Raw genomic sequence first — 56,760 nt, 5'->3', positions numbered from 1 at the left:
ACAACGCGGGCGACGCCGACCGGGTCAAGGGACGCATCGAGAGCGAGCTGGGCAAGCTCGACGGCGTCGGCGAGACGCGGATCCTGGCGGGCGGCGGCTTCGGCAGCTCCAACCTGAGCGTGGTCGTCAAGGCGGGCGACGCGGGCGTGCTCGCCAAGGCCGCCGGTCAGGTCCAGGCCGAGGTCGCCAAGCTCAAGGACGTCACCGACGTGCAGAGCGACCTCTCCCAGTCGGTGCCCCGCATCTCGGTCACCGCCACCCCCAAGACCGCCGAAGCGGGCCTGGACCAGGCCGCCCTCGGCGCGATCGTCGCCCAAGCCGTACGCGGCACCCCGGCCGGCACGGCCGTACTGGACGACACCGAGCGGGACATCGTCATCACGGCCGCGAAGCCTGCCGGCACCCTGGCCGAACTCCAGGCGCTGCCGGTCGGGCCGACGGCCAAGCTCGGCGACGTGGCCGACGTGAAGATGGTCCCCGGCCCGGTCGCGATGACCCGGATCGACGGCGCCCGCGCCGCCACCATCACCGCCCGGCCGGTCGGCGACAACACCGGCGCCGTCAGCAGCGCGCTCCAGAGCAGCATCAAGGCGCTGGACCTGCCCGCCGGCGCGACCGCGACCATCGGCGGCGTCTCCCAGGACCAGAGCGACGCCTTCGGCTCGTTGGGCCTGGCGATGCTCGCGGCCGTCGCGATCGTCTTCATGCTGCTGGTCGCGACCTTCCGCTCGCTGGTCCAGCCGCTGATCCTGCTGGTCTCCGTGCCCTTCGCGGCGACCGGCGCGCTCGGCCTGCTGATCGTCACCGGCACCCCCATGGGCGTCCCGGCGATGATCGGCATGCTGATGCTCATCGGCATCGTGGTGACCAACGCGATCGTCCTGATCGACCTGGTCAACCAGTACCGCGGTCAGGGCCTGGGCGTCGTGGAGGCCGTCATCGAGGGCGGCCGGCACCGCCTGCGGCCCATCCTGATGACCGCACTCGCGACGATCTTCGCGCTGCTGCCGATGGCGCTCGGCGTCACCGGCGAGGGCGGCTTCATCTCGCAGCCGCTCGCCGTGGTGGTCATCGGCGGCCTGATCAGCTCGACGCTGCTGACCCTGCTCCTGGTGCCGACCCTCTACACGATGGTCGAGCTCTTCAAGGAGCGGCGCCGCGCCAGGAAGCGGGCCCGCCTGACGGTGGTCCCGGCCCCGAGCGAGGGGGAGACCCCGGCGCGGGTGTGACCGCAGGACCGCGTACGCCGAAGGGGCGCCTCCCGGATCACCGGGCGGCGCCCCTTCGGGCACGCGGGTGGGGGTGGGGCTACGGCAGCGCCAGCATCCGCTCCAGGGCCAGCTTCGCGAAGCTCTCCGTCTCCTTGTCGACCTGGATCCGGTTGACGAGGGTGCCCTCGGCCAGGGACTCCAGCGCCCACACCAGGTGGGGGAGGTCGATGCGGTTCATGGTCGAGCAGAAGCAGACCGTCTTGTCGAGGAAGACGACTTCCTTGTCCTCGGCGGCGAATCGATTCGCCAGCCGCTGGACCAGGTTCAGTTCGGTGCCGATGGCCCACTTGGAGCCGGCCGGGGCCGCCTCCAGCGTCTTGATGATGTACTCCGTCGAGCCCACGTAGTCGGCGGCCGCCACGACCTCGTGCTTGCACTCGGGGTGCACGAGCACGTTCACGCCGGGGATGCGGGCGCGCACGTCGTCGACGGACTCGACCGAGAACCGGCCGTGCACCGAACAGTGCCCGCGCCACAGGATCATCTTGGCGTCGCGCAGCTGCTCGACGGTCAGGCCGCCGTTCGGCTTGTGCGGGTTGTAGAGCACGCAGTCGTCCAGGGACATGCCCATGTCGCGCACGGCGGTGTTGCGGCCGAGGTGCTGGTCCGGCAGGAACAGCACCTTCTCGCCCTGCTCGAAGGCCCACTCCAGGGCCTTCTTCGCGTTGGACGAGGTGCAGATCGTGCCGCCGTGCTTGCCGGTGAACGCCTTGATGTCGGCGGAGGAGTTCATGTACGACACGGGCACCGTGGCGCCGGCGATCCCGGCCTCGGTCAGCACGTCCCAGCACTCCGCGACCTGCTCGGCGGTGGCCATGTCGGCCATCGAGCAGCCCGCCGCGAGGTCCGGCAGCACGACCTTCTGGTCGTCCGTGGTCAGGATGTCGGCCGACTCGGCCATGAAGTGCACGCCGCAGAAGACGATGTACTCGGCCTCCGGCTTGCCGGCCGCGTCCCGGGCCAGCTTGAAGGAGTCACCGGTCACGTCCGCGAACTCGATGACCTCGTCGCGCTGGTAGTGGTGGCCGAGGATGAAGACCTTGTCCCCGAGCTTCTCCTTGGCCGCGCGGGCCCGCGCCACCAGGTCCGGGTCCGACGGCGAGGGCAGGTCGCCGGGGCACTCCACGCCGCGCTCGCTCTTGGGGTCGGCTTCGCGGCCGAGCAGCAGCAGGGCGAGCGGCGTCGGCCGGACGTCCAGGGGCCGGGTGTCCATAGGCTGGGCGGTGGTCACGACACGCACCCTTTCTGTTCTGCGACAAGGGACTTCCGAAGCCGTTCGGAGCGACTTCTCGTCTATTTGACGCTATCTATCATAGCCGCTTCACGTCAGTTTGACGATGCCGATAGTGTCGATGTGACGAATTCGCCCCGTTCCGCGCATCCCGCGTCCGTCATGTCCGCCTCCCCGGTCCGGTGTGCGAGCATGAATGTCTGGAACAAGGTGCGGGACCCCGGAATGAATCCGCGGTCGCGCTGGTTGCCACCGACGGCAAGAGTCCGACGTATCCCCAGCCACCGGCGGGGAGCCGCCCACTTCGGGAGTGAATGCAGATGTCCGTACAGGACGAAAAGACCACTGTGAGCGACGGCATCCTCCTGTCCGACGCCGCCGCCGAGAAGGTCAGGACCCTGCTGGAGCAGGAAGGCCGCGATGACCTGGCGCTCCGCGTCGCCGTCCAGCCCGGTGGCTGCTCCGGCCTGCGCTACCAGCTCTTCTTCGACGAGCGCTCCCTCGACGGTGACGTCGTCAAGGACTTCGACGGGGTCAAGGTCGTCACCGACCGCATGAGCTCCCCGTACCTGCACGGCGCGTCCATCGACTTCGTCGACACCATCGAGAAGCAGGGCTTCACGATCGACAACCCGAACGCCACCGGCTCCTGCGCCTGCGGCGACTCGTTCAGCTAAACCCGCGGCCTCCGCGAGGCCCGACGACGAGGGCCCGGACAGCATCCGCTGTCCGGGCCCTCGTCGTGCTCCGACGGGGCGTCACTGGCGGGGGAGCGGCTTGCCCGTCGTCGCGTCGACCACCTTGCGGTCGCCCAGCGGCTTCTGGAGCGTCACCGTCCGCGACATCTCCTTCGCCAGCATGATGCACGCCCGACCCGGGTTGGTCGGGGTGTCGGTGATCTTCACCAGGACGTCGGTCCCCTCCTCGCGCGCCTCCACGGCGTAGGTGCTGCACACCCCGCCCCAGAAGTTCACGGTCAGCGTGCGGTCGGCCTCGGCGTACGAGAACCCGGGCACGGTACGCGGCCCGGGGCTCGGGGCGACGGTCTCGCGCGACGAGGCCGGCTCGACCACCGTGTGCGCCGGCGCGCCCTCCTTGGCCACCGCCTGGAAGAGCCAGGCCGGCACCAGGCCCCGCCCGCCGTCGTCGAGCGTCCCCGCGGCGAGCCCCAGTACGGCCCCGCGCACGGTCTCCGTCCGCGGCGGCTTCATCGGGCGCGGCTCCGGGTTGCAGGGCAGGGTGTCCGTCGCGCCCGTCGGGCTGTCCGGGGTCAGCGGGACGGAGGTCGCGCAGCCGCTGGGGCCGGAGCCGTTCGACCCGCCGCTGCGGGCGTTGAGTCGGGCCAGCGCCTCCGTGGCCGAGACCACCGGCTCCTCGGCGGCGCGGACCGGCGCCTTCAGCTCGCCGCTGCCCGTCACCACCGTGCCGTCCGGGCCGACGCCGACCTTGCCGGACCAGCCCTGGGTCGGCAGCCCGCCGATCACCGGGTCCGCCGTCACCACCCGGACCGCGCCCTGGGTGAGGCGGGCGTCCAGTGCGGCGTCGGCCTGGCCCGCGCCCGCGAGCACCGGGGCGGCGGCCGTCTTGGCCGCCTGCTCCGAGACGGGCTTGCCCGTGTCGGTCCCGCCCCGGGGGAGGGTGGCCGGGCCGCAGGTGTCCTGACCGCGCTTGCAGTTGTCGCCGCCGGAGCCGGAGCCGGAGCCGGAGCCGTTGCCGTCGCCGCCCGGCTGGAAGCGGGTGAAGTTCCAGGTGCCGGGGGCCGTACGGGTGACCGTCAGCCGGGGTCCCGAGCCGTCGGCCGCCTCCCCGGCCAGCCACTGGTCGCCGGTGAGTCGGGGCGCGCCGGGGATGCCCAGGGCCGCCGCGAGCCGGGCCACCTCCTCGGAGGTCACCTCGCCGGTCGCGGCGAAGGTCGGGGCGGTGGCGGGGGCGTCGGGGAACTTGACGTCGGCCCGGTAGGTCACCCCGCCGCCCGAGGGGTCCGGTTCGCCGGGCGCGATGCCGGGGCCCGGCGGAGTCGCCGCCACGCGCGGGGCGGAGGCCGCGCTGTCACCCGTACGGTGGCCGCCCGAGCCGTCGCCGTAGGCCGTGGAGGCCCAGTAGGCGGTGCCCCCGCCCGCCAGGAGGACGGCCGCCGCGACCGAGCCGACGGCCCAGCCCGGCCGCCGTCGAGTGGGGCGTGATGTGTCGGGTTGTTCGGTGGTCACCTGATCGCTCCTTCGCCTGTCCCGCGTGTCTCGATGCGGGTGTGACGGAGCGGACCGCGAACCGGTTCCCGTCGGACCGGCCCGCGTCGGACCGGCCCGCGTCGGACCGGCCCGCGTCGAGGACGGCTCAGTCGCCGTAGGCGGCGGTGGAGGCGATGAGGCGCGCCGAGGCGGGCGGGACGCGGACGCCGTGGATCTGCGAGGGCGCCACCGGCGCGGGCCGGGGGTCCGTCGGAACCGCCCAGTGCGGGGCCATACGGGCGCAGTCGCCCAGCAGCCGCGCGAATCCGGGGCGCGTCCCGGCGGTGTGCTCGGCGTACCCGAAACCATCGGTGTAGGTCATGGAGGGCACGTTAGGCGCGGGCCCCCCGAGGAGAAAGCCCTACTACGGGGTAGTTTCGACGGGTCGGCCCCGCGCCGTCGACCGGGTAGTTTTGACTGTCCCCTCGCCGTCCCCCGCAGGAGCGTCCACGCCGTGCGTATCGCAGTCACCGGCTCCATCGCCACCGACCACCTGATGACCTTCCCGGGCCGCTTCGCGGACCAGCTGGTCGCCGACCAGCTCCACACGGTCTCCCTCTCCTTCCTCGTCGACAACCTCGACGTCCGGCGGGGCGGTGTCGGCCCGAACATCTGCTTCGGCATGGGGCAGCTCGGCAGCCGCCCGATCCTGGTCGGCGCCGCCGGCTACGACTTCGACGAGTACCGCGCCTGGCTGGACCGGCACGGCGTCGACACCGAGTCCGTCCGGATCTCCGAGGTGCTGCACACCGCGCGCTTCGTGTGCACCACGGACGCCGACCACAACCAGATCGGCTCCTTCTACACGGGCGCGATGAGCGAGGCCCGGCTGATCGAGCTGAAGGCCGTCGCCGATCGCGTGGGCGGCCTGGACCTCGTCCTCATCGGCGCCGACGACCCCGAGGCGATGCTCCGCCACACGGAGGAGTGCCGCAGCCGCGGCATCCCCTTCGCGGCCGACTTCTCGCAGCAGATCGCCCGGATGGACGGCGAGAACATCCGCACCCTGATGGAGGGCGCGACGTACCTCTTCTCGAACGAGTACGAGAAGGGCCTCATCGAGTCGAAGTCCGGCTGGACCGACGCGGAGATCCTCTCCAAGGTCGGCACCCGCGTCACCACGCTCGGCTCGAACGGCGTGCGCATCGAGCGCGAGGGTGAGGAGCCGATCGTCGTCGGCTGCCCGGAGGAGAACGCGAAGATCGACCCGACCGGCGTCGGCGACGCGTTCCGCGCCGGCTTCCTGACCGGTCTCGGCTGGGGCGTCGGGCTGGAGCGGGCGGCGCAGGTCGGCTGCATGCTGGCGACCCTGGTGATCGAGACGCTCGGCACCCAGGAGTACACCCTGGCCCGCGCGCACTTCATGGAGCGCTTCACCAAGGCGTACGGCGACGACGCCGCCGCCGAGGTCCGGACCCACCTGGCGTAACCCGGTTCCGCCATCGACGCCCCCGGCCCGGTGCCGGGGGCGTCGCCGTCACCGCAGGCGGCGGACCGTGTACGCGACCCCCACCGGCCGCGCGGCCTCGCCCACGTACGCGTGGCCGCGCATCGCGCACCACGCGGGGATGTCGAGCCGGGCCACCTCGTCGTCGGACACCACCGTCACCGTCCCGCCCACGGGCACCGTCCCGATCGCCCGCGCCAGTTCGATGACCGGCTGCGGGCAGCGCAGGCCGAGCGCGTCCAACTCCACCGACTCCGCGACCGGGTCGGCCTCCGGGGCCTCCGGCACCCCGAGCCGGGCCCGGATGCCCGACACCGCCCTCGGCAGCACCTCCAGGAAGCCGTTGACCTCCTCGGCCGTGGTCCCCGGCGGCAGCGACACCCGTACGTTCCCCTCCGACAGCACCCCCATCGCCTTGAGGACGTGCGACGGCGTCAGGGTCGAGCTGGTGCAGGACGAGCCCGACGACACCGAGTAGCCCGCCCGGTCCAGTTCGTGCAGCAGCGTCTCGCCGTCGACGTACAGGCAGGAGAAGGTGACCAGGTGCGGCAGCCGCCGCTCGGCGTCGCCGACCACCTCCACGTCCGGGACCAGCCGCGCGACCCGCCGCCTGATCCGGTCCACCAGGACCCGCAGCCGGGCCGCCTCCGCGTCCGCCTCGGCCCGTACGGCCCGCAGGGAGGCCGCCGCCGCCACGATGGCGGGCAGGTTCCCGAAGCCGGCGGAGCGGCCCGACTCCCGCTCGTCCAGGGGCCCTTGGGGGGCGAACCGGACCCCTTTGCGGACCGCGAGCAGCCCCACCCCGGGCGGGCCGCCCCACTTGTGGGCGCTCGCGGTCAGCAGCGACCACCCGCCCTCGACCGGGCCCCAGCCCAGCGACTGCGCCGCGTCCACCAGCAGCGGCACGCCGACGGCCCCGCAGACCTCGGCGACCTCCGCCACCGGCTGGACCGTACCCACCTCGTGGTTGGCGGACTGGAGGCAGGCCAGAGCGGTGGTCGGGTCCAGGGCGGACGCGTACCCGTCGGGGGACACCGCCCCCAGCCGGTCCACCGGGACCTCCGTCACCGAGCCGCCGGACGCCGCGTGCGCCTCGGCCGCGTGCAGGACGGAACTGTGCTCCACCGCCGACACGACCAGCCGGCTCCCCACCCGCCGGCGGCCGGCGAGCGCCCCCGCGACGCCCGTGTGAACCGCGTGCGTCCCCGAAGGAGTGAACACGAGCTCGTCGGCCCGGCAGCCCACCGCCTCGGCGGCCGCCTCCCGGGCCGCGTCGAGCAACAGCCGGGCGCGCCGCCCCTCGCGGTACAGCCGGACGGGGTCGGCCCAGCCCTCGTCCAGGGCGGCCAGCAGCGCCTGCCTGGCCACGGGGTGCAGCGGGGCGGCGGAAGCGGAGTCGAAGTACGGCATACGGGCACGCTAACCGGCCCTTCGCCCCACCCGAGGTCAGGGCCCGTCAGAAGGGGTGTCCGGCCCGCCGTTCGGGGCCGGATGCCCCGTCCCCCGGACGGCCGATCCATCCCTTCGGGGGCAGTAGCGGCGCGTTGGGCACCCTCCCCGCGCGACCCCAAATAGCGTCCAGTAGGGTTTGGTCCGCATAAACATCCAAACCCCTGCCTGCGTCAGGGCCGGCGACCGACCCGAACACGGCCGCGGCCGGCCGCGCGGGCCGAGACTCTCGGGAAGGCGCTACGTGAGTCCCTACGGCTCCGACCGCTCGCCGCGGCGCCCGATGCGGCGGAAGCTGCTGCAGGCGCTGACTGCGGGCGCGGTCCTGGCGACCGCCACTGGTTGCTCGTACAACTGGCAAGACTTCCCCCGCCTCGGAATGCCCACCCCGGTCACGGAGGAGGCGCCTCGCATCCTGTCCCTGTGGCAGGGGTCGTGGGCAGCCGCCCTCGTCACGGGCATCCTGGTCTGGGGCCTGATCCTGTGGAGCGTCATCTTCCACCGGCGCAGCCGGACGAAGGTGGAGGTCCCCCCGCAGACCCGGTACAACATGCCCATCGAGGCGCTGTACACCGTGGTTCCGCTCATCATCGTCTCGGTGCTCTTCTACTTCACCGCGCGTGACGAGTCGAAGCTGCTCTCCCTCTCCGCCAAGCCGGCCCACACGATCAACGTGATCGGCTACCAGTGGAGCTGGGGCTTCAACTACGTCGAGAACGTCGACGGCGACGGGGCCACCCCGAAGGCGGGCGAGGTGCCCAAGAACCTCGCCAACATCCCGGACCGCTTCACCAAGGACTTCCCCGCGGGCGCCGAAGGCGTCTACGACAAGGGCGTCCCCGGCGAGCGGAACCCGCAGACCAACAACCCGGGGCCGACCCTCTACCTGCCCAAGGGCGAGAAGGTCCGCTTCATCCTGTCGTCGAACGACGTCATCCACTCCTTCTGGGTGGTGCCCTTCCTGTTCAAGCAGGACGTGATCCCCGGTCACACCAACGTCTTCGAGGTCACCCCGGACCAGTTCGGCACCTACAAGGGCAAGTGCGCCGAGCTCTGCGGCGTCGACCACTCCCGGATGCTCTTCAACGTGAAGATCGTCTCGCCCGCCGAATACCAGGCGCACCTCAAGGAGCTGGCCGCGAAGGGGCAGACCGGCTTCCTCCCGGCCGGCATCAACCAGACGGACTCGGCCCGGAACGCGGAGACGAACAAACTGTGAGCATCCTCAACGAACCTCAGGGTGCCGCCGCAGCCGACTCGTACGAGAACGAGCTGCCGGTACGGCGCAAGCAGCCGGGCAACGTGGTCGTGAAGTGGATGACCACGACCGACCACAAGACCATCGGCACGATGTACCTGGTCACGTCGTTCGTGTTCTTCCTCATCGGCGGCGTACTGGCGCTCTTCATGCGCGCCGAGCTGGCCCGTCCGGGCTCGCAGATCATGTCGAACGAGCAGTTCAACCAGGCGTTCACCATGCATGGCACGATCATGCTGCTGATGTTCGCCACCCCGCTGTTCGCGGGCTTCGCGAACTGGATCATGCCGCTGCAGATCGGCGCGCCCGACGTGGCGTTCCCGCGGCTGAACATGTTCGCGTACTGGCTGTACCTCTTCGGCTCGACCATCGCGGTGGCCGGCTTCGTGACGCCGAACGGCGCCGCCGACTTCGGTTGGTTCGCCTACTCCCCGCTGTCGGACGCGGTCCGCTCGCCGGGCATCGGCGCCGACATGTGGATCATGGGTCTGGCCTTCTCGGGCTTCGGCACGATCCTCGGCTCGGTCAACTTCATCACCACGATCATCTGCATGCGCGCTCCGGGCATGACGATGTTCCGCATGCCGATCTTCACCTGGAACGTGCTGCTGACCGGTGTCCTGGTCCTGCTCGCCTTCCCGGTGCTCGCCGCCGCGCTCTTCGCGCTGGAGGCCGACCGGAAGTTCGGTGCGCACGTGTTCGACGCCTCCAACGGAGGCGCCCTACTCTGGCAACACCTCTTCTGGTTCTTCGGCCATCCAGAGGTGTACATCATCGCGCTACCGTTCTTCGGCATCGTCTCCGAGATCATCCCGGTCTTCAGCCGCAAGCCGATGTTCGGCTACATCGGCCTGATCGCCGCGACGATCGCGATCGCCGGTCTCTCGGTGACCGTGTGGGCCCACCACATGTACGTCACCGGCGGTGTGCTGCTGCCGTTCTTCTCCTTCATGACCTTCCTGATCGCGGTACCGACCGGTGTGAAGTTCTTCAACTGGATCGGCACCATGTGGAAGGGCTCGCTGTCCTTCGAGACCCCGATGCTCTGGACGATCGGCTTCCTGGTCACCTTCACCTTCGGTGGTCTGACCGGCGTCATCCTGGCCTCGCCCCCGATGGACTTCCACGTCTCCGACTCGTACTTCGTCGTCGCGCACTTCCACTACGTCGTCTTCGGCACCGTGGTCTTCGCGATGTTCGCCGGTTTCCACTTCTGGTGGCCGAAGTTCACGGGCAAGATGCTGGACGAGCGCCTGGGCAAGATCACCTTCTGGACGCTGTTCATCGGCTTCCACGGCACCTTCCTGGTGCAGCACTGGCTCGGTGCCGAGGGCATGCCGCGTCGTTACGCGGACTACCTCGCCGCCGACGGCTTCACCGCGCTGAACACGATCTCCACGATCAGCTCGTTCCTGCTCGGCCTGTCGATGCTGCCCTTCATGTACAACGTCTGGAAGACGGCGAAGTACGGCAAGAAGGTCGAGGTCGACGACCCGTGGGGCTACGGCCGTTCGCTGGAGTGGGCGACCTCCTGCCCGCCGCCGCGGCACAACTTCCTCACCCTGCCGCGGATCCGGTCCGAGTCCCCGGCGTTCGACCTGCACCACCCGGAGATCGCGGCCCTCGACCACCTCGAGGACCACACCGCCGGTGCCACCAAGGCCCTCACCGGCGACAAGGAGGCCGGCAAGTGAAGATCCAGGGCAAGCTGTTCCTCTGGCTCTCCTTCTTCATCCTGATCATGGCCGTCGTGTACGGCGTGTGGTCGAAGGAGCCCGTGGGCACCACCGCGCTCTTCCTGGCCTTCGGCCTGAGCGTCATGATCGGCTACTACCTGGCCTTCACGGCCAAGCGCGTGGACGAGATGGCCCAGGACAACCTGGAGGCCGAGGTCGCCGACGAGGCGGGCGAGCTGGGGTTCTTCTCCCCGCACAGCTGGCAGCCGCTCGCGTTGGGCATCGGCGGCGCGCTCGGGTTCATGGGCGTCATCTTCGGCTGGTGGCTCATGTACTTCTCGGCCCCGATCATCGTGATCGGCCTGTGGGGCTGGGTGTACGAGTACTACCGCGGTGAGAACCAGAACCAGTAGCGACATCTCGCAGGACCCTTGAGCACGACCTCGGGGCCCGGACACCTCCAACGGAGGAGTCCGGGCTCCCTCGTTTGCAGTCACCCCGCGCGCCGTAATTGTCATATCTTCATAGCGTTGGCTCCATGAAGCACTCACCGCGTCTTTGGACGGTACTCGGCTGCTCCCTGCTGGTCGCGTCCCTCGGGGCCGGCGCCACCGCGTGCGGGGGGTCCGACGACAACCCGCTGTCCGCCCGCCCGTACGACGCGGGCGACCACGTCGCTTTCAACCAGGCCGCCGGCGGGCGTCCCGTCGACCCCAACCGGCCGCTGGAAGTCACCTCGAAGGGCACCGGCAACCGGATCACCGACGTGACCGTCGTGGACACCCACGGCCGCCGCCTGGCGGGCGAACTCTCCGCCAAGGGCGACCGGTGGCACAGCACCGCCCCGATGGCCGCCGGTGTGCGCTACACGGCCACCGTGAGCACGGAGAACGAGCGGGGCGCGCCCGGGCAGCGCACGCTGACGTTCGACACCACCCCGGCCAAGAAGGTCCTCCAGGTGGAATTCGGCCCGGACGCGGGCAAATACGGCGTCGGGCAGCCCCTCACGGCCGAACTGAGCGAGCCGGTCCACGACAAGGCGGCCCGCGCCCTCGTGGAGCGCGGCCTGGTCGTGGACGTGCCGTCCGGCGTCGAGGGCGCCTGGCACTGGGTGGACGACAAGAAGCTGCACTTCCGCCCCAAGGACTACTGGCCGGCCCACTCCACGGTCTCCGTCCGGAGCAACCTGGAGGGCGTCAAGGTCACCGACGACCTCTACGGCACCGCCAGCAAGCCGCTGACGCTGGAGATCGGCGACCGCGTCGAGGTCACCACCGACGCGGCGTCGCACTACCTCACGTTCAAGCGCAACGGAGAAGTGATCAACACCATTCCGGTGACCACCGGAAAGCCCGGCTTCTCCACCCGCAACGGCATCAAGGTGGTCCTGGGCAAGCAGTACTACGTCCAGATGCGTGGCGACACCGTCGGCATCGGCGGCAGCGAGTACTACAACCTGCCCGTCTACTACGCGACGCGCGTCACCTGGAGTGGTGAATACGTCCACGCCGCGCCGTGGTCCGTCGGCTCCCAGGGCTACGAGAACGTCAGCCACGGCTGCACCGGAATGAGCACCGGCAACGCCGCCTGGTTCTACGAGAACATCACCGAGGGCGACATCGTCAAGGTGATCAACAGCATCGGCGAGGACATGGACACCTTCGGCAACGGCTACGGCGACTGGAACATGGACTGGAAGGACTGGCGCGAGGGCAGCGCCCTCGTCGGCGGCACCCAGGAAGGCCGCAACGCGGTCGACCAGGCCCGACTGCGCCCGCAGGTCTGAACCGGCCCCGCACGCGCGCCCGGTCGCCCCGAGCGGCCCCGCGAGCCCCCAGCGGCCCCCAATCGGCCGCCACGGGCCGCCGGCGGCCCCCAACCGGCCCCCGCGAGCCCCAGAGGCTCCCGACGGGCCGGTTCCGCTTGAGCGGTGCCCCCCGCTACGCGTCCAGGGACAGTCGGGCCCGCAGCAGGCGTGCCAGGGTCTCCGGGAACTCCACCGGGTCGACCGGAAGGGTGACGGCCGCGTCCGCGCGGCTCCAGGTCGCCAACCAGGCGTCCTGCGGGCGCCCCATGAGCAGCAGCACCGGGGGACAACGGAAGATCTCGTCCTTGATCTGCCGGCACACGCCCATGCCGCCCGCCGGCACGGCCTCGCCGTCCAGCACGCACGCGTCCACACCGCCCTCGTCCAGGGCCTTGAGGACCGCGGGCAGCGTCGCGCACTCCAGGAACTCCACCGGCGGCAGGTCCGCGGCCGGCCTGCGCCCGGCGGCCGACCGCACCTGCTCCCGGGTGCCCGCGTCGTCGCTGTAGACCAGAACTCGCGCAGTCGCCCGCATTTCGTTCCTCCACGTGTGCCCGTGAATCACGTTGATGTTGCGCGGGATGCTACTCCGTCCGACCGGTTGTCAACATCGGTTCGGCCGGCCTCGCGGAGACCCGCCGGTCAGCCGATCTGATGGGCCGTTCGGGCCTTGCACACCCCTCTGACACTCCGAACGGCACCCCCCGGGGTGAGGGCGGGATAAGCGACCGACATAATGTCGGTCGTGGCGACAGCAACGACAGTAGATACCGGGCACGCGCACCCGACGGTCAACCGGCCGAACCTCGTCAGCGTCGGAACCATCATCTGGTTGAGTTCCGAGCTGATGTTCTTCGCGGCCCTCTTCGCGATGTACTTCACCCTGCGATCCGTGACGGGCGCCGAGTACTGGACAGAGCAGGCTTCGGCCTTGAACCTGCCCTTCTCGGCGACGAACACCACGATCCTGGTGCTCTCCTCCCTCACCTGCCAGCTCGGCGTATTCGCCGCCGAGCGCGGTGACGTGAAGAAGCTCAGGACGTGGTTCATCATCACGTTCGTCATGGGTGCGATCTTCATTGGCGGCCAGGTGTTCGAGTACACCAGTCTGGTCAAGGAGGAGGGACTCTCCCTCAAGTCCGGACCGTACGGATCGGTGTTCTACCTGACCACCGGCTTCCACGGTCTGCACGTGACGGGCGGTCTCATCGCCTTCCTGCTGGTCCTCGGCCGGACCTACGCGGCCAAGAGGTTCACCCACGAACAGGCCACGTCGGCCATCGTCGTGTCCTACTACTGGCACTTCGTCGATGTCGTCTGGATCGGCCTCTTCGCGACGATCTACCTGATCAAGTAGCGAACACGTCGCCGGGCACGCCCGGCAATCCATCCAGAAACACCGACGCAGAAGATCCTGACACCGGGGTAATCCGTGAAAAAGCTCTCCGCACGACGACGCCATCCGCTGGCGGCGGTCGTCGTTCTACTCCTCGCGCTGGCGGCCACTGGGGGGCTTTACGCCGCCTTCGCCCCCGCGGGCAAGGCGCAGGCCGATGAAACCGCCCAGTCCCTCGCCATCGAGGAGGGCAAGAAGCTCTACGCCGTGGGCTGCGCAAGCTGCCACGGAACCGGCGGTCAGGGTTCCACTGACGGCCCCAGCCTGGTCGGCGTCGGCTCCGCGGCCGTCGACTTCCAGGTGAGCACGGGTCGCATGCCGGCCCAGCAGCCCGGCGCGCAGATCCCGGCGAAGCCTCCGGTCTACACGCAGGCCCAGATCGACCAGCTGGCCGCGTACATCTCCTCCCTGGGAGCCGGCCCGTCCGTGCCCACCCAGAAGCAGGTCGACCCGGCGGGTGCCGACATCGCCAAGGGTGGCGAACTGTTCCGCAACAACTGCGCGCAGTGCCACAACTTCACCGGCGAGGGCGGCGCCCTGACGCACGGCAAGTACGCCCCCAACCTGGCGGACGTCTCGCCGAAGCACATCTACGAGGCCATGCTCACCGGCCCGCAGAACATGCCCTCCTTCCCCGACAGCACGATGCCGGAGAAGCAGAAGAAGGACATCATCGCGTACCTCCAGAACGTGAACGGCGACAAGTCGGTCAGCCCTGGCGGCCTGAAGCTCGGTGGCCTCGGCCCCGTCTCCGAGGGTCTGTTCGGCTGGATCTTCGCTCTGGGTGCGCTGATCGCTGTCGCCGTCTGGGTCGCGGCCCACACCGCTAAGGCCAAGAAGTCATGAGTAGCCAAGACATTCCCGAAGAGAAGCACCTGCCGAGCGAGCAGGGCGACGCGCACCACGGTGGCGTAGCGGTCGCGGACGACCCGTTCGCCGACCCGGGCCTGCCGGTCCACAAGCCGCGCATCCAGGACATCGACGAGCGGGCCGCCAAGCGGTCCGAGCGCGTGGTCGCGATGCTGTTCACGCTGTCGATGCTGGCCACGATCGGCTTCATCGCCGCGTACGTGACCATCCCCGTCGACAAGTACGTCTACATCTTCCCCATCGGGAAGGTGAGCGGCCTGAACTTCGCCCTCGGCCTGACCCTGGGCACGGCCCTCTTCTGCATCGGCGCGGGCGCGGTCCACTGGGCCCGCACCCTGATGTCCGACGTGGAGGTCGCCGACGAGCGCCACGCCATCGCGGCGCCGCCGGAGGTCAAGGCCAAGGTCCTCCAGGACTTCGCCGACGGTGCGAGCGAGTCGGCCATCGGCCGTCGTCCGCTGATCCGCAACACCATGCTGGGCGCGCTGGCCATGCTGCCGCTGTCCGCCGTGATGATCATGCGCGATCTGGGCCCGCTGCCCGAGGACAAGCTGCGCAAGACCCTGTGGGCCAAGGGCAAGCTGCTCATCAACCAGAACACGATGGAGCCGCTGCGTCCCGAGGACGTGGTCGTCGGTTCGCTGACCTTCGCCATGCCCGAGGGCCTGGAGGAGACGCAGCACGACTTCCAGAACCAGATCGCCAAGGCCGCCCTGATGATCGTCCGGCTCCAGCCGCAGGACATCAAGGACAAGCGGGAGCTGGAGTGGTCCCACGACGGCATCGTGGCCTTCTCCAAGATCTGCACCCACGTCGGCTGCCCGATCAGCCTGTACGAGCAGCAGACGCACCACGTGCTCTGCCCGTGCCACCAGTCCACCTTCGACCTCTCCGACGGCGCCCGAGTCATCTTCGGCCCCGCTGGTCACGCGCTTCCGCAGCTGCGGATCGGCGTCAATGACGAAGGCTTCCTCGAAGCGCGCGGCGACTTCGAAGAGCCCGTCGGTCCTGCATTCTGGGAGCGCGGATGAGCACTGCCACCACCACCGACAGTCAGCGCAAAGCGCCCGCCGGCGAGCGGGTAGCGGACTGGGCCGACGGCCGCCTGGGCATCTACAGCCTGGCCAAGTCGAACATGCGCAAGATCTTCCCGGACCACTGGTCCTTCATGCTCGGTGAGATCTGCCTCTACAGCTTCATCATCATCATCCTCACGGGTGTGTACCTGACGCTGTTCTTCCACCCGAGCATGAACGAGGTCGTGTACCACGGCCCGTACGTGCCGATGCAGGGCGTCCAGATGTCCGAGGCGTTCGCCTCGACGCTCGACATCAGCTTCGACGTCCGCGGCGGTCTGCTCATCCGGCAGATCCACCACTGGTCGGCGCTCATCTTCGTCGCGGCCATGGTCGTGCACATGATGCGCGTGTTCTTCACCGGCGCGTTCCGCAAGCCGCGTGAGGTCAACTGGATCTTCGGCTTCCTGCTGCTGGTCCTCGGCATGTTCACCGGTTTCACCGGTTACTCCCTGCCGGACGACCTGCTCTCGGGCACCGGTGTCCGCTTCATGGAGGGCGCGATCCTGTCCGTGCCGATCGTCGGCACGTACCTGTCGTTCTTCCTCTTCGGCGGCGAGTTCCCCGGCGGCGACTTCGTCGCGCGGTTCTACTCGATCCACATCCTGCTGCTGCCCGGCATCATGATGGGCCTGCTGGTGGCCCACCTGATCCTGGTCTTCTACCACAAGCACACCCAGTTCGCGGGTCCCGGCAAGACGAACAACAACGTCGTCGGCATGCCGCTGCTGCCGGTCTACATGGCCAAGGCCGGAGGCTTCTTCTTCCTGGTCTTCGGTGTCATCGCGGCCATCGCGGCGCTCGCCTCGATCAACCCGATCTGGGCGATCGGCCCGTACCGCCCGGACCACGTGTCCACCGGCGCGCAGCCCGACTGGTACATGGGTATGCCGGAAGGCCTGATCCGTGCCATGCCGGGCTGGGAGATCAACCTGTGGGGCCACACCCTCGTCCTGGGCGTGTTCATCCCGCTGCTGCTCTTCCCGCTGGTGCTGGGCGCGATCGCGGTGTGGCCGTTCATCGAGTCCTGGGTCACCGGGGACAAGCGTGAGCACCACCTGCTGGACCGCCCGCGCAACGTCCCGACCCGCACGGCCTTCGGTGTCGCCTGGATCGCGGAGTACATCGTCCTGCTGATCGGCGGTGGAAACGACATGTTCGCGCAGTACTTCCACCTCTCGATCAACAACATCACCTGGTTCGTCCGGATCGGCTTCTTCGTCGTCCCGGTCCTGGCCTTCATCGCCGCCAAGCGGATCTGCCTCGGCCTCCAGCGTCGGGACCACGACAAGGTGCTGCACGGTCGCGAGACCGGCATCATCAAGCGGCTCCCGCACGGTGAGTTCGTCGAGATCCACGAGCCGCTGCCGCAGGCCAAGCTGCACACGCTCACCTCGCACGAGCAGTACCGGCCGGTCGAACTCGGCCCGACGGTGGACGAGAACGGCGTGGAGCGCAAGCCCAAGGCCACGCAGAAGCTCCGCGCGAAGCTGAGCAAGGGCTTCTACGCGGAGAACAACCAGATTCCGAAGCCCACGGTGGAGGAGTACAAGGAGATCCAGAGCGGCCACGGCCACCACTGATCCCCGCATGACCGCTTGAGGGATTGATTCAGGTCAATCCCGGTGTCGCCACGGTGAGAGCCCCGTCCAGGGTCTGGACGGGGCTCTTCGCCGTCCGCCCCCGCTGGATAGGCTGAGGGCCTTCCCATTCGACGTGGGCGGCGATTTACGGGGCGGCCCACTAGCGCAGGAGCGGACCATGAACGTTGCGACCCCGGCAGGCGGCGACAGCGTGGCGGCCCGCGGATGGCCGGGCGTACTCGACGCCCTGCTGACCGGCCGGGACCTGAGCGCCGACGACACGGCCTGGGCCATGGACCGGATCATGCGCGGGGAAGCCACCGACGCCCAGATCGCCGGCTTCGCGGTCGCCCTGCGGGCCAAGGGGGAGACGGTCGCCGAGATCAACGGCCTGGTGCGGGCCATGTACGCCCATGCCAACCTGATCGAGGTCCCGGGCCGCACCGTGGACATCGTCGGCACCGGCGGCGACGGGGCCAAAACGGTGAACATCTCCACGATGTCCGCGATCGTGGTGGCCGGTACGGGCGCCAAGGTCGTCAAGCACGGCAACCGGGCCGCCTCCTCCGCGAGCGGGGCCTCCGACGTCCTGGAGAAGCTCGGCGTCAACCTCGACCTCAGCCCGGCGCGGGTGGTGGAGGTCGCGGAACAGGCCGGTGTCACCTTCTGCTTCGCGGTGAAGTTCCACCCCGCGCTGCGGCACGTGGCCGCGGCCCGCAAGGAACTGGGCATCCGCACCACCTTCAACTTCCTTGGCCCGCTGACCAATCCGGCGCGGGTCAGGGCGCAGGCGACCGGTGTGGCGGACGCCCGGGTGGCCCCCATCGTGGCGGGCGTGCTCGCCGAACGCGGCTCCTCGGCCCTGGTCTTCCGCGGCGACGACGGCCTCGACGAACTGACGACGACGGCCACCTCCCGGGTGTGGTGGGTGCGCGACGGCGCGGTGACGGAGCAGCCCTTCGACCCGCGTGACGTCGGCATCGACCTCGTGGACGTGTCGGCGCTGCGGGGCGAGGACGCCTCGTACAACGCCGATGTGGCGCGCAGGCTGCTGGCGGGCGAGACGGGGCCCGTGCGGGACGCGGTGCTGCTGAACTCGGCGGCCGCCCTCGTGGCGCTCGACCCGGGCAGCGGCTCCCTGGAGGAGCAGATCGCGACGGGCATCGCCCGTGCGGCCGAGGCCATCGACTCGGGCGCGGCCCGGGCGGCGCTGGAGCGCTGGGTGGCGGCGAGCAACGCGTAGTCCGTGGCCGGGCGGTGCGTAGGCCCTGGCCGGGCGGGTGCGCGGGGCTCATCCGGGCCCGGGTACGGCGGCCGGAGGCCGCTGCGGCCCGGCGACGCGAGAACGGCGTGAAAGAACCGACCCCGGTCCAGCATGCGGACCGGGGTCTTGCGCGTGGGGGATCTTGTGGCAGGATGCTGACCAGGTCACGAGTGACAGCGTTTTGGCCCCGGCTCGCTGTCCGGCAACCCTCCTTCCGTGGCGGGGTGCCCCGGGTGATGACCAGGCCGTAGGCAGTGAGGTCTACGGCAAGCGCGGATCCCTCGACACCAGGGATCCTGGTCCTCGAGGAGCGTTTTCCGTGAGCAAGCGAATGCGATAGGGCGTCTCCGCCCCTTCTTCACCCCTCGGAACAGGGCCGCTTCCGCGTACCCGGACCCCGAGGCATCCCCGTACCCCGGTCGGTCGCCGAGCCGTACCCGCGTACGGGCAGACACCGAAGCCATTCCGCCCTGCCTGCCGGGAGATACCGCCATGTCCGCATCCCTGAACGCCACCGCCGAGCACGCTTCCGCCGAGCACGCTTCCGTCGACGCGGTGTGCGCCGACACCGCGTGTGTCGAGCCGCTGCCCGTCCTCGGTCGGGACGTCACCGTCCCGCTCGTCACCGGCGGCGAGGTCAGCTACGCGGCCCTCGACTACGCGGCCAGCGCGCCGGCGCTCCAGCGGGTGTGGGACGACGTGGCCGCGTACGCCCCGTACTACGGCAGCGTGCACCGCGGCGCCGGGTACCTCTCGCAGCTCTCCACCGACCTGTTCGAGCAGAGCCGGGTCACGGTCGCGGAGTTCCTGGACTGCCGCCCCGCCGACCAGGTGATCTTCACCCGGTCCACGACCGACTCGCTGAACCTGCTCGCCGCCGCGCTCCCCGCGGACTGCCGGGTGTTCGTCTTCGAGACCGAGCACCACGCCTCGCTGCTGCCCTGGGGCAACGCGCGGGTCACCTACCTCAACGCGCCGCGCACCCCCGACGAGGCGGTCGCCACGTTGGAGCGGGCGCTGGCCGGACGGGACCCCTACGGCCCGGCGCTGGTGTGCGTCACCGGCGCGTCCAACGTCACGGGTGAACTGTGGCCGGTGCGGGAACTCGCCGCGGCGGCGCACGCCCACGGCGCGCGGATCGTGCTGGACGCCGCCCAACTGGCGCCGCACCACCCCGTCTCGGTGAGAGAACTGGACGTGGACTGGGTCGCCTTCTCCGGGCACAAGTTGTACGCGCCGTTCGGCTCGGGCGTGCTGGCGGGGCGGGCCGACTGGCTCCAGGAGGCGGAGCCGTACCTGGCCGGCGGCGGCGCCTCGCGGAAGGTGGCCCGGCGCGAGGACGGCGGCGTGGACGTCGAGTGGCACACCACCGCCGCCCGCCACGAGGCCGGCTCCCCGAACGTCATCGGCGTCTACTCCATCGCCTCCGCCTGCCGGGCGCTGACGGAGGCGGGCTTCGAGGGCCTCGTCGCCCGGGAGCGGCAGCTGATCGCGAAGGTCCGCGAGGGTCTGGCGGAGGTCCCGGAGGTCCGGGTGCTTTCCCTGTTCGGGGACGAGGCGCCGCGGGTCGGCGTCATCTCGTTCGTGGTGGACGGCTGGAACAGCTCCCACTTCGCCGCCGCGCTGTCCGCCGAGTACGGGATCGGCGTCCGCGACGGCCTTTTCTGCGCCCACCCGCTGGTGCGGACGCTGCTGGGCAGCGAGCCGCAGGCCCAGGGCGAATGCGGAGCGCCGGAGGCGGCGCCGGGGGAGCGGTCGCTCAACGCGATCCGCGTCAGCTTCGGCGCCGGCACCCCCGACGAGCACGTGGACCGCTTCGTCCGCGCGGTGCGGGAGCTGGTCGCGGACGGCGCGAAGTGGAACTACCGCACGGAAGAAGGCCGCTGCGTGCCGGTTTCCTGACGCGCCCCGCAGTTTCCTGACGCGCCCCTCGCGCGGCTCGGCCCTGGCGGGCCTCCCCGGCTTCGCGCCGCTGCGCCGAACTCCGTCCGGCGTCGGTGGGGCGGTGGTTCGAGGGCGGGCTGGTGCGGGGGGTACTCGGCCTGGCGGCCGGGTGGTCGCACGCTCGGGAAACGCGCGGGCACCCTGGGCGAGGCCCGCGCCCTCAGCCGGTGCTCGCGCCGGGGGCGCCGGTACTCGGCCCGATTGGGTGGCCGCATGCGTCGCGGTGGCCGTGTGGGTGTGGCGCGCGAGCCCGGCCGGTGCTCGGGCGTCGGTGGCGTAAGCGGGCTCGCCGGGGGCCGGTACTCGGCCCGGGCGATGGGGCGGCCGCGCGCGGAGGCGGTCGCCGCCTGGGCGCGGCACGCGCCCCCCGGCTGGGTCCACGGACGGTCACGACCAGGCGCGGTCCGTGGCTTCGGGTGGCAGAACGCCCCCGCCGGCCCGGGGCGGAACCGGCGGCGCTTTCCGGGGCCGTTCTACCGGTCGGCGCCGCGACCCGCCTGACGGGCCCGGGCAGTCGGCCCGTCGAGGAACCTGGGCAGCCCCGCTGTAGGGAGCTCGTGCCCGTATCGGCCCCGGGCGGGCGGGTCGCCGGCTCGGGAGGGGGGAACGTGGAGGGTGTCCGACCGCTCCAAGGAGCGCGACTGGCGCAACACGCCCGGGCCGTTCTACGGAGTCGGACCGGCACCTGCCGGACGGCGCGGCTGCCGGGCGCCCGCCAACATGCCGTACGACGGCGATCGGGGACGTTCACCGGCAGGGCGGAGAACCCTTGCCATATGACGGCGACCGGGAGCGTTCACCGGTAGGCCGCGACCGGGCGGAGATCCGGTGCCGTCACGACGGCGACCGGGGGCGCGCGCCGGTAGGGCGGAGGCCCTCGTCGGACGCTCGGGGGCCGGAGGTGGGCCGCTCCTGCGACGGGGACCCTGGGCGGTCGTGGAGGGCCGCCTGCGTCAAACCCCGGCCAGGGGCTACGCGTCGAGGCCGATGGCGAAGGCCGCTTCCAGGTCGTGCTGGGAGTACGTGCGGAACGCCACGTGGGTGTCCGTCGCCTCCACACCCGGGATCTTGCTGATGCGGCCCGGGATGATGTCCGCCAGGTTCTCGTGGCGGGCGACGCGGACCAGCGCGATGAGGTCGTAGGTGCCGGTGACGGAGTAGACCTCGCTGACGCTGTCCAGCTGCGCGATGGACTCGGCGATCTCGGGGATCCGGTCCACGCTGGTCTTGATGAGCACGATCGCGGTGATCACGGTTGGCTGTCTCCCTCGCCGGCAGTCACTGGTCGCCTCACTCTAGTCGTACGCCGATACCGCACCCAGGCGTAGGCGAACCCGACGGAGAAGCCCACCACGTGCGCCAGGTACGCCACCCCCGGCCCGCTCGCCGCCCGGTGCGCCGCCAGCCACTGCAGGACGAACCAGAACATCAGCACGATCCACGCGGGGAACCGCAGCGGCAGGAAGAACAGGAACGGGAACAGGCTCGTCACCCGGGCCCGCGGGAACAGACACAGGAAGGCCCCCAGGACCGCCGAGATCGCCCCCGACGCGCCGACCAGCGTCTGGTCCGAGGAGGCGTGGGCCGCCGCGTACGCCGCCAGCGCCAGATACCCCGTGGCGACGTAGAAGAGCAGGAACGCCGGGCGCCCCATCCGCTCCTCCGCCATCGCGCCGAACACGTGCAGGAACAGCATGTTGCCGAGCAGGTGCAGCCAGCTCCCGTGCACGAACAGCGCCGTCAGCGGCGTCAGCAGGGCCCGGGCCGTCCCCCCGAAGAGTTCGTCCGGGACCACGCCCCAGCGCCGGAAGTACGCGGTCCCCGTCTCCAATAACAGGTCACCCGTCCCGTAGACCGGGTTCAGACCGGAGGCGGGCCCGAGGACGAACACCACACAGCAGCCCGCGATCAGCGCGCGGGTGACCACCGGGCCCCGCACGACCTCCCCGAGGGCAGCCTGCCACCTTACGATCATGCGACAGAGCATGACGCAGCAGAGCCCCCGTCCGGGCGGTGCCAGGCCGTAGGGTGACGTGGTTGCCTACCGAGGCCCGCCGAAGGCCGCCATCGGCCCCCGACGGCTCCGCCGGGCGGCTTTAATTGAATGAGCTACGAAGGAGAGAGCGTCCTGATGACGGTTCCCCTGCCGACAGCCACCACCCGGTGGCGCTGCACCCTGTGCGGCAACCTCACGCGCTTCGACGTCACCCGTTCGTCGAAGGTCGTGGAGTACGTCCACCTGGACCTCGCCGGGGAGCCCACGGTCGAGGAGCGGGAGGTGGTCAATGAGACCATCGAGTCGGTCCGCTGCCGCTGGTGCAACGCGGTGGACCAGATCGAGCTTGTGGACAGGCCGGGCACGGACTCCTGACGGGAGCCGGGCCCACAGTAGATCACGGTAGGGGTGACGGATTGTGGAGCCAGCAAGCGGCGCTGAGCCGGCCGACGCGGCCGGCGACGCCGCGGAGGTGCTCGACCGCCCGCTGCCGGAAGGCGTGCGGCGCCGGGTCATCGCGCTCGTCTCGGACGCCTTCGGCGGTCTGACGGTCGCGGACCTGCCCGCGCAGCTGCGCCAGTACGCCCGGTTCACCCCGACCCGGCGCGCCAAGTTCGCCGGGAACGCGATGGCGGCGGCCGTGGAGACGGACCCCGTCTTCCGCGGGCGCGTCGCCGAGAAGCTCCGCGACGCCCAGACGGAACTGGCCGGGGCGCTGGAGTGCGGGGCCCCGCCGGCCGCCGCCGATCCGCTGGACGTGGCGGCGGCCGCGTACATCCTGCGGCCGTCCGGCTGGGTCAAGCTGGTCGCCGCCGCCGGCGAGGAGGTCCAGCGCGCCGACGCCGAGCGGGTCGGTGACGAGACCCGGCGCGAGCTGGAGCGGCTGCGCGAGGAGCTGGCCCAGGCGCGCGCTTCGCAGCGCTCGGGCGATGAGCAGGTGCGGGCCGAGCTCGACGCCGTCCGCAAGGAAGCGGAATCGCTTCAGCGCAAGCTGCGCAGCGCCCAGAGCGACGTCAAGCGGGGCGAGGCGGCCCTGCGCAAGCTGACCGCGGAGGTCGACGGCATCCGCGGCGACGCGGCCGCCCGGGTCGCCGCCGCCGAGAGCGAGAGCCGCCGGCTCAAGTCCCGTCTGGCCGAGGTGGAGTCGGCGCTGGAGACCTCGCGCCGGGCCACCCGCGAGGGACGCAGCATCGAGGACATGCGACTGCGGCTGCTGCTGGACACCGTCCTCGACGCGGCTGCCGGGCTGCGCCGCGAGCTGGCGCTGCCGCCGGTCTCCACGCGGCCCGCCGACACGGTGGACGCGGTGGAGCCCGGCCGGATGACGCCCAAGGACATCGCGGCACGGGCCTTGTCCGAGACCGATCCGGCGTTGCTGGACCAGCTGTTGGCGCTGCCCCAGGCGCATCTGGTGGTCGACGGCTACAACGTGACGAAGACCGGCTACCCGACGATGCCGCTGGAGAAGCAGCGGCTGAGGCTGCTGGGCGGGCTGTCGATGCTGGCCGCCCAGACGGGCGCGGAGATGACGTGTGTCTTCGACGGCGCCGAGCTGGCCGCGCCGGTGCTGCTCGCGCCGCCGCGCGGGGTGCGGGTGCTGTTCTCCAAGGCGGGCGTCACGGCGGACGAGCTGATCCGCCAACTGGTGCGGGCGGAGCCGTCCGGCCGCCCGGTGGTCGTGGTGTCCACCGACCGCGAGGTCGCGGACGGCGTGGCCAAGTACGGAGCCCGTCCGGTTACGTCCGCCTTGTTGCTCAAGCGGCTTTCGCGCGTTTCGTGATGTTCGCCCGTGGGTGCGGCGGATCGACCCTTCTCGCCAAGTAGCGTGAGGAATGCCGGAATTGGCGGTGCGTCGTCGGAACGTACCGTCAAGTTCTCGGCACCCAGTGTTGACGGCGTGTGAAGAAGTCGGTGAGGGGCCGATTTTTTGCTCCCGGGGATTTGAACTGATCGCGGCCGGGTCACTAGGGTCTGTTCAAACCTTCGTGCGGTAGGTCACTCATTCGGGGTGACGGCGAAGGTGCCGCCGAGCGTGTCGCGTTCCGTTTCCGGCGGCGTGAGGAAGAAGGAGCTCGCCTTCGTGGCGTCCCACCGTCGACCCAAGCAGCCGAGCCGTTCGCGCGTGACCGCGCTCACCGCGTTCGCCGCCGCCGCTGTCGCCCTCTCCTCGCAGTCGGCCATGGCCGCCCCGGACAAGCCCAACAAGGACGAGGTCAAGGCCAAGGTCGACGCCCTCTACGGGGAGGCGGAGCAGGCCACCGAGAAGTTCGACGGAGCCAAGGACCGCCAGGACAAGCTCGAAAAGGAGATCGCGCAACTCCAGGACCAGGTCGCGCGCGGCCAGCTCGAACTCAACGAGATGCGCAACACGTTGGGCTCGATGGCCAGCGCCCAGTACCGCACCGGCGGCATCGACCAGTCCCTCACCCTCCTGCTGTCCGACGACCCGCAGAGCTACCTCGACAAGGCGTCCACGTTCCAGCAGTTGAGCGGGAAGCAGATCGAGACCATCGGCAGGATCCAGGCCAAGCAGCGCTCCCTGGCCCAGCAGCGCCAGGAGGCCGCCGGCAAGCTCGCCGACCTCGACGCCACCCGCAAGGAGCTCGGCGAGCAGAAGAAGGCCGCCCAGGACAAGCTCGCCGCGGCCCAGGCCCAGCTGAACACGCTGAGCGCGCAGGACCGGGCGGCGCTCCAGGACGAGAACAACAAGTCCAGCAGCAGCGCGGCCAAGAACGCCGGCAACGTCAAGGGTTCGGGCCGGGCGGGCGCCGCGCTCGCCGCCGCCGCGTCCGTGAAGGGCGCCACGTACCACATGGGCGACACCGGCCCCGACTCCTTCGACTGCTCGGGACTGACGCAGTGGGCCTACGCGCAGGCCGGTGTCAGCATCTCCCGCACCACCTACACCCAGGTGAACGACGGCACCCGCATCGGCCGCAGCGAACTCCAGCCCGGTGACCTCGTCTTCTTCTTCAGCGACCTGCACCATGTAGGCCTTTACGCGGGCAACGGCCAGGTCCTCCATGCCTCCCACCCGGCCCCGAACGGCGGCGTCAAGTACGAGCCGATGGACGACATGCCGTTCCAGTTCGGCGTCCGCGTCGGCTGAGCCGCCGCACACCGCACGCCCACCAGGACGCGCCGTACACCGCCCATCCGGGCGAATCACGCGGCGCCGCCCTGACCGCACGCCCCGCCGGTGACCTGCGTCTCCGACGGGGCGTCGGCGTGTGTACCCCCGGACGGCCGTTGGTCGGTGCCCGGCGGCGCCGCTACTGTCTGCCGCGCGGAACCCGGCACACGGCCGTCCACGGGGGACGGACCCGGGTTGCGCGCAGCGCAAGGGAGCGGTTTCACGTGGCGTCCCATCGCCGGCCCGGGCTCACCGGCCTCGACCGGAGCATCAAGCTCACCGCCTTCACCGCCGCCGCGGCCGGCGCCGCCGTCGCCCTGACGGGGGCCGTCGCGAGCGCGGCCCCGAGCCTGCCCCAGGACTCCCCGGCGGGCGCCCGCGCCCAGGTCGACCGGCTCTTCGAGGAGGCCGAGCAGGCCACCGAGCGCTTCAACGAGGCCGACGAGAAGGCCGGCAAGCTCCGGGCCGAGATCGGCCGCGCACAGGACGCCGTGGCCCGCGGCCAGGACCGCATCAACACCATGCGCGGCGTCCTCGGCGCCTTCGCCGGGGCCCAGTACCGCTCCGGCGGCCTCGACCCCGCCCTCGCGCTGATGCTGTCCGAGGACCCCGACGGCTACCTCGACAACGCCGCCGTCCTCGACCGGCTCAGCGGCCGACAGGCCCGACAACTCGCCGAATTACGCGAGGAGCAGCGCCGGCTCGGCCAGGAGCGCCAGGAGGCGTCCGGGAAGCTGGCCGAGCTGGAGGCGCTCCGCTCGGACGTCGCACGGCACAAGCGGGACATCACGGCGAAGCTCGCGGAGGCCCGCCGGCTGCTCGACGCGATGCCCTCCGAGGAGCGCGCCGACTTCGAACGGGCCTCGCGCTCCGGGGACCGCGCCGACGCGCTGCCCGACCTGTCCTCGGCCGTGCCCGCCTCGTCCCGGGCCGCGGCCGCCGTGCGCGCGGCACGGGCCGCGGTCGGACGGCCGTACGTGTGGGGTTCCACCGGCCCGTCCGGTTTCGACTGCTCCGGGCTGATGGTGTGGTCCTACCGCCAGGCCGGGGTGTCCCTGCCGCGCACCTCGCAGGAGCAGCGGTACGCGGGCCGGCGGGTGCCGCTGTCGCAGGCGCAGCCGGGGGACCTGGTGACGTACCGCTCGGACGCCAGCCACGTCGCCATGTACGTCGGCAACGGCCAGGTGGTCCACGCCCCCTACCCGGGGGCCCGGGTGCGCTACGACCCGGTCGGGATGATGCCGGTGTCCTCGGTGACCCGGCCCTGACGGGCGGGGTGCGTACGATCGGTCGGTGCCCCCTGGTCGCCGCCTCGTACGCCCTCTGCGCCCCGTGCGTCCTCTGCGCCTGGTGCGCCTCGTACGCCCCCTCGCGTTCGCACTGCTGCTGTGCCCGCTCCCGACCGGCTGCGGCGCCGCTCCCGCCGACACCACCGACCCCGCCGTCCGGCGGGCCGTCGCCGACTGGGCCGCCGCCCCGCCCGCCCGGCTCGCCGGTATCCCGCTGCAAGGGTGGTCCTACGAGGTCACCTCCGTGCGTCGGGACGGCGCACGCGCCTTCGCGCGGGCGGCCCTGCACTACCGGCTGGCCGGCTACGACCCCGCCCCGGCGGACGCGCGGCGCGAGGTGGAACTGGCACGGGTCGGCGCGGACGGCTGGCGGGTCACGGCCGACCGGCCCGCGCCGGGCGCGCCGCCGCAGCTGTGGGACCAGGGCGCGGTGACGGCCGTACGGGGCGCGCACGCGCTGGTGCTGGGCGTCGGCCAGGACCAGCGGACGCTGTCCGGGATCGCGGCGGAGGCCGACCGGGCGGTGCCCGCGGTGAGCGCCGCCTGGCCGCGGCCCTGGGCGGGCCGGGTGGTGGTGCTCGTCCCGGCGACCCTCGACGCGATGGCGGCGCTGCTGGGGCAGCCGGCCGACGCGTACCGGGGGATGGGCGCCGTCACCACCGGCCGGGTGGGGACCGGGCCGGCCCCGGCCGACCGGGTCGTGGTCAACCCGGAGGGCTACGCGGGCCTGTCCGAGGCGGGCCGGGGCGTCGTGCTGACCCACGAGACGACCCATGTGGCGACCCGCGCCGCGACCTCCGCGTCGACCCCGCTGTGGCTGTCCGAAGGCTTCGCGGACTGGGCCGCGTACCGGGCCGGCGGTCGCGGGCCGGCCGAGGCCGCGCCGGAGCTGGCCCGCGCGGTGCGGCGGGGCGAGCTGCCGGGCGCGTTGCCGGCGGACGCCGACTTCGCCTTCGGCGGCGACCCGGAGTCATCGGCCCGGTCGTACGAGGGCGCGTGGCTCGCCTGCCGGCTCATCGCGGCCAGGTGGGGCGACGCGGCGCTGGTGCGGCTGTACGAGGCGGCGGGCCACGCACCCCTGCCGACGGCCTTGCAGCAGACCCTGGGGGTCGATCAGGACGAGCTGACCCGGGCCTGGCGCGAGGCCCTGCGGGAGCAGCTCGGATAGGGGCGTCGGGTACGTTGGCTGGCGATGCACAAGACGTTGATCGTGACCAATGACTTCCCGCCGCGACCGGGCGGTATCCAGGCATTCCTGCACAACATGGCGCTGCGGCTGGATCCCGACCGGATCGTCGTCTACGCCTCCACCTGGAAGCACGACGAGGAGGGCCGTGCGGCCACCGCCGCCTTCGACGCGGAGCAGCCGTTCCGGGTGGTGCGCGACCGGACGACGATGCTGCTGCCGACGCCCCGTGTCACCCGGCGGGCGGTGGAACTGCTGGGCGAACACGGCTGCGAGTCGGTGTGGTTCGGCGCGGCGGCCCCGCTGGGGCTGATGGGCCCGGCGCTGCGGAGGGCGGGGGCCCGGCGGATCGTCGCGACCACGCACGGGCACGAGGCGGGCTGGGCGCAACTGCCGGCCGCCCGGCAGTTGCTGCGGCGGATCGGCGAGGGCACCGACACCCTGACCTACCTGGGGGAGTACACGCGTACCCGGATCGCCTCGGCGTTGACCCGGCCGGCGGCGGCGCGGATGACCCAACTGCCGCCCGGCGTCGACGAGAAGACCTTCCACCCCGGCTCGGGCGGGGCGGCGGTACGGGCCCGGCTGGGCCTGACCGACCGGCCGGTGGTGGTGTGCGTGTCCCGGCTCGTGCCGCGCAAGGGGCAGGACACCCTGATCGAGGCCATGCCGCGGATCCTGGCGGCGGTGCCGGACGCGGTCCTGCTGATCGTGGGCGGCGGCCCGTACGAGGCGGACCTGCGGGCGATGGCCGCCTCCACCGGCGTCGCCGACTCGGTGGTCTTCACCGGGTCGGTCCCCTGGGCGGAACTGCCCGCCCACTACGGCGCCGGGGACGTCTTCGCGATGCCGTGCCGGACCCGGCGCGGCGGCCTCGACGTCGAAGGCCTCGGCATCGTCTACCTCGAAGCCTCCGCGACCGGCCTGCCCGTGGTCGCGGGCGACTCGGGCGGGGCGCCGGACGCGGTACTGGACGGGGAGACCGGCTGGGTGGTCCGGGGCGGAGCGCCGGACGAGGCGGCGGACCGGATCGTGACCCTGCTGCTGGACCCGGAGCTGCGCCGCCGGATGGGTGAGCGCGGCCGGGCCTGGGTCGAGGAGAAGTGGCGCTGGGACCTGCTGGCGGAGCGCCTGCGCGAGTTGTTGTAGTCCCCGCCCCTGTCCCCGCCCCCGCTTTCGCGGGGCGGGGGAGGGGATTATCGCCTCTCGCGGTCGATCTCGGGACCCGGTCCGGCGAACCGGGCGGACGCGGGCGGGACCGGGCTACGGTCGCGACATGTCTGACTGTTACTCACAAGCGTGTCAGTGTGCGTTATGGCCGGTTGGGCGGAACCCGCTCATGATGCGCCCATGACCCCCAACCTGACGCGCCGTCAACTCCTCGGGATCGGCGCCCTCCAGACCGCCGCCGTCCTCGGGTTCACCCGTATCGGACTCTCCTCGGCCGCCGCCGTCGAACCCCCCGCCGCCCGGTACGCCCCCGCCATCGTCGTCGGCTCCGGGTACGGGGCCGCCGTCGCGGCCCTGCGCCTCGGGCAGGCCGGCGTGCGGACCGTCGTGCTCGAAATGGGCCGGCTCTGGGACACCCCCGGGCCCGACGGGAAGGTGTTCCCCTCCACCTCCGCCCCCGACCAGCGCTCCATGTGGTTCCGCAACCGCACCGAGGCGCCGCTCGCCCAGTTCCTCTGGCTCGACGTCGTCAACCGCGACATCAACCCGTACCCCGGCGTCCTCGACCGGGTGAACTACGGCGGCATGTCCGTGTACGTGGGACGCGGCGTGGGCGGCGGCTCGCTCGTCAACGGCGGCATGTCGCCCACACCCCGCAGGTCCTACTTCGCCGAGGTGCTGCCCCGCGTCGACGCCGACGAGATGTACGGCACCTACTACCCCCGCGCCCGCGCCATGCTCGGTGTCAACGACATCGACCCCGCCTGGTTCGAATCCACCGAGTGGTACCGCTTCGCCCGGATCTCCCGCAAACACGCCCGGAACACCGGGCTCAAGACCACCTTCGTGCCCAACGTCTACGACTTCGGCTACATGCAGCGCGAAGCGGCCGGCACCGCCACCAGATCCGCCCTCGCCGGCGAGGTGATCTACGGCAACAACCACGGCAAGAAGAGCCTCGACAAGACCTATCTCGCCGCCGCCCTCGGCACCGGCAACGTCACCATCGAGACCCTCCAGCGGGTGGTCGCCGTACGCCAGGACCCGGCCGGGGGGTACGTGCTGACCGTCCGCACCATCGACCTCACCGGGCGGGTCACCCGGACCCGCGAACTCGGCTGCGCGCAGCTCTTCCTCGGGGCCGGCAGCCTCGGCACCACCGAGATCCTTCTGCGCGCCCGCGAGACGGGCGCGCTGCCCGCGCTGGGGGAGCAGGTCGGACTGGGCTGGGGCCACAACGGCAACGTCATGACCGCCCGCGCCAACCACCTCTGGGACACGGTCGGCGCGAACCAGGCCACCATGCCCGCCCTCGGCATCGACGACTGGGACAACGCGGCCAACCCGGTCTTCGCCGAGATCGCCCCGCTGCCCATGGGCTTCGAGCACTGGATCTCGATGTACCTGGCCATCACCAAGAACCCCGAGCGCGGCCACTTCACGTACGACGCGGCGAGCGACTCGGCGCGGCTGAACTGGACCCGGGACCAGAACACCCCGTCCGTCGCCGCCGCCAAGAACCTCTTCGACCGCGTGAACCGGGCCAACGTCACGATCTACCGCTACGACCTGTTCGGCGACAACAAACCCTTCGCCGACGACTTCACCTACCACCCGCTCGGCGGCTGTGTGCTCGGCGAGGCCACCGACGACTACGGCCGCGCCAAGGGCTACCGGGGGCTGTACGTCGTCGACGGCTCGCTGATCCCCGGCTCGCTGGGGGTGAACCCCTTCGTCACGATCACCGCCCTCGCCGAGCGGAACATGGCGCGGATCCTCGCGGAGGACCCGCGCTGAGCCCCCCGCCGGACCTCCCTAGCCCCGGTAGAGGGCGTCGATCTCGTCCGCGAAGTCCTTGGCCACCACGTTGCGCTTGAGCTTCAGCGACGGCGTGATGTGGCCCGACTCCTCGGTGAACTGGGCGGAGAGGATACGGAACTTCCGCACCGACTCCGCCTTGGAAACCGCCGCGTTGCCGTCGTCCACCGCCTGCTGGACGGCGGCGATGAGGTCCGCGTCCTCGCGCAGCTCCGCCGCCGTCACCCCGGCCGGCTTGCCGTGCTCGGCGGCCCACCGGCCGAGGAACTCCTCGTCGATGGTGACCAGCGCGGCCACGAACGGCCGCGCGTCGCCGACCACCATGCATTCCGCGACCAGCGCGTGGGCGCGGATGCGGTCCTCGATCACCGCGGGCGCCACGTTCTTGCCGCCGGCCGTGACGATGAGCTCCTTCTTGCGTCCGGTGATCGCGAGGTAGCCGTCCTCGTCGAGGGTGCCGACGTCGCCGGTGTGGAACCAGCCGTCGGACAGCGCCTCGGCGGTCGCCGCCTCGTTGTTCCAGTAGCCCGTGAAGACGTGTTCGCCGTGCACCAGCACCTCGCCGTCGTCGGCGATGCGCACCACCGAGCCGGGCAGCGGCTGGCCGACCGTGCCGATCTTGGTCCGGTCCCACGGGTTGAAGGCGGTGGCCGCGCAGGACTCGGTCAGGCCGTAGCCCTCCAGGACCGTGAAGCCGATGCCGCGGAAGAAGTGGCCGAGCCGCTCGCCCAGCGGGGCCCCGCCGGAGATCGCGTACTCGCCGCGCCCGCCGAGGACGGTGTGCAGCTTGCTGTAGACCAGCCTGGTGAAGAGCTTGTGCTTGAGCCGCAGTCCGAGGGACGGGCCGCCCGGGGCGTCGAGGGCGCGGCTGTAGGCGATGGCCGTCTCGGCGGCGGCGTCGAAGATCTTGCCCTTGCCGTCGGCCTGGGCCTTGGCGCGCGCCGAGTTGTAGACCTTCTCGAAGACGCGCGGCACCCCGAGGATCAGCGTCGGCTTGAAGGACGCCAGCTCGTCGGTCAGGTTCTTGATGTCCGGTACGCAGCCCAGGCGGATCGGTGCCAGTACGGACGCCACCTCCACCAGGCGCCCGAAGACGTGCGCGGCCGGCAGGAAGAGCAGCACGGAGCACTCGCCGGTGCGGAACAGCGGGCTGAGGCGCTCCACGACGTTGCCGCACTCGGCGAAGAAGTTGCGGTGGGTCAGCACGCAGCCCTTGGGGCGGCCGGTGGTGCCCGAGGTGTAGACGATGGTGGCCGTGTCGTCGGCGTTCGCGAGCGAGGACCGCCGGTCGACCTCGTCGTCGGAGATCTGCGCGCCGGCCGCCTTGAGCGTCTCGAAGGCGCCCTGTTCGATCTCCCAGACCTCGCGCAGCTCCGGCAACCGGTCGCGCAGGGCGGCCACGGTCGCGCTGTGCCCCGGGCTCTCGGCGATCACCGCAGCGGCGCCGGAGTCCCCGAGGATCCACTGGATCTGCTCGGGCGAGCTGGTCTCGTACACGGGGACGGTGACGGCGCCCGCGCTCCAGATCGCGAAGTCGAACAGCACCCACTCGTAGCGGGTGCGGGAGATCAGGGCGACGCGCTCGCCGGGCTGGACGCCGGCCGCGATCAGGCCCTTGGCCGCGGCGCGGACCTCGGCGAGGAACTCGGTCGCCGTCACGTCCTGCCAGCGGCCGTCGACCTTGCGGCTCATGACGGCGGTGTCTGGATGCTGGGCGGCGTTGCGGCGGATGAGATCCGTCAGGTTCCCGTCCGACGGGACCTCGTACAGGGCCGGAAGGCTGAACTCGCGCAAGACTGCTGCTCCTCTGGGCGCCATCGCCACCGTGTGGACCGACCGGACGTTACCCACCGGTAGTGGGTTCACGATAGAGGGAACCGGCCAGATGTTCCGTGCGTCACATGACGCGGTGGTCCCCTGCCGACAGTAGTCGACCCCGCTGACGACCCGGAAGTAACCGCAGGTCCGGCCACTTGCGAGGAAGCCCCTACCCGAGGAGCGCAGGCGCCCCTAGGGTGGCGGCATGGGTGGCAGGAAGAGTCGTACGCGGATCCACGTCGTCAGCGACGTCCACGGCAACACCGAGGCGCTCGCGCGGGCCGGTGACGGCGCCGACGCGCTGATCTGCCTCGGCGACCTCGTCCTGTTCCTCGACTACGCCGACCACTCGCGCGGCATCTTCCCCGACCTGTTCGGCGTCGAGAACGCCCACCGGATCGTGGAGCTGCGCACCCGGCGCCGGTTCGCGGAGGCGCGCGAACTCGGGCGGGAGCTGTGGGCCGGCCTCGACCGGGAGCGGCTGATCGAGGGCGCGGTACGGCGCCAGTACGCGGAGATGTTCGCCGCGTTCCCGACCCCGACGTACGCCACCTACGGCAACGTCGACATCCCTGGACTGTGGGCGGAGTACGCCGGTCCCGGCACGACCGTGCTCGACGGCCGGCGGGTGGAGATCGGCGGCCGGGTCTTCGGCTTCGTCGGCGGCGGCCTGCCGACGCCGATGCGGACGCCGTACGAGGTGGGCGTCGAGGAGTACGCGGCCAAGGTCGAGGCGCTGGGCGAGGTGGACGTGCTGTGCTCGCACATCCCGCCGGAGGTGCCGGAGCTCTGCTACGACACGGTGGCCCGGCGGTTCGAGCGGGGCAGCGAGGCCCTGCTGGCGGCGATCCGGCGGGTACGGCCGCGCTACGCGCTCTTCGGGCACGTCCACCAGCCCCTGGCCCGGCGAATGCGGATCGGGGCCACCGAGTGCGTGAACGTCGGCCATTTCGCGGCGACGGGACGGCCGTGGGCGCTGGAATGGTGAGCGGTGCGGTGGCGCCGGCACCGGGGGAGGCCCTGGAGTGGCGGGGTCCGCACGCGCGGTAGCCTTCACCCGGCGGCCGGAGGCCCCCACACACTTGTCGAACTCCCCGGAGGAGCGACCGCGATGGCGGAACACACCAGCTCGAGCATCACGATCGAGGCGGCCCCGGCCGACGTCATGGCCGTGATCGCCGACTTCGCCCGCTACCCGGAGTGGACCGGCGAGGTGAAGGAGGCGGAGGTGCTGGCGACCGACGCCGAAGGCCGCGCGCAGAAGGTCCGGCTGCTGCTGGACGCCGGGGCGATCAAGGACGACCACACGCTCGCCTACACCTGGAAGGGCGCGGACGAGGTCAGCTGGACGCTGGACAAGTCACAGATGCTGCGCCAGTTGGACGGCTCGTACAAGCTGACCCCGGTGGACGGCGGCAAGCGCACCGAGGTCACCTACCAGCTCACGGTGGACGTCAAGATCCCGATGCTGGGCATGATCAAGCGCAAGGCGGAGAAGGTCATCATCGACCGCGCCCTGGCCGGCCTCAAGAAGCGCGTCGAGTCCTCCTGAGCCCGTCCGACCCGCTTGAGCCCGTCGCACCCGCCTGAACGGCGATCCGCCGGTCGGTCGACCCGTGACGCGGGTGCGCCACGCGGCGGCGGCCGGGCCGTGAGGCAACCGCAGCGCATCGAGGAGCACCGCAGCATGCACACCCTGCTCGTCACCGGACCCGGTGGCGCCGGGCGGACCACCGTGGCCGCCGTCACCGCGCTCGCCGCCGCGCGGGACGGGCGGCGCGTCCTGCTGCTGTCCGCGGACCCCGGCGATCCGCTCGGCGCGCTGGTCGACCGGGACGAACCCCGGCTGCGGCTCGCGCGGATCGACTCCGGCGAGGAGTTCCGGGCCGAACTCGTCGCCCTCCAGGAACGCGGCGCGACCCTCCTCGGCATGCTCGGCAGCCGCCCCCTCGGCGCCGAGGAACTCACCGAACTGCCCGGCGCCGAACAGTTCGCGCTGCTCCGCGCCCTACGGCGGGCCGCCGCGGCCCCCGACACCGACCTGGTCGTCGTGGACATGCCCCCGCTGCACCAGACGGTGACCACCCTGGCGCTCCCCGCCCAGTTGCGCCGCTACCTCGCCCGGCTACTGCCCGCCGAACGGCAGGCCGCCCGCGCCCTGCGCCCCGTACTGGCCCAGCTCGCCGGGGTACCGATGCCCGCGCAGTGGCTCTACGAGGCCGCCGCCCGCTGGGACGAGGAACTCGCGGCGGTGCAAGCCGTCGTCGAGGCCCCCACCACCGAGGTACGGCTCGTCGCCGAGCCCGGCCCCGCCGCCGACCGCGCGCTGCGGACCGGCCGCCTCGGGCTCGCCCTGCACCAGCTCCCGGCCGGGTCCCTCGTCGCCAACCGGACCCTGTCCCGGGACGGCACCGACCCCTGGCCGACCGGGCTCGTCGCCCAGCGGGAGAAGTACGCGGCCCAGTGGGCCGCCGAGCTCCCCGTGATCCCGCTCCCGCACCTCGGACGGGAGCCCGGGGGGCCCGAGGACACCGCCCGGCTCGCCGGCTCCGCCCCGGGAATCGTCCCCGCGGCGCCCGCGCCGCGCCCGGCCTGGGCCGTCGAGGACCGGCGCGCCGAGGACGGCGTACTCGTCTGGGCGATCCCGCTGCCCGGCGCCCGCAAGGCCGACCTCGACCTGGTGCGGCGCGGGGACGAGCTGCTCCTGGCGGCGGGGCCCTACCGCAGGATCGTTCCGCTGCCGTCCGCGCTGCGCCGCTGCGGCGTCTCCGGAGCCGCCCTCGCCGACGGCGTGCTCCGCGTCCGGTTCACCCCCGACCCGCAGCTGTGGCCCCGCGTCCGCTGATTCCCGTACCGCCGTTCGGGTACCGTCGAAGGTAGCCCGTACCGCACGTATCGCAGCCGCCGCAGGAGTGTCCGCCATGAGCGAGGCCACCGACCGCCCCACCGACGACGACGCGTGGGCCAAGGCATGCGCCGAGGACCTCGCCGCCGAGAAGGAGCGCCTGCGCGCGGAGCGGGGCGCCGGGGACCACGGCACCGACGGCGGGACCGGCACCGCCGCCGAGGAACTGTTCAAGCTCTTCGAGGCCGTCGCCGACAAGGTCTCCGCGCTGAACAACCCGCTGCTGGGCGCCGCCGCCCAAGGCGCGGTCCGCCAGTTCGTGGACCAGGCCAAGACCGCCGTCAAGCCCGTGGTCGAGCGCAACCCCGAGGTCTTCGACCACCTCGCGGCCGCCGGCTCCGAGCTGCTCGCCGCCTACCGCTCCGCCGTCGAGGGCCACGAGCGCCGTTGGACGCGGGACCGGCCGACGACGCCGTCCTCGACCTGGACCCCGCGCGCCGAGGACGCCGCCCCCTGCGACGGCGGTGACGACGAGGACCCGGGCGCCGGGCCCACCGAGCGGATCGATCTCGACTGAACCTCCGCCGGGCTCGGGTACGGTTGGCCGTGGCGGGGTTTGACCGGAAACCGAGGGACTAATGGGACTCACCATCGGCGTCGACATCGGCGGCACGAAGATCGCGGCCGGCGTGGTCGACGAAGAGGGCACCATCCTTGAGACGTACAAGGTGCCCACCCCGCCGACCCCGGACGGCGTGACGGAAGCGATCTGCACCGCGGTGTCCGCGGTCGGCAGCAACCACACCATCGACGCCGTGGGCATCGGCGCCGCCGGCTACGTGGACGACAAGCGCGCCACCGTGCTCTTCGCCCCCAACATCAACTGGCGGCACGAGCCGCTGAAGGACAAAGTCGAGCAGCGCATCGGCCTCCCCGTCGTCGTCGAGAACGACGCGAATTGCGCGGCCTGGGGCGAGTACCGCTTCGGCGCCGGCCAGGGCCACGACGACGTCATCTGCATCACCCTCGGCACCGGCCTGGGCGGCGGCATCATCATCGGCAACAAGCTGCGGCGCGGTCGCTTCGGCGTCGCCGCGGAGTTCGGGCACATCCGGGTCGTCCCGGACGGCCTGCTGTGCGGCTGCGGGAGCCAGGGCTGCTGGGAGCAGTACGCCTCCGGCCGCGCGCTGGTCCGGTACGCGAAGCAGCGCGCCAAGGCCACGCCGGAGAACGCGACGATCCTGCTCGGGCTCGGCGACGGCACCCCCGAGGGCATCGAGGGCAAGCACATCAGCCAGGCGGCCCGGCAGGGCTGCCCGGTGGCCGTCGACTCCTTCCGCGAACTGGCCCGCTGGGCCGGGGCGGGGCTGGCCGACCTGGCGTCGCTGTTCGACCCGTCGGCGTTCATCGTCGGCGGCGGGGTCTCCGACGAGGGCGACCTCGTGCTCGACCCGATCCGCAAGTCCTTCAAGCGCTGGCTGATCGGCGGCGCGTGGCGTCCGCACGCGCAGGTGCTGGCCGCGCAGCTCGGCGGCAAGGCCGGACTGGTCGGCGCGGCGGACCTGGCCCGCCAGGGCTGACCACGCCCGCCGCCCGCCGCGCCCCCTGGGGGAGCGGCGGGCGGCTGCGTAGGGTGGGGCGGTATGGAGCTGCCTTCGCTGTCGGCCACGCTGCCGAAGTCCCTTACGGAGCCCGACGGTTCCGCCGTGATCCGGGTCCTCAGCTACAACGTGCGCTCGCTGCGCGACGACGAGGAAGCGCTGGTCCGGGTGATCCGGGCGTGCGAGCCGGACCTGGTGTTCGTGCAGGAGGCGCCGCTGTTCTTCCGGTGGCGCAAGCACGCGGCGCGGCTGGCCGCGAAGTGCGACCTGGTGGTGTTGAGCGGCGGCGGGAGCGCCGCCGGGCCGCTGCTGCTGTGCTCGCTACGGGCCTTCGTGGAGCGGACCGAGGACGTCCTGCTGCCGTTGACGCCGGGGCTGCACCGGCGGGGCTTCGCGACGGCCGTCGTGCGGTTCGGGGCGGCGGTGCGGGTGGGGGTGGTGAGCACCCACCTGTCGCTGAACGCGGCGGAGCGGGCGGCCCAGGCGGAGCTGCTGCTGGAGCGGGTGCGGTCGATGGACACCCCGTACGCGATCGTGGCGGGCGATGTGAACGAGAGCCCGGACGGGCCGGCGTTCGGGCGGCTGGCGTCGTGGATGCAGGACGGGTGGGCGGTGGCGCCCTGGGGCGGGGAGCACACGTTCACCCGGTCCGGGCCGCCGAGGCGGATCGACGCGGTGTTCGCGTCGCGGGAGGTGGAGGTCCTGGGCTGCGGCGTCCCGCGGGGCCTGCCGGGGGTCGCGGAGCGCGACCTCCAGGCGGCCACGGACCACCTCCCGGTCCTGGCGGCCCTCCGCCTGCCCGCCGCCGCTTCTTGACGCGCCGCTCGCCCTCTTGACGCGCCGCTCGCACGGCTCGGCGCCGGGGGCGCCTTACCGGCTTCGCGCCGCTGCGGCGAACTCCGTCCGCCGAGGCAGGGCCGGGGCCCCGGACCACGTGCGCCGCCGGGGCGCAGCGGCGCACTCCGTCCGGCGGGGGCCCATCCCTGTGCGGCGCCGCCGCGCAAGCGTGCCCCGGCTCCGCCGGGCTCCCTCGGGCTCCGCCCCAGCCCCCGCGCCTCAATCGCCGGCGGGGCTGAGTCTGTGCGGCGCCGCTGCGCAAGCGCCCCCGCCTCCGCCCGGCGTTCAGGGACTCCGCCCCGCACCCCGCGCCTCAAGACACGGGCGGGACTGAACGGCGCGGCCCGGCAGCGCAAGCGTGCCCCGGCTCCGCCGGGCTGTACGGGGCTCCGCCCGGGGGGCTCGAAGGAGCCGGGTGCCCGTGCCCGGGCACAGCACCCGGCCGCGCCGGCCACATCCAGCCTCGCCGGCGTTTGAGGCGCGGGGTCTGGGGCGGAGCCCCAGGGAGCGGCGGAGCCGGGGGCGCTTGCGCGGCGGCGCCGCACAGCTGCCCGGGGGCCCGCCCCGCCCCCGGCGCCGAGCCGCGCGAGCGGCGCGAGCGGCGCGAGCGGCGCGTCAAGAAGGGGGCGGCGCGTCAAGAAGGCGGAAGGTCACACCACCGCGCCGCGGCCCGGGTCGTCCTCGTCGTCGTCATCGTGGGCCATGCGCGCCACCAGCGTCGCGAACCCGCCCAGGAACCCGCCGATGCCGAGCGTCGTCAGCCACCACGTCATCTCCCACTGCAACAGCACCGCCAGCAGCAGCAGGACCGGGCCGCCCACCACCGCCAGCCAGGCGAACTTCGAGGTGGTGTCCGCCGGCGGGAGTTCCGGTTCCGGGGGGACGAAGTGGTCCTCCCCGTCGCCGTCCTCCGACTCCGCCGGGGTGTGGTCGCGGGGCCCCGGGGTCGGGGCCAGGGACACTCCGGGGGCGAAGACCACCGAGCCGCCCAGCGGCTTCTCCGGCTCCGGCTCGGGCCCCGGCCGCGGCTCCGGCTCGGGCCCCGACTCCGGCCGGACGTCCTCCTCCGGCAGCATCAGGTTCTCGATCGGGCGGAACGGTCTGGACCCCGGCGGGTCCGGCGGTTCCTGCCCGTACCCGGCGACGATCGCCGCCCACGCCGCCTCCTCGTCCAACGGGGGCACACCCCCGGACGACTCCTCGTGCTCAGCCACCGCTGGCCGCCCCCTCCCGCCCGACGCTCTTCGCGAGCCGCCCGACGAACGCATAGCTGTCCGCGAAGATCCGCTCCGCGTCGTGGTCCAACGTCGCGACGTGGTAGCTCTGTTCCAGCAGGGTCTCCGTCACGTCCGTGGACGAGATACGGGACAGGATGCGCGCCGAGTCCACGGGCGGTACGACATGGTCCTGCGGGCTGTGCAGCAGCAGCACCGGCTGGGTGACCTGCGGCAGTTCGGCGTCGACCAGCCGGAAGAACCGGCGCACGGAGTGCGCGGCCCGCGTCGGCACCCGGTCGTAGCCGACCTCCACCGACCCCGGCTTCGCGATGTCGCTCGCGATGCCCGGCGTCGAGCGGATGAAGTGCTGCGCCACGGGAAGGGCGAACGCCAGCGGGTCGTGGACCTTGTTCGCCGGGTTGACCAGCACCAGCCCGCTGATCGACTCCCCGTGCTTGGCCGCCAGCCGCAGGCTCAGCGCCCCGCCCATCGACAGCCCGAACACGAACACCTGCTCGCACCGTTCGAGCAGCTCCCGCAGCGCGCGGTCGACCTCGGCGTACCAGTCCTGCCAGCCCGTGAGCTGCATGTCCTGCCACCGCGTCCCGTGCCCGGGCAGCAGCGGCAGCGACACCGTCAGGCCCCGCTCGGCCAGGTACTCGGCCCAGGGGCGGAGCGACTGCGGGGAACCGGTGAAGCCGTGGCAGAGAAGCACGCCGACCGGGCCGCCCTCGTGGCGGAACGGCTCTGCTCCAAGGAGGACGGGCACCAGGGACTCCTTTGAAAAGGTGGGGGGTACGTAGCGCTGTGTGACTTCACCGTACGCGACCGCGCCGGCACCGACCAGGGTCGTCGGGCCGCTCCTGCGGCGGCCAGGGGTTAAGGTCTGTTCGACAGACACAGGAAGGCTTTCGAGTTGATCTACGGCGCTATGAAGTTCTCCATCGGAGGGTCACTGAAGCTCGCCTTCAGGCCGTGGGTGGAGGGCCTCGAGAACATTCCCGCCGAGGGGCCGGCGATCCTCGCGAGCAACCACCTGTCCTTCTCCGACTCCTTCTTCCTGCCGGCCGTGCTGGACCGGAAGGTGACCTTCATCGCGAAGGCGGAGTACTTCACCTCCCCCGGGGTCAAGGGCAAGCTGACGGCCGCCTTCTTCAAGGGCGTCGGCCAGCTTCCCGTGGACCGTTCCGGCGCGCGCGGCGCCGGCGAGGCCGCCATCAAGAGCGGCATCGAGGTCATCGAGCGCGGTGAGCTGTTCGGTATCTACCCCGAGGGGACCCGTTCACCCGACGGCCGCCTCTACCGGGGCAAGCCCGGCGGGCTGGCCCGGGTCGCGCTCGCGACCGGCGCCCCGGTGATCCCGGTGGCGATGATCGACACGGAGAAGATCCAGCCGCCCGGCAAGGTGGTGCCCAAGCTGATGCGCCCGGGCATCCGGATCGGCAAGCCGCTCGACTTCAGCCGCTACCGGGGCATGGAGAGCGACCGGTTCATCCTCCGCTCGGTGACCGACGAGGTCATGTACGAGATCATGAAGCTTTCCGGCCAGGAGTACGTGGACATCTACGCGACGGCGGCCAAGCGGCAGATCGCCGACGCGGAGAAGGCCGCCAAGACGGTCAAGGAGTAGGAACGGGCGGGGGCTCCGGCGCCCGCGCGCGGGGGTGGGGGAGTTGGCGGAACGCGAACGCGTCGTACGCATGTCGGTCGAGCAGCCGCTCTGGCGCGCCCTGACGGTCTACCGGCTCCTCACCATGGTCTACGCGGTGCTGCTGTTCGCCTCCTCGTACAAGGAGTTCGAGCGGCCGTCGGTCGCGGTGGGCTACCTCGCCGTGCTCGCCGTATGGACCCTGGCCACCTACCGGGGCGTGGCGAGCGCCGCCCGCTGCACCAAGCGGTTCCTCGGCGCGGACCTCACCGTCGCGCTCGCCGGCATCCTGCTCACCCCGCTCGCCGACACCCACGCGCGGATCGGCGCCGGGGGCCCCACCCTGCCCAGCATCTGGACGGCCGGTTCCGTCCTCGCCTTCGCCCTCAAGGGCGGCTGGCGCTGGGCCGGTCTGGCCTCCACGCCCGTCGCCGTCGCCAACATCGTCATCCACGGCGGCGACCCGACCCGCGACACCCTGCACAACGTGCTGCTGGTGTGGGTCGCCTCCCTCGCCATCGGCTACGTCGTCGAGGTCGCCCGCGCCAGTGAGGCCACCCTCGCCCGCGCGCTGGAGATCGAGGCCGCCACCCGCGAGCGCGAACGCCTCGCCCGTGACATCCACGACGGGGTCCTCCAGGTGCTCGCCATGGTCCAGCGGCGCGGCTGCGAACTGGGCGGTGAGGCGGCCGAGCTGGGCCGGATGGCCGGGGAGCAGGAGGTGGCGCTGCGCACCCTGGTCTCCAGCGGGCTGCTGCCGGCCTCCCGGGTCTCCCGGGACCAGTCGTCGGGGGCGCTCGTGGACGCCTACGAGGTGGCGGAGCCGGGCGCCGACGAGGGGGAGCTGGACCTGCGGACCCTGCTGGCCCCGCACGCCGGGTCCCGGGTGAGCTTCGCCGAGCCGGGCAGCCCCGTGCCGCTGCCGGTCCCCGCCGCCCGCGAGTTGGCGGCGGCGGTCGGCGCCGCACTCGACAACGTGCGCAAGCACGCGGGGGAGGGGGCCCGGGCCTGGATCCTGGTCGAGGACTGGGGCGACGAGGTGATCGTCACCGTCCGGGACGACGGGCCGGGCATCCCGGCCGGCCGGCTCGACCAGGCCGAGGGCGAGGGTCGGATGGGCGTGGCGCTGTCGATCCGGGGGCGGCTGCGGGATCTCGGCGGCACCGCCGAGCTGGTGTCCGTCCCCGGACAGGGCACCGAAGTGGAACTGAAAGTACCGAGGGGGAGCACCCGATGACGCAGGCCAACGAGTTCAACGAGCCCGGTGGGGTCGCAGCGTTCGGCGCGATCAAGGTGATGGTCGTCGACGACCATCCCATGTGGCGCGACGCGGTCGCCCGCGACCTGGCGGCCGCCGGCTTCGACGTCGTCGCCACCGCCGGGGACGGCCCCGAGGCGGTCCGCCGGGCCGTCCCGGCCGCCCCGCACGTCCTGGTCCTCGACCTCAACCTGCCGGGCATGCCGGGCGTACAGGTGTGCAAGGAACTGGTAGCCGCCAATCCGGCGCTGCGCGTCCTCGTCCTGTCCGCCAGCGGCGAGCACGCCGATGTGCTGGAGGCCGTCAAGTCCGGCGCCACCGGCTACCTGTTGAAGTCGGCCGGCGCCCAGGAGCTGATCGACGCGGTCCGTCGCACCGCGGCCGGCGACCCGGTCTTCACCCCCGGCCTCGCGGGCCTGGTTCTCGGCGAGTACCGGCGCCTGGCCACCGATCCGGCGCCGGTCGCGGCCGACGAGCCGAAGGCGCCGCAGCTCACCGACCGCGAGACGGAGGTGCTGCGGCTGGTGGCCAAGGGTCTGTCGTACAAGCAGATCGCGGAACGACTGGTCATCTCCCACCGCACGGTCCAGAACCACGTCCAGAACACCCTGGGCAAGCTCCAGTTGCACAACCGGGTGGAGCTCGTCCGGTACGCCATAGAGCGCGGCCTGGACGACGCGTAACCGCGGTCGTACCTCGTACGCACGTCCTCGTACGAGTGAACGGGTAGCCGCAACACCCCTTGATCCGAGCGGAATTGACCCATCCACGGCCCTTGCTGTGACCTGAGTCACCACTAGCGTGACCGTCATGCGGGCCCCGCGCCCCCAGCGGGCCCTGTGGCGAAGGGAAATTCCATGAAGGTCGGAGTGCTGACGGGCGGCGGCGACTGCCCTGGTCTCAACGCGGTCATCCGGGGCGTCGTGCGCAAGGGCGTCCAGGAGTACGGCTACCGGTTCGTCGGCTTCAAGGACGGCTGGCGCGGACCCGTCGAAGGGGACACCGTCCCGCTCGACATCGCCGCGGTGCGGGGCATCCTGCCGCGCGGCGGGACCATCCTCGGCTCCTCCCGCACCAACCCGTTCAAGCAGGAGCACGGGGTCCGTCGGATCAAGGAGAACCTCGCCAAGTACGAGGTCGAGGCCCTCGTCGCGATCGGCGGCGAGGACACCCTGGGCGTCGCCGCCCGACTGTTCGAGGAGTACGGCATTCCGTGCGTCGGCGTGCCGAAGACCATCGACAACGACCTGTCGGCCACCGACTACACCTTCGGCTTCGACACCGCCGTCGGCATCGCCACCGAGGCCATCGACCGGCTCCACACCACGGCCGAGTCCCACATGCGGGTCCTGGTCGTCGAGGTCATGGGACGCCACGCCGGCTGGATCGCCCTGCACTCGGGCCTGGCGGGCGGCGCCAACGTCATCCTCATCCCCGAGCAGCGCTTCGACACGGACCAGGTCTGCGCCTGGGTGACCTCCCGCTTCACGTCGAGCTACGCGCCGATCGTGGTCGTCGCGGAGGGTGCCATGCCCAAGGACGGCGACATGGTCCTCAAGGACGCCACCAAGGACTCCTTCGGACACGTCCGGCTGTCGGGCGTCGGCGAGTGGCTGGCCAAGGAGATCGAGGCGCGGACCGGCAAGGAGGCCCGTACGACCGTGCTGGGACACGTCCAGCGCGGCGGCACGCCCAGCGCCTTCGACCGGTGGCTGGCCACCCGGTTCGGACTGCACGCCATCGACGCGGTCCGCGACGGCGACTTCGGCAAGATGGTCGCGCTCAAGGGGACCGACATCGTCCGGGTGCCGATCATCGAGGCCACCTCGAAGCTGAAGACGGTGGACCCGGCGCTGTACGCGGAGGCCGGAGTGTTCTTCGGCTGAGCCGGAGCGCGCCCGCGGATCATGGGTCGTATCGTGGCGAAACGACCCATGATCCGTCTTTCCGGGCCCGGCGGGAGCGCACGTGGAGATCCTGGCATTCGGGGTGCGGGCCGACGAGAGGCCGCTGATCGAGAAGGCGTTCGCCGGCCACCACGACGTTCGCTGTCTGGACGTCTTCCTGACCGAGGACACCGCGCCCCTCGCCGCCGGCTACGAGATCGTCTCCACCAGCGCCCACGCCGACCTCGGCGGACGGGTCCTGCGGGCGCTGGCCGACGGTGGGACCAAGATGATCGCCCAGCGCTCCACCGGCTTCGACAACATCGACCTGGACGCCGCCCGGGACCTCGGTCTCACGGTCAGCCGGGTGTCCTCCTCCTCGCCCCACTCCGTCGCCGAGTTCGCCTGGGCCCTGGCCCTGGCCGTGAACCGGCGCATCGTCCGCGCGGCGAACCGGACACGGGACTTCGACTTCCGCCTGGACGGGCTGATGGGCCGGGACCTGCGGGGCCGCACCGTCGGCGTCCTCGGCACCGGCGAGATCGGCGAGGCGTTCACCCGGATCGCCCACGGCTTCGGGATGAACCTGCTGGGCTGGGACGTCGAGCCCAACCCCGCCTGCGTGGAACTGGGCATGCGCTACGTCGACAAGGACGAGCTGTTCGTCGCCTCCGACCTGGTCACCCTGCACCTGCCGCTCCTCGACACCACGCACCACCTCGTCGACGGCGCGGCCCTGCGACTGATGAAGGACGACGCGATCCTGGTCAACGCCGGCCGCGGCGGCCTGGTGGACACCGAGGCACTGGTCGACGAACTGCGCGACGGACGGTTCGCGGGGGTGGGGCTCGACGTGTACGAGGCGGAGGCCGGCGGGTTCTTCCTCGACAAGTGCCCGCAGGCCCCGGAAGACGACACGCTGGCGCGCCTGCTCACGTTCCCGCACGTGGTGGTCACCTCCCACCAGGCGCACCACACACACGACGCGGTCGGCCGGATCATCGGCGCGACGGTGGCCAACGTGGCCGACTACCTGGCCGGCCGCCGCTCCGGGAACACCCTGACACCGGCGGGGTAGGGGCCGCGCGGCCGTCCGGAACCGCCGCCCCCACCCCGCGGGCCCTACGCCGGGGCGCCCGCGCGGACGGAGGCCGACAAGCCGCCCAGCAGCTCCGCGCCGCGCAGGGTCAGGACCGACTCCGGGTGGAACTGGACCCCCGCGAAGCCCGCCGCCGAGCGCAGGGCGTGCACCTCACCGCTCACCGGGTCCCGGGCCACCTCCACCCCGCGCGCCGCCAGCCGCTCCGCGTCCCGCTCCGTGCAGTGCGCCGTGTAGGTGTTGTAGAACCCGACCACCTCCGGCGCCCCGAACAGGTCGATCCGCGTCTGCGCCCCCTGCGCGGGCTCCGCCTTGCGGACCAGCGGCAGCCCGAGTTCGGCGGCCAGCAGCTCGTGACCCAGGCAGACCCCGAGCAGGCCGCCCCGGTGCCCGGCCAGGAGATCCGCCGCCAGCGCCCGCAACGTCCGCATCTTCGGGTCGGTCGCGTCCGCCGGGTTCCCCGGCCCGGGGCCCAGCACGACCGGGCCAGCCCACGCCAGGGCCGCCGCCCGCAGGCCCGGGTCGTCGAAGCGGCGCACGGTCACCTCCAGTCCGGTCACCCGCAGCAGATGGGCCAGCATCGCGGTGAAGGTGTCCTCCCCGTCCACCACCAGCGCGTGACCGGTCGCCCCCGCCGGCCGGTCCTGCATCCGCAGCCAGAACGGCGCCAGGTCGCGCCGCCGGGCCGCGAGGGCCGCCCGCACCCGAGGGTCGGATCCCAGGGCCGCCCCGGCGGACACCGGACGCGGCGCCGCCGGGCGGACCCCGAGCGCCGCCAGCACCCCGGCCGCCTTGGCGTGCGTCTCGGCCACCTCGCCCGCCGGGTCGGAGTGCCGCACCAGGGTCGCCCCGACCGGCACCCGCAGGGCGCCGTCCGGCGCGATGTCGGCGGTGCGGATCAGGATGGGGGAGTCCAGCGTCTGCGCCCCGGCGCCGTCCCGGCCCAGCAGCGCGAGGGCGCCCGCGTAGTAGCCGCGCCCGCCGCTCTCGTACCGCTCGATCACCCGGCAGGCGTTCTGCACGGGCGAGCCGGTCACGGTGGCCGCGAACATCGTCTCCCGCAGCACCTCGCGGACGTCCAGCGAGGAGCGCCCGCGCAGCTCGTACTCGGTGTGCGCGAGGTGGGACATCTCCTTGAGCCGGGGGCCGACGACGACCCCGCCCATGTCGCCGACCGTGCACATCATCTTGAGCTCCTCGTCGACCACCATCGACAGCTCCTCGGTCTCCTTGCGGTCGGCGAGGAACGCCAGGAGGGACTCGGCCGTGGGTCCCCCGGCGGGATACCGGTACGTCCCGCTGATCGGGTTCATCACGACCGTCCCGCCGGACATCCGCACGTGCACCTCGGGGCTGGCGCCGACCAGCGTCCGCTCCCCGGTGTGGACCAGATACGTCCAGTACGCGCCGCGCTCGCCCAGCAGCAGCCGGCGGAACAGGGCGAGCGCGTCGGCCCGCCCGAAGCCGTCGATCCGGCCCTCGAAGGTGCGCCGGATGACGAAGTTCGCGCCCTCGCCGCGCCCGATCTCGTCCCGGATCACCCGCTCGACGGTGGCGGCGTACTCCTCGTCGGGGACGTCGAAACGGCCGCCCTCGACGCGTACCGCGTGGTCCGGCAGCGCGGCCAGCGCGTCGGCGAGCGGGATCTCGTGGGCCTCCTCGGCGACCAACACGCTCAGCGGGGTCCCGTCGTCGCGCACGTCGAAGCCGCGCTCGCGGATCTGCCGGAACGGCACCAGGGCGAGCGTGGGCAGCTCCCGTACGGGCAGGTCGGCGAGGCGCTCGGCCTCGTGGACCGGGCCCAACAGCACCTCGACGGTGTCGTGGTCCCGGCCGGGGGTCCGGCGGCGCAGCAGGGCGAACGGGGGGCAGGACTCGTCCAGCAGGCGGCTGAGGTCCGTGGTCATGGGGCGGGGCGTCCTTCCGGAGGGAGGGGCGGCCCGCGTCGGCATACGCCGAAGGCCGCCCCTCGGGGCGGCCTTCGTGTCGCTCGTGTCGTCAGGTACGCGAGAGCAGTGGGCCGCCGGGAGCGGGCCACCACCAGTTCAGGTTCGAGTGCGCGTACATGCCGCCGAGCCTAGGGGATGTCCCGCCGGAGGCGAAGCCTCCGGACCGCGTCCCCCATATCCGGAGACACCCGTCTCACGAAGTGGGCATCGGGCTGGACGTCCCGTGTGACGACGTAATGTGTACGAGGTGACCGTGAACGCTGAAAACCACGCCCCCGCCGTCAAGGCGACCTGGCGAGACCTTCCCGCGGCGCAGCAGCCTTCGTACCCCGATGCCGAGGCACTGCGCGCTGTCGTCGCGGACCTCGAGTCGTATCCGCCCCTCGTGTTCGCGGGCGAGTGCGACCAGCTGCGCGCCCGTCTGGGAGCCGTCGCCAAGGGCGAGGCGTTCCTGCTCCAGGGCGGCGACTGTGCCGAGGCCTTCGACGCCGTATCCGCAGACCACATCCGCGCCAAGCTCAAGACGCTGCTCCAGATGAGCGCCGTCCTGACGTACGCGGCCTCCGTGCCCGTCGTCAAGGTCGGCCGCATCGCCGGCCAGTACTCCAAGCCGCGCTCCAAGGACACCGAGACCCGCGACGGCGTCACCCTGCCGACCTACCGCGGCGACTCCGTCAACGGCTTCGCCTTCACCGAAGAGGCCCGGATCCCGGACCCCGAGCGGCTGAAGCGGATGTACCACGCGTCCGCGTCGACGCTGAACCTGGTGCGCGCCTTCACCACCGGTGGTTACGCCGACCTGCGCCAGGTGCACGCCTGGAACCAGGACTTCGTGAAGAACTCCCCGTCCGGGCAGCGCTACGAGCAGCTCGCGCGGGAGATCGACAACGCCCTGAACTTCATGAAGGCGTGCGGCACCGACCCGGCCGAGTTCAAGGCGGTGGAGTTCTACGCCTCCCACGAGGCGCTGCTCCTCGACTACGAGGGCGCGCTGACCCGCACCGACTCGCGCACCGGCAAGCTGTACGACACCTCCGGCCACATGGTCTGGATCGGTGAGCGCACCCGCCAGCTCGACCACGCGCACATCGAGTTCTGCTCGCGGATCGCCAACCCGATCGGCATCAAGCTCGGCCCGACCACCACCGTGGACGAGGCGCTGACGTACATCGACCGACTGGACCCCGAGCGCGAGCCGGGTCGGCTGACCTTCGTCGTCCGGATGGGCGCCGACAAGGTCCGCGACAAGCTCCCCGAACTGGTCGAGAAGGTCACCGCCTCGGGCGCGACGGTCGCCTGGGTCACCGACCCGATGCACGGCAACACCTTCGAGGCGGCCTCCGGCCACAAGACGCGGCGTTTCGACGACGTGCTCGACGAGGTCAAGGGCTTCTTCGAGGTCCACAAGGCGCTGGGCACCCACCCGGGCGGCATCCACGTCGAGCTCACCGGTGACGACGTCACCGAGTGCGTGGGCGGCGGCGACGAGATCTTCGTCGACGACCTGCACCAGCGCTACGAGACGGCCTGCGACCCGCGGCTCAACCGCAGCCAGTCCCTGGACCTGGCGTTCCTCGTCGCCGAGATGTACCGCGACCAGTAAGCGGCTCGTGACGGTGGGGCGCGGATCGATGTGATCCGCGCCCCACTGTCGTATCCGGGTCTTTTAGGGGACCCTCACCTTGGGTACGGTTAGGTAAGCCTCACCGAATAGGAGTGGCTCGTCCGACCCCGTCCCCACTCCCAGGAGGTGAACCGCGTGTACGTCTGCTCGTGCTTCGGGATCACCGACAAGCAGGTCAAGGAACACGCGGAAGCCGGGGCTTGCACCCCCCGGCAGATCGCCTCGGCCACCAAGGCCGGCACCGACTGCGGATCGTGCGTCCGCACCATCCAGGGCCTCCTCGGCCGCGGCGCGTGCCCGCGCCGCGAGCTGCTGGAGAAGGGCCGGACGGCGGCCGTGCTCGCCGCCGAGCCCGCGCCGGTGGCCCGGCCCGTGCTGGCGGACGCGGCCTGATCGGCCCGGCCTGAGCGCCGCGGCAGCGGGCTCAGCTCTCCGGCTGCTCGATCTGCTGCGCGATGTAGAGCGGCTCGCCGATGCTCTCGATGAGCTCCAGCTGCGTGTCGAGGTAGTCGATGTGGTGCTCCTCGTCCGCCAGGATCTCCTCGAAGAGGCGCGCGGAGGTGACGTCGCCCTTGCCGCGCATGACCTCGATGCCGCGCCGCAGGCGGTCGATCGCCTCCACCTCGACCTGCCGGTCCGCCTGGAACATCTCCGTCAGCGTCTGGCCGACGCGCACGTGGAAGAGGCGCTGGTAGTTCGGCAGGCCGTCGAGCATGAGGATGCGCTCGGTGATCTTGTCCGCGTGCTTCATCTCGTCGATGGATTCGGCACGGGTGTAGTGGGCGAGCTTCGTCCAGCCCTTGTTGTCCTGGATGCGGTAGTGCAGCCAGTACTGGTTGATGGCCGTGAGCTCGCCGGTCAGCTGCTCGTTGAGAAACTCAAGGACCTCGGGGTCGCCCTGCATCGCAGAGGCTCCTTCCAAGCAATGTCGGCTGGGTGACTGGGCAGTGCGCGCATCCTTCCACCGTCCCCCGGGGCAGTCCAGTAAGTGCCTCCTTAGTGGGAGTTACGGTGACTTGCCCGGATCGGCACGAAGCTGGTCATGACCACCCCACGTCGTCTGTCACCATGGAGACATGGGTCAGCCGGAAAGCCGGGAATCTCCGGGAGCAGAGCAGTTCGAGCTCCCCCCGGGGCAGCGGTTGCAGCGGGGCTGGCCGGTCACCCACTACGGTCCGGTACCCAAGTTCAAGCCCGACCGCTGGGAGTTCCGCGTCTTCGGGGCCACGGCCGACGGGGAGAAGCACTGCTGGAACCACGAGGAGTTCACGGCCCTGCCGTTCGACTCGGTCGTGGCGGACCTGCACTGCGTGACGAAGTTCAGCATGCAGGGGGCCGAATGGGGTGGCGTGCTCGCGCGGACCATTCTCGAACTGGCCCCGCCGGCGCCGCAGGTCACGCATGTGATGGTGTGGGCCGAGTACGGCTTCAGTTCGAACATGCGATTGGCTGATTTCTCCTCGGAGCGGACCGTTTTCGCCACCCACCAGGGTGGCGAACTGCTGACGGCCGAGCACGGTTTCCCCCTGCGGCTCGTGGTGCCGCACCTCTATGCCTGGAAGGGACCCAAGTGGGTCCGCGGCGTCGAGTACATGACCGCCGACCGGCGCGGCTTCTGGGAGGAGCGGGGGTACCACAACATCGGGGACCCCTGGCGCGAGCAGCGCTACTCGTACCAGGAGGAGCCGGGCGACGGGCCCGAGGTCTAGGGGGTGTCGCCGTCTCCTTCGGTCAGTGGTACCGGTGGACGACCGCGTGGCCCTTGCCGCGGCCGATCATCCACTTGTTGACCGGCGTCGTGACGACGAAGGCGAGCGCCAGGGAGAGCGCGAGCGCCGTCCAGAACAGCGCCTCCGAGAGGTGCGCGTCCATCGCGCCCGGCCACAGCGCGATCACCCCGTTGTCGATCAACTCCATCACCGCGATGGAGAGGGTGTCGGCGGCCAGTGCCACCCGGACGGCCGTACGGGTGTCGACGCCCGCGCCGAGGATGCCGCGCAGGGTGAGCGCGTAGCCGAAGAAGAACGCGAGGACGATGGCCGCGATCATCGTGGCCGCGTTGCCCCAGCCGAGCGCGGTGCCGATGATCATGCCGAGCACTTCGCCGATGGCGCAGCCGATCAGGCAGTGCAGGGTGGCCTTGGCCGCCATGGCCCAGCCGACGGGGGCGGGGCCGTGACCGGCGTGATCGTGGTGCGCGTGGCCGCCGCCGTGGGCCGCGGGGGCCTGCGGCTGCTCGGTTCCGGCGTGATCGTGGTGCGCGTGTGCGTGGTCCATCGTCAGCCTCCTGGGACGCCGCCTCTTCTCGCGAGGCGGGGCGCGGTCCTGCGGATACCCGAACCGTGTACCCCCTAGGGGTATTCCCCAGGTGTTATGCGTGTGCCTCGCGCAGCTCCTTCAGCAGCGCCACGTCCGCGGCGTGACCCTCCTTTCCGCCCGGCGTCTCGATGATCAGCGGTACGCCCTCCATCGCGGGATGCGAGAACAGCTCGCCGAACGCCTCCCGCCCGATGTGCCCCTGCCCGATGTTCGCGTGGCGGTCCTTGTGGGCGCCGACGCCCTCCTTGGAGTCGTTGGCGTGGATCAGCTTCAGCCGCCCCTCGCCCACCGTGTCGACGAGCAGGTCCAGCGTCTGCTTGGCCCCGCCCGGCTCCGCCAGGTCGTGACCCGCCGCGAAGATGTGGCAGGTGTCCAGGCAGATGCCGAGCTTCGGGTGGTGGTCGAGCGCATCGAAGTACGGGCCGAAGTCCCAGGTGCGCGAGCACAGGGAAGAGCCCTGCCCGGCGGTGGACTCCAGCAGCAGGAACGGGTCGTCGTCGTGCGTCAGCTCGTCCAGCAGCGGCAGCATGTACTGCCTGACCTGCGCGTACGCCACCCCGCGCGACCGGCCGCCGGTGGCGGAGCCGGTGTGCACGACCACCCCGAGCGCGCCGATCTCCCGGGCGCGACGGAGCGAGTGGCGCAGGGACTCCACCGACTTCTCGACGGTCGCCTCGGTGTGGGAGCCGAAGTTGATCAGGTACGGCGCGTGCACGTAGGCCGGGACGGACGCCGCCGCGCACTGGGCCCGGAACAGCTCGTCCTGCGCCGGGTTCCCGGTCGGGGTGGCCCAACCGCGCGGGTTGGCCACGAAGACCTGGACGGCCTCGGCGCCCATCTCGCGCGCGTACGTCAGGCCGATCGAGGCGAGTCCGCCGGCCACGGGTACGTGGCCGCCCACCGGGTTGCGGCGTGCCGCGGCCCGAACGGCGCCCTGGTCGGTTGCCTGTTCAGTGGCCTGGTCGGTGGCCTGGGCCTGGTCGACGAGCACTTACAGCCCCTTGGTCCTGATGATGATCGTGCTGCCTTCGGGGGCGCTCTGACCGCCGGGCACCGACTGCGCGTCGACCGTGTTGCTGAAGCCGAAGAAGGGCCGCTCCACCTTCACCTTGAAGCTCAGGGCCTCCAGCGCCTTGCGGGCCGCCTCGGCGTCCTGGCCCGTGACGTTCGGCACCTGCACCGGGCGCGGACCCTTCGACACCGTGAGCGTCACCGTGTCACCCGCCGCGGCCTGGGTGCCGGCGGCGGCCGACTGGTTGGCGACCGTACCGGCGGGGGAGGGGGAGTTGACCTGCTCGGCCGCCGTCTCCACCTTGAGGCCGAGGTCCTGGAGCGCGACGCGGGCCTGGTCCACCGGCTGGCCCGCCACGTTCGGGACCTGGATCGGGCGGCCCTTGCTGACGACGATCGCCACCGCCGTGTCCGGCGCGCGCTTCTGGCCGCCCTCCGGGTCGGTGCTGATCACCGCGCCCTGCGGGACGTCCTGACTGAACGCCTGCGTCACGATGCCGGGCGCGAGCCCGGCCGAGGTCAGCTCCGCCTTGGCGGCGTCCAGCGTCTTGCCCTTGACCGCCGGCACGCTGACGACCTCGGGGCCGCGGGAGAGCGTCAGCGTCACCGCGCCGTTGCCGCGGATCCGCTTGCCGCCCTGGGGGTCGGTGTTCATGACCGTGCCGCGGTCGAACACCTCGCTGAACTTGCGGTCCACGCCCTTCACCCCGAGACCGGCCGCCGACAGCTCGGAGCGGGCCTGCTCCTCCGTCTTGCCCAGGAGGTTGGGCACCTTCGTGAACTGGCCCGAGTTGATGTACCAGACCCCCACGCCGAGACCGAGGGCCAGCAGCACGCCGGCGACGACCAGGTACAGGCCGCGCGGCCGGGACCGGCGGCGGGACCCGGCCGGGGGCGGCGGCGGGGTCGTCAGACGCGAGGTGTGGTGGACGTCGTCGGCCGCGGCCGCGCCCAGCGGGGCGACGGGCCGAGGGATCACGCTGGTGCGGTCCTCGCTCGCGGCCCGCTCACCCGGGTGCGCCTGGGGCGGTACCGCGTCCAGCTCGGCCTCGCTCAGCCCGGCCCGGGCCTCCAACGTCAGGCCCAGCAGCGCGGCGGCGTCGGCGGGCCGCAGCCGCGGGTCACGGGCGGTGGCGTGCGCGACCAGCCCGTCCAGGCCGGCGGGCAGCCCGGGCACGGCGGCCGACGGGGGCGGAACGTCCTCGTTGAGGTGCTGGTACAGCACCTGGGCGGGGGTGCCGCCGGTGTGCGGCTTGCCGCCGGTGAGCATCTCGTAGAAGACGACACCGCAGGCGTACACGTCCACGCGGGTGTCGGTGACGCCGTTCTCGATCTGCTCCGGGGCGAGGTAGGAGACGGTGCCGAGGACGGAACCGGTGGTGCTGGTGACCGTGTCGACGCTGCGGACCAGACCGAAGTCGGCGACCTTCACCCGGCCGTCGTCGCCGATCAGGACGTTCTCGGGCTTCATGTCACGGTGGACGAAGCCCGCCCGGTGCGCGGCGCCGAGGGCGGCGAGGACCGGTTCGAGGATGTCGAGGGCGGCCCGCGGCTGGAGGGCGCCGCGCTGACGCAGTACGTCGCGCAGGGTGCAGCCGGAGACGTACTCCATCGCCAGATACGTGTACGGGCCGTCCGTGCCCTGGTCGAAGACGGCGACGACATTGGGGTGCGCGAGCCGGGCCACCGACTTCGCCTCGCGGATGAAGCGGTCGACGAAGGCGGCGTCCGCGGCGAGCGCCGGGTGCATCACCTTGAGCGCGAGGACACGGTCGAGGCGCGTGTCGAGGGCCCGGTAGACCGTGGCCATGCCGCCGGCCGCTATGCGGGCGTCGATGCGGTAGCGGCCGTCGAGCGTCTGCCCGACGAGGGGGTCATCCAGGGTCGTGTCCACCCGGCGATTCTACGAGCCGCCCCGGCGGGCCCCGCCGGTGCGGGTGGGCTTGCAGCCCAGCTGTGACGATGCGGGGGGTGCGGGGGTACGGGTCCGCCCGCGCCCGGGGCCCCCACCCCCGCGACCCCCGCCCCGGGGGCGGTGTTTGCCCACCCGCACCCTCGGTCCCGGCCGCCCCCGGGGCGGTACCGGGGCCGAGGCCGCGGAGGTGGGCCCCGGGGGCGGGCGGACCCGTACCGCCGCCCCCCGCCCTCAGAACGCCGGGCGTTCCGGGTCGAGGGTGGCGCGGCCGTCCTTCGGGGAGGAGGCTTCCGCGAAGCGGCGCTGGGGGATGCGGCCCGCGCGGTACGCGAGGCGGCCCGCCGTGACCGCGTCCCGCATGGCCGCCGCCATCAGCACCGGCGCCTGCGCGCGGGTCACCGCCGAGGCCAGCATCACCCCGGCGCAGCCCAGCTCCATCGCCAGCGCGGCGTCCGACGCCGTACCGGCCCCCGCGTCCAGGATCACCGGCACGCCCGCCCGCTCCGTGATCAGTTCGAAGTTGTGCGGGTTGCGAATGCCCATCCCGGAGCCGATCGGCGAGCCCAGCGGCATGATCGCCGCGCAGCCCACGTCCTCCAGCTTCCGGGCCAGCACCGGGTCGTCGTTCGTGTACGGCAGCACCGTGAAGCCGTCGTCGACCAGGATCTCGGCGGCGTCCAGCAGCTCGACGCCGTCCGGCAGCAGGGTGCGTTCGTCCGCGACGACCTCCAGCTTGATCCAGTCCGTGCCCAGCGCCTCCCGGGCCAGGCGCGCCGTCAACACGGCCTCGCCCGCCGTGAAGCAGCCCGCCGTGTTCGGCAGCACCGCGATGCCGAGCTTGTCCAGCACCGACAGCACCGAGCCCTGGACCGTCGGGTCCAGCCGGCGCATGGCGACGGTCGTGAGTTCCGTACCGGAGGCGACCAGCGCGCGCTCCAGCACGTCCAGGCTCGGGGCGCCGCCCGTGCCCATGATCAGGCGGGAGGCGAAGCTCCGGCCGCCGAGGGTGAAGACGTCGTCCGCCATGGGTCAGCCTCCCTGCACCGCGGTCAGGACCTCGACCCGGTCGCCGTCGTCCAGCAGGGTGTGCGGCCACCGCCCGCGCGGCACGACCGTCTCGTTGAGGGCCGCGGCGACCCCCTTGGAGGCCACGGTCAAGCCGGCGACCACCGCGTCGAGCGTGGTGCCGGCCGCGACCTCGCGCGGCTCGCCGTTGACGGAGATGGTCATGCGTACGACTCCTGACGTGCCTCGGTGAACCGGCGCGGGGTGAAGGGGCGGGCGATCTCCGGCAGCGTGCCGGTGGCCAGCAGCTCCGCCATCACGTCGCCGGTGAGCGGGGTCAGCAGCACCCCGTTGCGGTAGTGCCCCGTCGCCAGGTGCAGACCGGGAAGCGCGGTCGGCCCCAGCAGCGGGGCGTTGTCGGGGGAGCCGGGCCGCAGCCCGGCCCGGGTCTCGGTCAGTGGCAGTTCGGTGATGCCCGGCACCAGCTCGTGGGCGTCGCGCAGCAGCTCGTAGACCCCGCCGGCGGTGACGGTGGTGTCCCAGCCCAGCTCCTCGCTGGTCGCGCCGACGACGAGTTCGCCGTTCTCCCGCGGCACGAGGTAGACGTGGCTGCCGCGCACGACCGCCCGTACGGTCCGGGACAGGAACGGCGCGTACGGGGCGGGCACCGTCAGCCGCAGCACCTGGCCCTTCACCGGCCGCACCGGGACCGCCACCTCCGGCGGCACCCCGGGCAACCGCCCCGAGAGCGAGCCCGCCGCCAGGACCGTCTGGCCGGCGCGGAGCTCCGTACCGTCGTCGAGCAGGGCGCCGGCGGCCCGGTCGCCGGAGACGAGGAGCCGGGCGGCGACCGCCCGGTGCACGGCCACACCGGCGCGTTCGCAGGCGGCCAGCAGCGCGGCCGTCAGGCGGCGCGGATCGACCTGGTGGTCGCCGTCGACCCGCAGCCCGCCGCGTACGCCCGGGGCCAGCATGGGCTCCAGGCGGCGACACTCGCGGCCGGTCAGCCACTGTGAGTCCAGCCCGCAGCGGCGCTGGAGGGCGTGCAGCTCCCGCAGGTGGAGGCGGTCGTCGGCGTCGAGCGCGACGGCGAGGGTGCCGCAGGCCCGGTAGCCGATGTCCATGCCGCCGCTCGCCTCGGCGAGTTCGGCGGCGAACTCCGGGTAGCGGGCGGCGGAGGCGACATTGAGCCCGAGCAGGGTCTCCTCGCCGTAGTGCAGCTCGGTGACGGCGGCGAGCATGCCGGCCGCGACCTGGGCGGCGCCGCCGCCGGGGGCCGGGTCGGCCAGTACGGTCCGCAGTCCGCGCCGGGCGGCGCGCCAGGCGGTGACCAGGCCGATGATGCCGCCCCCGATGACGAGGACGTCGGACCCCTTCGGGGATCCCCTCCGAGACGAGTGCATGGGCGTCCAGCCCCTCCCTTCGCCGGCATGACCCGGATCAGGTTCGTACGGTCGGAGGCCGGCCAGCCTCCCTCTCAGCCCGGTGCGTCCGGACTCCCGCGATAGGTACGGTGGCCAGACTAACCCCGCCGCGCACGCCGGGTAAGGCTGCCTCCCCCGGGCATGTTCCTGATGAAACGTCAGAAGATTAGGGTGGGCCGCGTGAGCGAGCAGACGGAACAGACTCAGAGCGG

The 56,760-nt window shown here is 72.0% G+C and carries 53 protein-coding genes and 2 riboswitches (2 of these 55 cut by a window edge); of the genes, 35 read left to right on the top strand and 18 right to left on the bottom strand.

Annotation, left to right across the window (positions count from 1 at the left end; genetic code table 11):
* Positions 1–1,229: the 3' end of an efflux RND transporter permease subunit gene (locus ACFVXJ_RS05520; RefSeq protein WP_389659059.1), read on the top strand. 1,897 nt of this gene lie to the left of the window's left edge; 1,229 of the gene's 3,126 nt are visible here — the last part of the coding sequence; its start codon lies beyond the left edge, outside the window; the stop codon is at positions 1,227–1,229.
* Positions 1,230–1,308: 79 nt separating this feature from the next.
* Here the strand turns inward: ACFVXJ_RS05520 and nadA are convergent, their stop codons facing one another.
* Positions 1,309–2,511, bottom strand: coding sequence for a quinolinate synthase NadA (gene nadA, locus ACFVXJ_RS05515; protein ID WP_389659056.1), 1,203 nt, complete (start codon positions 2,509–2,511; stop codon positions 1,309–1,311).
* A 311-nt stretch (positions 2,512–2,822) separates the two neighbouring features.
* Between nadA and erpA the strand changes: the two genes are divergently transcribed.
* Complete coding sequence (erpA, locus tag ACFVXJ_RS05510) at positions 2,823–3,179, top strand: iron-sulfur cluster insertion protein ErpA (protein WP_136217385.1); 357 nt, start codon at positions 2,823–2,825, stop codon at positions 3,177–3,179.
* 81 nt (positions 3,180–3,260) lie between these two features.
* Here the strand turns inward: erpA and ACFVXJ_RS05505 are convergent, their stop codons facing one another.
* A complete protein-coding gene (locus tag ACFVXJ_RS05505; protein ID WP_389659052.1) occupies positions 3,261–4,709 on the bottom strand; it encodes a hypothetical protein in 1,449 nt (482 codons plus the stop codon).
* A gap of 127 nt (positions 4,710–4,836) precedes the next feature.
* A complete protein-coding gene (locus tag ACFVXJ_RS05500; RefSeq protein WP_389659048.1) occupies positions 4,837–5,052 on the bottom strand; it encodes a hypothetical protein in 216 nt (71 codons plus the stop codon).
* Positions 5,053–5,184: 132 nt separating this feature from the next.
* Here ACFVXJ_RS05500 and ACFVXJ_RS05495 point away from each other — a divergent pair, with 132 nt between their 5' ends.
* Positions 5,185–6,159: a carbohydrate kinase family protein gene (locus ACFVXJ_RS05495; protein WP_389659045.1), complete on the top strand. Its 975-nt coding sequence runs from the start codon at positions 5,185–5,187 to the stop codon at positions 6,157–6,159.
* A 48-nt stretch (positions 6,160–6,207) separates the two neighbouring features.
* On the opposite strand, the gene ACFVXJ_RS05490 is transcribed toward ACFVXJ_RS05495, so the two are convergent.
* On the bottom strand, positions 6,208–7,587 hold the full coding sequence (locus ACFVXJ_RS05490) for an aminotransferase class V-fold PLP-dependent enzyme (RefSeq protein WP_389659042.1): 1,380 nt from the start codon (positions 7,585–7,587) through the stop codon (positions 6,208–6,210).
* A gap of 283 nt (positions 7,588–7,870) precedes the next feature.
* Between ACFVXJ_RS05490 and coxB the strand changes: the two genes are divergently transcribed.
* The 4 genes from coxB (at position 7,871) to ACFVXJ_RS05470 (ending at position 12,346) form a co-directional block, all read left to right on the top strand.
* Complete coding sequence (coxB, locus tag ACFVXJ_RS05485; RefSeq protein WP_389659039.1) at positions 7,871–8,845, top strand: cytochrome c oxidase subunit II; 975 nt, start codon at positions 7,871–7,873, stop codon at positions 8,843–8,845.
* A complete protein-coding gene (ctaD, locus tag ACFVXJ_RS05480) occupies positions 8,842–10,578 on the top strand; it encodes a cytochrome c oxidase subunit I (RefSeq protein ID WP_361316039.1) in 1,737 nt (578 codons plus the stop codon). The genes coxB and ctaD overlap by 4 nt, the downstream gene beginning before the upstream one ends.
* Entirely contained in the window at positions 10,575–10,973 is a 399-nt protein-coding gene (locus ACFVXJ_RS05475) for a cytochrome c oxidase subunit 4 (RefSeq protein ID WP_389659036.1), read from the top strand. Before ctaD ends, ACFVXJ_RS05475 begins: the two co-directional genes overlap by 4 nt.
* A 125-nt stretch (positions 10,974–11,098) precedes the next feature.
* Positions 11,099–12,346 carry an Ig-like domain-containing protein gene (locus ACFVXJ_RS05470; protein WP_389659033.1) on the top strand — a complete coding sequence of 416 codons (1,248 nt, stop codon included), beginning with the start codon at positions 11,099–11,101 and terminating at the stop codon, positions 12,344–12,346.
* Between the two features lie 154 nt (positions 12,347–12,500).
* Here the strand turns inward: ACFVXJ_RS05470 and ACFVXJ_RS05465 are convergent, their stop codons facing one another.
* The gene (locus ACFVXJ_RS05465; protein ID WP_389659030.1) at positions 12,501–12,902 is read right to left on the bottom strand and encodes a hypothetical protein; all 402 of its coding nucleotides are present in this window, start codon (positions 12,900–12,902) and stop codon (positions 12,501–12,503) included.
* 201 nt (positions 12,903–13,103) lie between these two features.
* On the opposite strand from ACFVXJ_RS05465, the gene ACFVXJ_RS05460 reads away from it, so the two are divergent.
* The 6 genes from ACFVXJ_RS05460 (at position 13,104) to ACFVXJ_RS05435 (ending at position 20,458) form a co-directional block, all read left to right on the top strand.
* Positions 13,104–13,724 carry a heme-copper oxidase subunit III gene (locus tag ACFVXJ_RS05460; RefSeq protein ID WP_389659027.1) on the top strand — a complete coding sequence of 207 codons (621 nt, stop codon included), beginning with the start codon at positions 13,104–13,106 and terminating at the stop codon, positions 13,722–13,724.
* Positions 13,725–13,799: 75 nt separating this feature from the next.
* Positions 13,800–14,609, top strand: a complete 810-nt coding sequence (locus ACFVXJ_RS05455) for a c-type cytochrome (RefSeq protein ID WP_361135647.1) — start codon at positions 13,800–13,802, stop codon at positions 14,607–14,609.
* Complete coding sequence (locus ACFVXJ_RS05450) at positions 14,606–15,664, top strand: Rieske 2Fe-2S domain-containing protein (protein ID WP_389659024.1); 1,059 nt, start codon at positions 14,606–14,608, stop codon at positions 15,662–15,664. The genes ACFVXJ_RS05455 and ACFVXJ_RS05450 overlap by 4 nt, the downstream gene beginning before the upstream one ends.
* On the top strand, positions 15,661–17,292 hold the full coding sequence (locus tag ACFVXJ_RS05445; RefSeq protein WP_389659021.1) for a cytochrome bc complex cytochrome b subunit: 1,632 nt from the start codon (positions 15,661–15,663) through the stop codon (positions 17,290–17,292). Before ACFVXJ_RS05450 ends, ACFVXJ_RS05445 begins: the two co-directional genes overlap by 4 nt.
* Positions 17,293–17,470: 178 nt before the next feature.
* The gene (trpD, locus tag ACFVXJ_RS05440; RefSeq protein WP_389659018.1) at positions 17,471–18,535 is read left to right on the top strand and encodes an anthranilate phosphoribosyltransferase; all 1,065 of its coding nucleotides are present in this window, start codon (positions 17,471–17,473) and stop codon (positions 18,533–18,535) included.
* Between the two features lie 183 nt (positions 18,536–18,718).
* Positions 18,719–18,835, top strand: a riboswitch (SAM riboswitch).
* 213 nt (positions 18,836–19,048) lie between these two features.
* Entirely contained in the window at positions 19,049–20,458 is a 1,410-nt protein-coding gene (locus ACFVXJ_RS05435; RefSeq protein ID WP_389659015.1) for an aminotransferase class V-fold PLP-dependent enzyme, read from the top strand.
* Positions 20,459–21,471: 1,013 nt separating this feature from the next.
* Here ACFVXJ_RS05435 and ACFVXJ_RS05430 read toward each other — a convergent pair.
* Both ACFVXJ_RS05430 and ACFVXJ_RS05425 read right to left on the bottom strand, forming a co-directional pair.
* Entirely contained in the window at positions 21,472–21,753 is a 282-nt protein-coding gene (locus ACFVXJ_RS05430) for an Lrp/AsnC family transcriptional regulator (RefSeq protein ID WP_007263678.1), read from the bottom strand.
* Positions 21,750–22,475 carry a rhomboid family intramembrane serine protease gene (locus tag ACFVXJ_RS05425; RefSeq protein WP_389659011.1) on the bottom strand — a complete coding sequence of 242 codons (726 nt, stop codon included), beginning with the start codon at positions 22,473–22,475 and terminating at the stop codon, positions 21,750–21,752. Before ACFVXJ_RS05425 ends, ACFVXJ_RS05430 begins: the two co-directional genes overlap by 4 nt.
* Positions 22,476–22,631: 156 nt before the next feature.
* On the opposite strand from ACFVXJ_RS05425, the gene ACFVXJ_RS05420 reads away from it, so the two are divergent.
* The 7 genes from ACFVXJ_RS05420 (at position 22,632) to ACFVXJ_RS05390 (ending at position 31,071) form a co-directional block, all read left to right on the top strand.
* On the top strand, positions 22,632–22,871 hold the full coding sequence (locus ACFVXJ_RS05420) for a hypothetical protein (protein WP_389659008.1): 240 nt from the start codon (positions 22,632–22,634) through the stop codon (positions 22,869–22,871).
* A 40-nt stretch (positions 22,872–22,911) separates the two neighbouring features.
* A complete protein-coding gene (locus ACFVXJ_RS05415) occupies positions 22,912–24,276 on the top strand; it encodes an NYN domain-containing protein (protein ID WP_389660057.1) in 1,365 nt (454 codons plus the stop codon).
* A gap of 300 nt (positions 24,277–24,576) precedes the next feature.
* Positions 24,577–25,605 carry an NlpC/P60 family protein gene (locus ACFVXJ_RS05410; RefSeq protein ID WP_389660054.1) on the top strand — a complete coding sequence of 343 codons (1,029 nt, stop codon included), beginning with the start codon at positions 24,577–24,579 and terminating at the stop codon, positions 25,603–25,605.
* Between the two features lie 248 nt (positions 25,606–25,853).
* A complete protein-coding gene (locus tag ACFVXJ_RS05405) occupies positions 25,854–26,897 on the top strand; it encodes an NlpC/P60 family protein (RefSeq protein ID WP_389659005.1) in 1,044 nt (347 codons plus the stop codon).
* Between the two features lie 25 nt (positions 26,898–26,922).
* Positions 26,923–28,086, top strand: coding sequence for a hypothetical protein (locus tag ACFVXJ_RS05400; RefSeq protein ID WP_389659002.1), 1,164 nt, complete (start codon positions 26,923–26,925; stop codon positions 28,084–28,086).
* 24 nt (positions 28,087–28,110) lie between these two features.
* Positions 28,111–29,253: a glycosyltransferase family 4 protein gene (locus ACFVXJ_RS05395; RefSeq protein ID WP_389658998.1), complete on the top strand. Its 1,143-nt coding sequence runs from the start codon at positions 28,111–28,113 to the stop codon at positions 29,251–29,253.
* Between the two features lie 201 nt (positions 29,254–29,454).
* Positions 29,455–31,071: a GMC oxidoreductase gene (locus ACFVXJ_RS05390; RefSeq protein WP_389658995.1), complete on the top strand. Its 1,617-nt coding sequence runs from the start codon at positions 29,455–29,457 to the stop codon at positions 31,069–31,071.
* A gap of 18 nt (positions 31,072–31,089) precedes the next feature.
* Here the strand turns inward: ACFVXJ_RS05390 and ACFVXJ_RS05385 are convergent, their stop codons facing one another.
* On the bottom strand, positions 31,090–32,886 hold the full coding sequence (locus ACFVXJ_RS05385) for an AMP-dependent synthetase/ligase (protein ID WP_389658992.1): 1,797 nt from the start codon (positions 32,884–32,886) through the stop codon (positions 31,090–31,092).
* A gap of 229 nt (positions 32,887–33,115) precedes the next feature.
* Between ACFVXJ_RS05385 and ACFVXJ_RS05380 the strand changes: the two genes are divergently transcribed.
* From ACFVXJ_RS05380 to ACFVXJ_RS05355, 6 genes are all read left to right on the top strand, one after another.
* Positions 33,116–33,898: a metallophosphoesterase gene (locus ACFVXJ_RS05380; protein ID WP_389658989.1), complete on the top strand. Its 783-nt coding sequence runs from the start codon at positions 33,116–33,118 to the stop codon at positions 33,896–33,898.
* Positions 33,899–34,021: 123 nt separating this feature from the next.
* Positions 34,022–34,462 carry an SRPBCC family protein gene (locus ACFVXJ_RS05375; protein ID WP_389658986.1) on the top strand — a complete coding sequence of 147 codons (441 nt, stop codon included), beginning with the start codon at positions 34,022–34,024 and terminating at the stop codon, positions 34,460–34,462.
* A gap of 135 nt (positions 34,463–34,597) precedes the next feature.
* Entirely contained in the window at positions 34,598–35,755 is a 1,158-nt protein-coding gene (locus tag ACFVXJ_RS05370) for an ArsA family ATPase (protein WP_389658983.1), read from the top strand.
* A gap of 76 nt (positions 35,756–35,831) precedes the next feature.
* On the top strand, positions 35,832–36,332 hold the full coding sequence (locus ACFVXJ_RS05365; RefSeq protein ID WP_389658980.1) for a DUF5304 domain-containing protein: 501 nt from the start codon (positions 35,832–35,834) through the stop codon (positions 36,330–36,332).
* Between the two features lie 61 nt (positions 36,333–36,393).
* The gene (locus tag ACFVXJ_RS05360; RefSeq protein WP_361315987.1) at positions 36,394–37,335 is read left to right on the top strand and encodes an ROK family glucokinase; all 942 of its coding nucleotides are present in this window, start codon (positions 36,394–36,396) and stop codon (positions 37,333–37,335) included.
* A 63-nt stretch (positions 37,336–37,398) separates the two neighbouring features.
* Positions 37,399–38,172, top strand: a complete 774-nt coding sequence (locus tag ACFVXJ_RS05355; RefSeq protein WP_389658976.1) for an endonuclease/exonuclease/phosphatase family protein — start codon at positions 37,399–37,401, stop codon at positions 38,170–38,172.
* A gap of 671 nt (positions 38,173–38,843) precedes the next feature.
* Here the strand turns inward: ACFVXJ_RS05355 and ACFVXJ_RS05350 are convergent.
* Together ACFVXJ_RS05350 and ACFVXJ_RS05345 are read right to left on the bottom strand one after the other, a co-directional pair.
* Positions 38,844–39,407: a hypothetical protein gene (locus tag ACFVXJ_RS05350; RefSeq protein WP_389658973.1), complete on the bottom strand. Its 564-nt coding sequence runs from the start codon at positions 39,405–39,407 to the stop codon at positions 38,844–38,846.
* Positions 39,400–40,179 carry an alpha/beta hydrolase gene (locus ACFVXJ_RS05345; RefSeq protein WP_389658970.1) on the bottom strand — a complete coding sequence of 260 codons (780 nt, stop codon included), beginning with the start codon at positions 40,177–40,179 and terminating at the stop codon, positions 39,400–39,402. The genes ACFVXJ_RS05350 and ACFVXJ_RS05345 overlap by 8 nt, the downstream gene beginning before the upstream one ends.
* A 162-nt stretch (positions 40,180–40,341) precedes the next feature.
* Here ACFVXJ_RS05345 and ACFVXJ_RS05340 point away from each other — a divergent pair, with 162 nt between their 5' ends.
* The 5 genes from ACFVXJ_RS05340 (at position 40,342) to ACFVXJ_RS05320 (ending at position 45,280) form a co-directional block, all read left to right on the top strand.
* Positions 40,342–41,040, top strand: a complete 699-nt coding sequence (locus tag ACFVXJ_RS05340; protein ID WP_361316137.1) for a lysophospholipid acyltransferase family protein — start codon at positions 40,342–40,344, stop codon at positions 41,038–41,040.
* 43 nt (positions 41,041–41,083) lie between these two features.
* Positions 41,084–42,295: a MacS family sensor histidine kinase gene (macS, locus tag ACFVXJ_RS05335; protein ID WP_389658967.1), complete on the top strand. Its 1,212-nt coding sequence runs from the start codon at positions 41,084–41,086 to the stop codon at positions 42,293–42,295.
* Complete coding sequence (locus ACFVXJ_RS05330) at positions 42,292–42,999, top strand: response regulator (RefSeq protein WP_389658964.1); 708 nt, start codon at positions 42,292–42,294, stop codon at positions 42,997–42,999. Before macS ends, ACFVXJ_RS05330 begins: the two co-directional genes overlap by 4 nt.
* A gap of 174 nt (positions 43,000–43,173) precedes the next feature.
* The gene (locus ACFVXJ_RS05325) at positions 43,174–44,202 is read left to right on the top strand and encodes a 6-phosphofructokinase (RefSeq protein WP_389658961.1); all 1,029 of its coding nucleotides are present in this window, start codon (positions 43,174–43,176) and stop codon (positions 44,200–44,202) included.
* Positions 44,203–44,284: 82 nt separating this feature from the next.
* Positions 44,285–45,280, top strand: a complete 996-nt coding sequence (locus tag ACFVXJ_RS05320) for an NAD(P)-dependent oxidoreductase (RefSeq protein WP_389658958.1) — start codon at positions 44,285–44,287, stop codon at positions 45,278–45,280.
* A 44-nt stretch (positions 45,281–45,324) separates the two neighbouring features.
* Here ACFVXJ_RS05320 and ACFVXJ_RS05315 read toward each other — a convergent pair whose 3' ends face one another.
* Entirely contained in the window at positions 45,325–47,208 is a 1,884-nt protein-coding gene (locus ACFVXJ_RS05315) for an anthranilate synthase family protein (protein WP_389658955.1), read from the bottom strand.
* A 280-nt stretch (positions 47,209–47,488) separates the two neighbouring features.
* Here ACFVXJ_RS05315 and ACFVXJ_RS05310 point away from each other — a divergent pair, with 280 nt between their 5' ends.
* A complete protein-coding gene (locus tag ACFVXJ_RS05310; RefSeq protein ID WP_389658952.1) occupies positions 47,489–48,853 on the top strand; it encodes a class II 3-deoxy-7-phosphoheptulonate synthase in 1,365 nt (454 codons plus the stop codon).
* 147 nt (positions 48,854–49,000) lie between these two features.
* Complete coding sequence (locus ACFVXJ_RS05305; protein WP_389658949.1) at positions 49,001–49,267, top strand: bacterioferritin-associated ferredoxin; 267 nt, start codon at positions 49,001–49,003, stop codon at positions 49,265–49,267.
* A 31-nt stretch (positions 49,268–49,298) separates the two neighbouring features.
* Here the strand turns inward: ACFVXJ_RS05305 and bfr are convergent, their stop codons facing one another.
* Positions 49,299–49,778: a bacterioferritin gene (gene bfr / locus ACFVXJ_RS05300; RefSeq protein WP_190182156.1), complete on the bottom strand. Its 480-nt coding sequence runs from the start codon at positions 49,776–49,778 to the stop codon at positions 49,299–49,301.
* Positions 49,779–49,950: 172 nt separating this feature from the next.
* On the opposite strand from bfr, the gene ACFVXJ_RS05295 reads away from it, so the two are divergent.
* Positions 49,951–50,583 (top strand): sulfite oxidase-like oxidoreductase, encoded by a 633-nt coding sequence (locus ACFVXJ_RS05295; protein ID WP_389658944.1) that lies wholly within the window; start codon positions 49,951–49,953, stop codon positions 50,581–50,583.
* Positions 50,584–50,605: 22 nt separating this feature from the next.
* Here the strand turns inward: ACFVXJ_RS05295 and ACFVXJ_RS05290 are convergent, their stop codons facing one another.
* The 6 genes from ACFVXJ_RS05290 to thiO form a co-directional block, all read right to left on the bottom strand.
* Entirely contained in the window at positions 50,606–51,151 is a 546-nt protein-coding gene (locus ACFVXJ_RS05290) for a DUF4396 domain-containing protein (protein WP_389658941.1), read from the bottom strand.
* Between the two features lie 94 nt (positions 51,152–51,245).
* Positions 51,246–52,094, bottom strand: coding sequence for a deoxyribonuclease IV (locus ACFVXJ_RS05285; protein WP_389660049.1), 849 nt, complete (start codon positions 52,092–52,094; stop codon positions 51,246–51,248).
* A gap of 90 nt (positions 52,095–52,184) precedes the next feature.
* Positions 52,185–54,098 carry a Stk1 family PASTA domain-containing Ser/Thr kinase gene (gene pknB / locus ACFVXJ_RS05280; protein ID WP_389658938.1) on the bottom strand — a complete coding sequence of 638 codons (1,914 nt, stop codon included), beginning with the start codon at positions 54,096–54,098 and terminating at the stop codon, positions 52,185–52,187.
* Positions 54,099–54,350: 252 nt separating this feature from the next.
* Positions 54,351–55,145: a thiazole synthase gene (locus ACFVXJ_RS05275; RefSeq protein WP_389658935.1), complete on the bottom strand. Its 795-nt coding sequence runs from the start codon at positions 55,143–55,145 to the stop codon at positions 54,351–54,353.
* A 3-nt stretch (positions 55,146–55,148) separates the two neighbouring features.
* Entirely contained in the window at positions 55,149–55,349 is a 201-nt protein-coding gene (gene thiS, locus ACFVXJ_RS05270; protein WP_389658932.1) for a sulfur carrier protein ThiS, read from the bottom strand.
* Entirely contained in the window at positions 55,346–56,527 is a 1,182-nt protein-coding gene (gene thiO / locus ACFVXJ_RS05265; RefSeq protein WP_389658929.1) for a glycine oxidase ThiO, read from the bottom strand. The genes thiS and thiO overlap by 4 nt, the downstream gene beginning before the upstream one ends.
* Positions 56,525–56,637: riboswitch (TPP riboswitch) on the bottom strand. It overlaps the preceding gene by 3 nt.
* Before the next feature lie 91 nt (positions 56,638–56,728).
* On the opposite strand from thiO, the gene ACFVXJ_RS05260 reads away from it, so the two are divergent.
* Positions 56,729–56,760: the start of an NAD(P)/FAD-dependent oxidoreductase gene (locus ACFVXJ_RS05260; protein WP_389658926.1), read on the top strand. It continues 1,195 nt past the right edge of the window; the window shows 32 of its 1,227 coding nt (coding positions 1–32); it begins with the start codon at positions 56,729–56,731; the stop codon falls past the right edge of the window.

Source organism: Streptomyces sp. NPDC058279, assembly GCF_042881255.1.
Classification (GTDB): Bacteria; Actinomycetota; Actinomycetes; order Streptomycetales; family Streptomycetaceae; genus Streptomyces.
The sequence above is the reverse complement of the archived record's forward strand: the minus strand, read 5'-3'. Positions and strand labels throughout refer to the sequence as shown.

Coding starts and splice junctions, on each gene's coding strand:
- erpA (WP_136217385.1), top strand. CDS start 2,823: ATGTCCGTACAGGACGAAAAGACCACTGTGAGCGACGGCATCCTCCTG.
- ACFVXJ_RS05500 (WP_389659048.1), bottom strand. CDS start 5,052: ATGACCTACACCGATGGTTTCGGGTACGCCGAGCACACCGCCGGGACG.
- ACFVXJ_RS05490 (WP_389659042.1), bottom strand. CDS start 7,587: ATGCCGTACTTCGACTCCGCTTCCGCCGCCCCGCTGCACCCCGTGGCC.
- ACFVXJ_RS05470 (WP_389659033.1), top strand. CDS start 11,099: ATGAAGCACTCACCGCGTCTTTGGACGGTACTCGGCTGCTCCCTGCTG.
- ACFVXJ_RS05465 (WP_389659030.1), bottom strand. CDS start 12,902: ATGCGGGCGACTGCGCGAGTTCTGGTCTACAGCGACGACGCGGGCACC.
- ACFVXJ_RS05460 (WP_389659027.1), top strand. CDS start 13,104: ATGTCGGTCGTGGCGACAGCAACGACAGTAGATACCGGGCACGCGCAC.
- ACFVXJ_RS05450 (WP_389659024.1), top strand. CDS start 14,606: ATGAGTAGCCAAGACATTCCCGAAGAGAAGCACCTGCCGAGCGAGCAG.
- ACFVXJ_RS05445 (WP_389659021.1), top strand. CDS start 15,661: ATGAGCACTGCCACCACCACCGACAGTCAGCGCAAAGCGCCCGCCGGC.
- trpD (WP_389659018.1), top strand. CDS start 17,471: ATGAACGTTGCGACCCCGGCAGGCGGCGACAGCGTGGCGGCCCGCGGA.
- ACFVXJ_RS05435 (WP_389659015.1), top strand. CDS start 19,049: ATGTCCGCATCCCTGAACGCCACCGCCGAGCACGCTTCCGCCGAGCAC.
- ACFVXJ_RS05425 (WP_389659011.1), bottom strand. CDS start 22,475: ATGATCGTAAGGTGGCAGGCTGCCCTCGGGGAGGTCGTGCGGGGCCCG.
- ACFVXJ_RS05420 (WP_389659008.1), top strand. CDS start 22,632: ATGACGGTTCCCCTGCCGACAGCCACCACCCGGTGGCGCTGCACCCTG.
- ACFVXJ_RS05395 (WP_389658998.1), top strand. CDS start 28,111: ATGCACAAGACGTTGATCGTGACCAATGACTTCCCGCCGCGACCGGGC.
- ACFVXJ_RS05390 (WP_389658995.1), top strand. CDS start 29,455: ATGACCCCCAACCTGACGCGCCGTCAACTCCTCGGGATCGGCGCCCTC.
- ACFVXJ_RS05380 (WP_389658989.1), top strand. CDS start 33,116: ATGGGTGGCAGGAAGAGTCGTACGCGGATCCACGTCGTCAGCGACGTC.
- ACFVXJ_RS05375 (WP_389658986.1), top strand. CDS start 34,022: ATGGCGGAACACACCAGCTCGAGCATCACGATCGAGGCGGCCCCGGCC.
- ACFVXJ_RS05370 (WP_389658983.1), top strand. CDS start 34,598: ATGCACACCCTGCTCGTCACCGGACCCGGTGGCGCCGGGCGGACCACC.
- ACFVXJ_RS05365 (WP_389658980.1), top strand. CDS start 35,832: ATGAGCGAGGCCACCGACCGCCCCACCGACGACGACGCGTGGGCCAAG.
- ACFVXJ_RS05360 (WP_361315987.1), top strand. CDS start 36,394: ATGGGACTCACCATCGGCGTCGACATCGGCGGCACGAAGATCGCGGCC.
- ACFVXJ_RS05355 (WP_389658976.1), top strand. CDS start 37,399: ATGGAGCTGCCTTCGCTGTCGGCCACGCTGCCGAAGTCCCTTACGGAG.
- ACFVXJ_RS05340 (WP_361316137.1), top strand. CDS start 40,342: ATGAAGTTCTCCATCGGAGGGTCACTGAAGCTCGCCTTCAGGCCGTGG.
- ACFVXJ_RS05330 (WP_389658964.1), top strand. CDS start 42,292: ATGACGCAGGCCAACGAGTTCAACGAGCCCGGTGGGGTCGCAGCGTTC.
- ACFVXJ_RS05325 (WP_389658961.1), top strand. CDS start 43,174: ATGAAGGTCGGAGTGCTGACGGGCGGCGGCGACTGCCCTGGTCTCAAC.
- ACFVXJ_RS05315 (WP_389658955.1), bottom strand. CDS start 47,208: ATGACCACGGACCTCAGCCGCCTGCTGGACGAGTCCTGCCCCCCGTTC.
- bfr (WP_190182156.1), bottom strand. CDS start 49,778: ATGCAGGGCGACCCCGAGGTCCTTGAGTTTCTCAACGAGCAGCTGACC.
- ACFVXJ_RS05295 (WP_389658944.1), top strand. CDS start 49,951: ATGGGTCAGCCGGAAAGCCGGGAATCTCCGGGAGCAGAGCAGTTCGAG.
- ACFVXJ_RS05290 (WP_389658941.1), bottom strand. CDS start 51,151: ATGGACCACGCACACGCGCACCACGATCACGCCGGAACCGAGCAGCCG.
- ACFVXJ_RS05275 (WP_389658935.1), bottom strand. CDS start 55,145: ATGGCGGACGACGTCTTCACCCTCGGCGGCCGGAGCTTCGCCTCCCGC.
- thiS (WP_389658932.1), bottom strand. CDS start 55,349: ATGACCATCTCCGTCAACGGCGAGCCGCGCGAGGTCGCGGCCGGCACC.
- thiO (WP_389658929.1), bottom strand. CDS start 56,527: ATGCACTCGTCTCGGAGGGGATCCCCGAAGGGGTCCGACGTCCTCGTC.